This is a genomic window from Ramlibacter sp. (genome assembly GCF_035554825.1).
Lineage (GTDB): Bacteria > Pseudomonadota > Gammaproteobacteria > Burkholderiales > Burkholderiaceae_C > Ramlibacter.
In genome coordinates, this window is sequence record NZ_DATMHS010000073.1 from 1 (window position 1) to 55,489 (window position 55,489).

The following is a 55,489-nucleotide window of genomic DNA, read 5'->3' on the forward strand; positions in this document are numbered from 1 at the left end:
CCGCGAGGAGGCGTTGATGGCGTCCATCGTCTCGACCACCTGCTCGACGACGGCGCCGCCCTTGCGCGCGACCTCCGACGACGACTGCGCCAGCTGGTTGGCCTGGCGCGCGTTGTCGGCGTTCTGCTTGACGGTGCCGGTGAGTTCCTCCATCGAGGCCGCCGTCTCCTCCAGCGAGCTGGCCTGCTCCTCGGTGCGCTGCGACAGGTCCTGGTTGCCGGTCGCGATCTGGCCCGAGGCGGTCGCGATGGTGTCGGTGCCGGCGCGAACCTGGCCCACGACCCGCGCCAGGCTGTCGTTCATGGACTTGAGCGCCTGCATCAGCTGGCCGGTTTCGTCGGTCGAGTGCACCCGCACCTCGGTCGTCAGGTCGCCGCCGGCCACCGCCTCGGCCACCTTGACGGCATCGGCCAGCGGCCGCGTCACGCTGCGGGTGACCAGCACGCCGATGGCCAGGCCCGCCAGGCCGCTGGCCAGCGTCAGGCCGATCATCAGCGCCCGGCTGAACCGGTAGGTTTCGCTGGAGTCGGCGGCCACGCTCGCGGCGGTCTTTTCCTTGCCGTCGCTCAGCTCGCTCATCCTGTCGTCGGCCGCCTGCATCTTCGGCACGACGCTCTCGAACAGGAACTGGACGGTCGGGCGCGCGTCCTGCATTTCCTCGGTCATCGCCTTCTTGACGATCTCGCGGGCCGTGGCGTCGTATTCGGCGAAAGCGCGGTCGAACTCGGCCAGCTTGCGCTTGCCCTCCTCGGTCGAGAACAGCGGCCGCGCCTTGTCCAGGTTCGCCTTGACCAGCTGGCGGTCCTTCTCGACGGCGTCGGCGGCCTTGCGCCGCTCGGCCAGGTTGAAGGCCAGCAGCATGTTGCGCAGGTCGCGCGCCATGTACATCAGGTCGATGTTGGCTTCCTTGACGTACGAGACGCCCAGCAGCTCCCGCTGGTAGATCCGGTCGGCGTTGTCGTCGATCCGGGCCATGCTGTAGATCCCGACGGCCGCCACGGCGGCGCCGAGCACGGCCACCAGCAGGAAGCCCGCCAGCAGCCGCGTCGAGACCTTGATGTTCTTGAACATGCCGACTCCCTAGGCCGCGGCCTTCTCCACCAGTCCCATTTCGTCGCTGGACATCAGCTTGTCGATGTCGACCAGGATCAGCATGCGCTGCTCCAGCGTGCCGAGCCCGATCAGGTAATCGGTGTCCAGCGCGGCGCCCATTTCCGGCGGCGGCTTGATCTGGCCGGGCTCGAGGGTGATCACGTCCGACACGCTGTCCACCACCATGCCCACCACGCGGCCGCGGATGTTCAGCACGATCACCACCGTGAACTGGTCGTAGGTCGGCGTGCCGAGGTTGAACTTGATGCGCATGTCGATCACCGGGACGATGATTCCGCGCAGGTTGACCACGCCCTTGATGTATTCGGGCGCGTTGGCGATGCGGGTCACGGCGTCGTAGCCGCGCAGTTCCTGCACGCGCTGGATGTCGATGCCGTATTCCTCCTTGCCGAGGGTGAAGGTCACCACTTCCAGGGGGCCGACGGCGGTGGCGGCCGAGGCGGTCTTCGGCGGGGTCAGGGTGTCGTTCATCGTTTTCGTCCTTTCAGGTCGTATATCGGCACGGATGAGCAAACGGATAGGCCGCGCGGGCCCGGTCTTGCTCAGCCCGCCAGCTGCTTCATCACTCGCACCAGCTTGCCGGCGTAGTCCGGGTCGGTCGCATAGCCGGCCCGCTGCAATTCGTGGGCGGCCCGGGCCGGGTCGGCCTGGGTGCGCACCCTGGCGTAGCGCGGGTTGCCGGCGAGAAAGCCGGCGTAGTCGGCGAAGGCTTCCTGGTAGGAGCCGTAGGCCCGGAATTTCGCGCGCACCCGCTGGGCCACGCCGTCGATCACCTCGGTCGTCACGGCGTCGACCGACCGGCCGCGCCAGCCGCGGTCGGCCTTGATGCCGAAGACGTTGAAGGTGCGGCCGCCGTCGTCGCCGCGCACTTCGCGCCGGCCCCAGGCCGACTCCAGCGCCGCCTGCGCCAGGATCAGCCGCTCGGGGATGCCGGTGCTGGCCGCGGCCGCGCGCGCCGACTCGCCCAGGGTCGCGATGAAGTGCTCCACGCGCGAGGTCCAGCCGGGTTCGGTACCGGCGCTGCGCGGCGGCGCCGCGGCGGCCTCGGGGGCCTGGGCCTGCGCCAGCGGCGGCAGCGCCGCGGCCACCGCGCGCGGCGGCCGGATCGCCGCCGCACCGGCGAGGGAGGCCATGGCCCCGGACGCCTGCGCGCCCGGCACACCCGGCACACCCGGCACGCTCAGGGCAGCCGGTGCGCCGCCCGGCGCGGCGGCCACGCCTTCGGCCCCGGCCGCGCCGCCGGCGGGCGCGGGCGATGCGATCGTGCGCCGCAGCTGCGCGAACATCGCGTCGGCCAGCTTCAGGCCGCGTCCCGACAGGTTCTGCGCCATCTGCTGATCGAGCATGGACAGGTACATCTTGCTGTCGTGCCCGTCCAGCAGCCCGCTCGAGGGGTTGGCCTCGCGCATGCTCTTGAGCAGCATGCCCATGAACAGCGCCTCGAACTGGCGCGAGACCTGGCGCAGCGCCTCCTCCGGCGTGTTGCGCGCGGCCCGGCGCAGCGCCTCGACGCTCTGCACGTCGAGGGCGAAGCGCTGGTCCAGCGCCCCGCCGGCCGTCGTCGCGTTCGTGACGGGGCTGCTCATGGCGCCTTCAGATGATCTCGAGCTCGGCGCGCAAGGCGCCGGCGGCCTTCATGGCCTGCAGGATGGAGATCAGGTCCTGCGGATTGGCGCCCAGCGCATTGAGCGCCTTCACCACGTCGGCGAGCGCGGCGCCCGAGCGCACCATCTGCAGCGCCCCGCCCGCCTGCGACAGCGAGATCTGCGAGGTCTGGGCCGACACCGTGGTGCCGCCGGACAGCGGCGCCGGCTGGCTGATCACCGGCTGGGTGCTGATGACGACCGACAGGCTGCCGTGCGCCACCGCGCACTCCTGCACCCGCACCGCCTGGTTCATCACGACCGAGCCGGTGCGCGCGTTCACGATCACCCGCGCCACGTCCTGCGCCGGCACCACGTCGACCGCTTCGAGCCGGGCCAGGAACGCCACGCGGTCCTGGGCCGCCGGCGCGCGCACCCGCAGCACCCGGCCGTCGAGGGCCTCGGCGGTGCCGGCGCCGAAGCCGCGGTTGATCGCGTCCACCGCGCGCTGCGCGGTGCCGAAGTCGGAGCGGTGCAGCTCCAGGGTGAGCGTGCCCTCTTCGCCCAGCGCGCTGGCCAGGCCGCGCTCGACGATGGCGCCGGCCGGAATCCGGCCCGCGCCGAGCTGGTTGACCTGCACCTTGCTGCCGTTGGCGGAAGCGCCCGCGCCGCCGACCACCAGGTTGCCCTGCGCGATCGCGTACACGGCGCCGTCGGCACCCTTGAGCGGGGTCATCAGCAGGGTGCCGCCGCGCAGGCTCTTGGCGTTGCCGAGCGAGGAGACCGTGATGTCGATGGCCTGGCCCGGCCGCGCGAACGCCGGCAGCGTGGCGGTGACCATCACCGCGGCCACGTTCTTGAGCTGCATGTTGGTGCCGGGCGGCACGGTGACGCCGAGCTGGGCCAGCATGTTGGTCAGGCTCTGGGTCGTGAACGGCGTCTGCATCGTCTGGTCGCCGGTCCCGTCCAGGCCGACCATGAGGCCGTAGCCGACCAGGGGGTTGTCGCGCGCGCCCTGCACGCTGGCCAGCGCCTTCAGCGGTTCGGCGGCCGCCGGCAGGAGCAGTGCGGCGGCCAGGCAGGCCAGGGCGCGGAGAAGCAGGCGGCGCATGGTCAGAACGGCATCGCGTTGAGGAAGAAGCGCTGCAGCCAGCCCATGGTCTGCGCCTCGTTGATGAAACCCTTGGCGCTGTACTCGATGCGCGCGTCGGCGACCTGGGTCGACAGCACGGTGTTGTTGCCGACCACGGTCTGCGGATTCACCACGCCGGAGAACCGGATGTACTCGGTGCCCTGGTTGATCAGCATCTGTTTCTCGCCGCTGACCGCCAGGTTGCCGTTGGCCAGCACGCCGGTCACGGTCACCGTGATCACGCCGTTGAAGGTGTTGGCGGCGTTGGCGCCGCCCTTGGCGTTGAGGCCGGTGTCGGCGGACAGGCTGGCGTCCTGGCCGCGCAGCAGGCCGCCCAGCAGCTTGGGCGTCAGGCCGAAGTCCGCTTCCAGCTTGCCGTTGCGGCTGGCGGTGGTGGCCGAGTTCTTGCTGGCGTCGGCCTTCTCGCTGATCACCACGGTGAGGATGTCGCCGACCATCCGCGGCCGGCGGTCCTCGAACAGGGCGTGGCCGCGGGCGCCTTCCTGGTAGATCGAACCCGAAGTGCGTGCCGGCAGCACCTGGGCCGGCGCCGGCGGGGCCGTCATCGGCTGCTGCACCAGCGGCTGGCTCGGCAGCTGGGCGCAGCCCGCCGCCAGCGCGAGCGCGGCCGCCGCGGCATGCCAGGCGAGAGCGCGGCCCAGCGTCATCACAGCTGGCTCAGGCGCTGCAGCATCTGGTCGGAGGTCTGCACGGCCTTGCTGTTGATTTCGTACGCGCGCTGGGTGGCGATCATGCTCACCAGCTCCTCGACCACGTTCACGTTGGACGACTCGACGTACCCCTGGCTGAGGATGCCGGCGCCGTTGAGGCCGGGGTTGGTCTGGTTGGCCGCGCCGGAGGCGTCGGTCTCGGCGAACAGGTTCTCGCCCAGCGACTGCAGGCCGGCCGGATTGAGGAAGGTCGCCAGCTGCAGCTGGCCGACTTGGACCGAATTGGTGCTGCCGGCCTGCGTGACCGACACCATGCCGTCGCGCGCGATGGTCAGGCTGGTCGCGTTCTGCGGGATCGTGATCGCCGGCTGCACCGGAAAGCCACTGGCCGTGACCAGCTGGCCGTCGCGGTCCTTCTGGAACGAGCCGTCGCGGGTGTAGGCGGTGGAGCCGTCGGGCATCAGCACCTGGAAGAAGCCGCCGCCGTTGATCGCCACGTCGTTCGGGTTCTCGGTCTTGGTCAGGTTGCCCTGCGCGTGGATGCGCTCGGTGGCCACCACCCGCACGCCGGTGCCCACCTGCAGGCCGGACGGCAGCCGGGTCTGGTCCGAGCTCTGGCTGCCGGCCTGGCGCAGGTTCTGGTACATCAGGTCCTCGAACACCGCGCGGCTCTTCTTGAAGCCGGTCGTGCCGACGTTGGCGAGGTTGTTGGAGATGACGTCGAGCTGTTGCTGCTGCGCGTCCAGGCCGGTGCGCGCGATCGAGAGGGAGCGGAGCATGGAAGGTGTCCTGTCGTTGTGGGGTGGCGCTAGCCGGCGGCCAGCAGCTTGTTGGCGGCCTGGGCGTTCTGGTCGGCCGTCTGCAGCGACTTCATCTGCATGTCGAGCAGGCGCGCGGTGGCGATGAGTTCGACCATCGCTTCCACCGGGTTCACGTTGCTGCCCTCGAGGAAGCCGCTGGCGACGGTGACGGCCGGATCGGCGTCGGCGGCCGGCAGGCCGTCGAGCATGCGGAACAGCCCGTCCTCGCCGCGCACCAGTTCGGCCGGCGCCGGATTGACCAGCTTCAGCCGGCCCACCTCGGTCAGGCCGGTGGCCGCGTTGCCGGCCGGGCGTGCCGTGACCAGGCCGTTGGCCGCGACCGAGATCGCGGCGCCCGGCGGCACCACCAGCGGGCCGCCGTCGCCGACCACCGGCAGGCCCGCCATCGTGGTGACCTGGCCGTCGGCGCCGACCTGCAGGTTGCCGGCGCGGGTGTAGGCCTCGCCGGCCTCGGTCTGCACCACCAGCCAGCCGTCGCCGCGCACGGCCACGTCCAGCGGTCGGCCGGTCTCGCTGAGCGGCCCGGCCCGGAAATCGGCGCGCGGCGTGGTGGCGATCACGAACGCCCGGGTGGGCGATTCCTCGCCCAGCACCGGCACGGCCTGGAAGCTGTTCACCTGGGCCCGGAAGCCGGTGGTCGCCACGTTCGCCATGTTGTTGGCGACCGCGGCATGCTGGTCCATCGCCTGCTTGGCGCCGCTCATGGCCACGTAGAGCATGCGATCCATGTCTGTGCCCGCCGGTCGGTCAGCGCAGGTTGACCAGGGTCTGCATCACCTGGTCCTGCGTCTTGAGGGTCTGGGCGTTGGCCTGGTAGCTGCGCTGCGCCGTGATCAGGTTCACCAGCTCGCTGGTCAGGTCGACGTTGGAGGATTCCAGCGCGCCGGCCGTGAGCGAGCCGAGCGTCGTGCCTTCGCCCGGTTCGCCGGTCAGCGGCTGCCCGGAGGCGCCGGTTTCGGCGAACTCGTTGTTGCCGGTGGGCTCCAGTCCGTTCGGATTGGCGAACGAGCTGAGCACCACGCGCCCGAGCAGCTTGCTCTGGTCGTTGGAGTACTTGCCGGTGACCAGGCCGTCGCGGCCGACCTCGAACGAGGTCAGGTTGCCCGAGGTGTAGCCGTCCTGCGTCAAGCGCTGCACGGCGCTGGTGTTGCCGAACTGGGTGCTGCCGGCCAGGGTGACGGTGACCGCCGCCGGCGCCGAGCCGTTGGCGTAGTCGCCGGTCAGCGCCAGCGTGTTGGCGCCGGTGATCGCCCCGTTCGCGTCGAAGGTGATGTTCGCGCTGCCGGTCATCGGCGTGCCGTCGGCGGTGGCCTGCACGGTCCAGGCGTTGTCGGCGGTCTTGATGAAGAACAGCGCCAGCTCGTGCGGGTTGCCGAGCGAGTCGAAGACGTTGAGCGCGTTCGAGTAGGTGTAGGTGCTGGAGTCGCCGGCGTCGAAGGCCGCCGGATCGAGCGCCGGGTTGCGCGAGTCGAAGTTGAACTGCGCCGTCACGCCGCTGGTGGCATTGGGGTTCATCGACTGGGTCGGGAACTGCAGCGGCACCGGCGTGCCGCCGGCCAGCGCGCCGGCGGCCGTGACGCCGTAGCCGGTCAGCCGCATGCCGCCGGTGGAGACCACGAAGCCGTCCTTGTCGACGGTGAACTGGCCGTTGCGGGTGTAGCTGACGTTGCCGCCCTGCGGGCTGGCGACGCGGAAGAAGCCGTTGCCGTTGGTGACGGCCAGGTCCAGCGGCCGGTTGGTCAGCTGGATCGAGCCGGCCGCGAAGTTCTGCTCGACGCCGGCGACGGCGACGCCCAGGCCGATGCGCGAGCCGGCGATCACGTCCTTGAACGCCACGCCGCCGCTCTTGAAGCCGACGGTGGACGAGTTCGCGATGTTGTTGCCGATGACGTCCAGCTGGGCGGCCGAGGCGGCCAGGCCGGAGATGCCTTGTGAGAAAGCCATGGTGAATCCTTTTCGTGTTTCGTGGAGGCCGGCGGCGCCGGTTACTGCAGCATGCGCACGTCCGCCAGCGCCGCGCTGCGGCCGCCGGACAGTTGCAGCGTGATCCCCGCCGCGTCCTGGCCGACGCTGCGGACCTGGGCGGCCACCAGCGTCGCGGCGGACACCGGGTTCGCGCCGTTGGCGGCGACGACGTCGACCCGATAGAGGCCGGCCGGCATCGCCTGGCCGGCATCGTTGCGGCCGTCCCAGGCCTGGCTGTGCAGGCCGGCCGGCAGCGAGCCGAGGTCGATGGTGCGCACCGGGTTGCCGGCGGCATCGGTGATCAGCGCCCGCGCCGAGGCCGCCGACGCCGGCAGGTCGATCGCGAACGAGGCGGCCCCGCCGTCGAGGGCGAGCTGGCCGCCCGGCACCACGACCGCGCGGCCCACCAGCGACGCCGCCTGCAGCATCTGCGCCGAACTGCTCTGCGCCAGCAGCGTCTGCAGCGTGGCGTTGGTCTTCTCGATGCCGCTGACGGTGCTCATCTGCGCCAGCTGCGAGGTGAGCTGCGCGTTGTCCATCGGGTTGAGCGGGTCCTGGTTGTTCAGCTGCGTGATCAGCAGCTTCAGGAAGCGCTGTTCGCTGGCGGCGCTCTGCGACGGCGCCGGCGCGGCGGAGGCGGCGGCGGCCGGGTCGGACGGTGACAGGGCGGCGATCGGCATGAGTCTTCTCCCGCAGGCGGCTGGCGCGCCCGCTTGAACAGGTGGCGGCAGGGGGCGGCTTACTGGCCGATGGTGAGCGTCTTGAGCATCAGGCTCTTGGCGGTGTTGACCACCTCGACGTTGGCCTCGTAGCTGCGCGAGGCGGAGATCATGTTGGTCATCTCCTCGACCAGGTTCACGTTGGCCATGGTCACGTAGCCGTCGGCGTTGGCGCGCGGGTTCTTGGGATCGAACACGGTGCGCAGCGGCGAGGCGTCCTCGACCACCTCGGCCACGCGGACCCCGCCGACGCCGCCCGGCGCGTTGCCGGCGTCGAGCTCGAACACGACCTGCCGCGCGCGATAGGGCTGGCCGTCGGCGCCGGCGACGCTGTCGGCGTTGGCCATGTTGCTGGCGGTGACGTTCATGCGCTGGGATTGCGCATTCATGGCGGAGGCCGCCACGCTGAAGATGTTCATGGGCATGGGGCGTTCTCCTATTGCTGCATCGCCGCCAGCAGCGACTTGATCTTGGCGCTGATCACCGTGACGCCGGCCTCGTAGCGCAGCGCGTTGTCGGCGAACTCGACGCGCTCGGCGTTCATTTCCACGGTGTTCCCGTCCAGGCTCGACTGCGACGGCACCCGGTACAGCAGGCCGGCGTCGGTGGCGAAGGTCGAGCCGCCGTGCACGTGGCTGGCGGCGGTGGTCGCCAGGGCGAGGCCATTGCCGGCGCGGCCCTGTTCCAGCGCCCGGCGCAGTTCGCCGCCGAAGTCCAGGTCGCGCGCCTTGTAGTCGGGCGTGTCGGCGTTGGCGATGTTGGCCGCCAGGACTTCCTGGCGGCGCGCGCGCAGGCCGAGCGCCTCCTGGTTGAAGCGCAGCGCGGCGTCGAGCTTGTCCATCATGTGCGTTGCTCCTGGTGCAGATACGGCGGCGGCCAGGCCGGAGCCTGTCCTGATGAGCATCGATTCTGGTGCAGCCGGGCGGCGCGCAATGGGTCGAACAAGGGCGTCTTTCGGGCGCACCTCGCACCTTCGGGACCGGCCCCGCTTCCTAGAATGGGAGCCCGACATCCAGTCCACCCACCCGTGCCGGCCAGCCATCCACCACCGCGGCGCCTTTGCGCCGCTCTCCTGTTGCTGCTGCTCCCCTTCGGCGCGGCCGGCGCCGCCGCGCCGCTGGCCGGCGAGCAGCGCCTGGCGCTCGAACGCTGGCTCGCGGCCCAGGCCGCCGGCGCGCCGGGGCAGGTGACCGTGCGGGTGGACGCGCCGGCGGCGCTGCCGCCGTGCCCCGCGCTCCAGCCCTTCCTGCCCGCGGGCACCCGGGCCTGGGGCCGCGTGACGGTCGGCGTGCGCTGTCCGGGCGAGCGGCCGTGGACCCGCTTCCTGGCCGCGCGCGTGACCGTGGAAGGCGCCTATCTGGTGGCCGCCCGGCCGCTGCCGGCCGGCCAGGCGCTGGTGGCCGAGGACCTGGCGCAACGCTCGGGCGACCTCACCGCGCTGCCCGCCTCCGTGCTGACCGATGCCGGCCAGGCGGCCGGCGCCGTCGCCGTCACCGCGATCGCGGCCGGCGCGCCGCTGCGCGCGGAGCTGGTGCGGCGCCCGCCGGCCGTGCAGCAGGGCCAGCTGGTGCGGCTGCAGGCCGGCGGCGCGGGCTTCCTGGTCAGCACCCAGGCGCGGGCGCTCGTCACGGCGCCGGCCGGCGCCACCCTCCAGGTCAAGACCCTCGACGGCCGGCTGCTGAGCGGCATCGCCGGCGCGGACGGGACCGTCACCCTGCCCTGACGCCTTTTTCCGTGGAAACCGGCGCCTTGGCCCTAATGTTCTGCCCGAACCTGCCGATATATCGGTAGTCGCCTGGGAAACCACCTTGAAAATCGATCCAACCACCGGCTCCGCCACGCCGCTGCGGCTTCCGACCCGGTCGCGCGCCGGCGCGCCCCCTGCCCCCGCGCCCGCCGCCGGCACCGCCGCCGGCACCGCCGGCGGCACCGCCGGCGCCGGCAACGTCCGCGCCTTTCCCGAACCGGCCGACGGCGCCTTCGACGCCGCCAAGGTGGCGGCGATCCGCGAGGAGATCCGCGCCGGCCGCTACCGGGTCGATCCCGAACGGATCGCCGACGGGATGCTGGCCAGCCTGCGCGAGCTGCTGCCGGAGCAGCGGGGATGAGCCCGCTGCTGGGCCATGTGCTGGCCGAGAGCGCCTGCCTGCAGTCGTACATCGCCGCGCTGGAAGCCGAGGACCAGGCCCTGCTGCAGGGACGCATCGACGACCTGCCCGCGATCGCCGAACGCAAGACCGGCATCCTGTCGCGCATCGCCGCGCTGGACCAGGAGCGCGAGGCGGCGCAGGCCGCCCTCGGCCTGCCGGCCGGCCGCGCCGGCGCCGAACGGGCCGCGCAGGCCAGCGAGCCGCTGGCCCGGGCCTGGACGGCGCTGCTGGCGCACGCCCATCGCGCGCGTGAACTCAATCGGCGCGTGGCGGCCAAGGTCTACACCCACCTGGACTTCACGCGCAACGCGCTGCTGTTCCTGCAGTCGCGCGGGCAGCCCCTGTACGGCCGCGACGGCACGCGCAGCGCGCCGGCCCGCGGCTCGAGCCTCGCCCTCGGGTAAACCAGGGCTTACCCGGTTGGAGCCGGCGGCCACTTGCCGCACAGTTCCGTGCCCCCACTCGCGCCGACCACCATGCAGTTCACCCTCGACCCCGAACACATCCGCCGCCAGATCACGCTGCGCCGCGCAGCGACCGACATCAAGCTGCCGATGCACGAGCGGCTGAAGGTGCACTTCATCACCCGGCGCGCCGAGCTGCTGTCCAACTTCAGCCTCACCGCGGGCGCCTGGATGATGCTGCTGCACGGGTGCAGCGCCGAAGGGCGCGACCAGGCCGAATTCGAAGCGCTCAAGCGCGACGTGGTCGAATTCAAGGAGTGGGCCGAGGAGGGCTTGCAGGCGCTGCAGCGCATGGGCCTGCAGGAAGTCATCGCCCAGGGCGAGCAGCACATGCCCGACGATCCGCAATTGGTCGCCGCCATGCGCAAGATGCTGGGCATCCCCAATCCCAAGGATCCGCGCGACCCCACCCGCGCGTAGCCAGCCCGCCGCTGGCCGGCGGCCCCGGCGCGCGCCCCCGCGCCCCCCTCCGAAGCCTGCGCGCCGGCCGCCGCGCGCCGGCCAGCCCGCGCCCGCGCCCCGTCCCCGCCGCCTGCCTCACCCGCTTACCGAGATTTGCGTAGGCAGGCACCGACTACGACCTAACTCGCCGGCGTCGCCGGCCCGCCCAATCACCGAAGCACTTTCGGTGAACCACGAGGCGGACCATGATCGACGCGAACGGCAGCGGGGCCCAGGAGGGCGCGGCCCCAGGCGCGGCGCCGGCAGGCGGCGGCGACGCCATGCCCTTGCCCTGGGCCGGCGCGTTCGGCGATGGGTACGGCTTCGTCGGCGCGGCGCCGCCGCCTTCGGCCGCGTCGGTCGCCGCCTTGCTGACGGGCACCAGGTGGACCGGCATCGCGCCGGACAGCGGCCGCACCACCGTCACCTACTCGTTCGACACCGCCGATTCGCAGTTCACGTATTCGGGCGCGGACTGGAGCAGTTCGTTCCAGGGCACGCTGCAGCCGTTCTCGGCGGCGGACCGCGAGCTCACGCGGCAGGTGCTGGACAGCATCGAGGCGGTGGCCAACGTGCGCTTCGTCGAAGTGCCGGACGACGGCCAGCAGGTCGGCGTGGTGCGCTACGGCTACAGCGCGCTGGTGAGCAGCATGGAGTACGCGGGCTACGCCTTCTTCCCCTCGCCGGACCCCTCGGCCGGCGACGTGTGGATCGGCGCCAGCTACGCCGCCGCGGCCTGGGACTTCTTCCGCCCGAACGTGCTGCTGCACGAAACCCTGCACGCCCTGGGGCTGGCCGACACGGCCGGCTCCGGCCTGACGGTGCAGGAGAACATCATTCCCAACACCGTCATGAGCTATTCGCCGGTGGCGGGCGCCCCGCGCGGCTACATGGCGGCCTATCCGCGCGAGCCGATGCCGCTGGACGTCGCCGCGCTGCAGTGGCTGTACGGCGCGCCGGCCACCAACGCCGGCGACACCAGGTACGACCTGGCGCAAGCCGGCTACAGGACCAACTTCAGGACCATCTGGGACAGCGCCGGCACCGACGTGCTGGACGCCAGCGGCGTGCGCACCAGCGTGTCGCTGGACCTCAATGACGGTGCGCGCAGCAAGGTCGGCGTCTCGATCGGCGTGCAGGGCAACTTCGGCGGCACCAACGTCCAGAACAGCGCCTACACCGCGACCCTCGCGATCGCCGCCGGCGCCCTGATCGAGGACGCGATCGGCTCGCCCTACGCCGACCTGATCGTCGGCAACGCGGCGCCCAACCGGCTGACCGGCGGCGCCGGCAACGACACCTTGCGCGGCGGCGCCGGCGACGACGTGCTGGCCGGCCAGGCCGGCAGCGACCAGCTCGACGGCGGCCTTGGCGAGGACGTCGCCGTGTACGACGGCCTGCGGGCCGGCTACACGATCACCCGCGCCGGCGACGGCTATGCCGTCAGGGACCAGCAGGGCGCCGTCGACACGCTGCTGGGGATCGAGCGGGTGGCGTTCGCCGATGCCTGGGTGGCACTGGACCTCGACGACCACGCCGGCGAGGCGGCCCGGCTGGTGGGCGCGGTGCTGGGCCCGGCGGCGGTGCGCCAGCGGCCCTATGTCGCCGTGGGGATCAGTCTGCTGGACGACGGCATGAGCGTCGCCCAGGTGGCGCAGTACGCGCTCGACTACCGGCTCGGCCCGCAGGCCAGCCACCAAGCCGTGGCCCAGCTGCTCTATGCCAACCTGCACGGCGGCGCCGTGGATGCGACGGCCATCGGGCAGTACGTGAGCTGGCTGGAACAGGGCCTGTATTCGCAGGCCGGGCTGGTGCAGCTGGCGGCCCACTCGCCGCAGAACGGCGCCAACATCGACCTGGTGGGCCTGGCCGCGGGCGGGCTCGACTACGCGGCCTGACGGCGCGCCGGGCCCGGCGCCGGCTACTGCAGCTGCTCGAGCGCCAGGGTGTCGGTCCTGGACATGCCGAAGTACTTGCGGATGCGGGTCCACGCGTAGGGCCCGAGGCCGCGCTCGACCCGCCGCACCACGCCGCTGGCGGCCAGCGCGCGCAGCGCGCCGACGCTCTCGACGCCGGACCGTTCCAGCGCCAGCGCCACGCTGCCGAGCCAGGGCTGCAGTTCCAGCACGCCGGCGTCGTCGCCCGGATGCGCCAGGTCCTCGACCCGCACCAGGCCGCTGCGCCACAGCTGCAGCCCGCTGGGGCCGCAGCGCAGGGCCAGGCCGTGCGACTGCAGCACCCGGTAGACCTCGGTGCGGCGGCGCAGGCTCAGCATGCGCTCGAAGTCGCGCGGCGCCAGATCGCGCAGCGCCCCGACCGTCGTGATGTCGCGCAGCAGCAGCTTCTTCACCGTTTGCGGGCGCAGGCCGACGTCCGCCAGGTGGGTGGCGTCGTCGATCACCCGCGCCGGCAGCCGGCGCTCGGACGCCCGCTGCGGCTGCGGCCGCGCGATGGCCGCCGCCGGCGGCCGGAAATCGAGGCCGGCGGCCTGCAGCAGCGACCGCACCTTGACCACCGTGGTGGCGCCGACGTTCACCACCCGCGACAACTCCTGTTCCGAGAGCTCGGCGAAGTCCTCCAGCGCGAAGATGTTCATGCCGGTGAGCTGCACCACGGCCGAAGGCCGCAGGCCCAGCTGCCGGATGTCGGTGGTGGCGTTCGGCGCCGGCTGCGGGGCCGGCCGCTCGCGCGGGGTCCAGACGAAGGCGTCGGGCGCGCGCGCCTCGGCCGCCGCCTCGGCCGCAATCCGCTGTTCCTCGAGCCAGTTCCTGAAAGCGCGCAGGCAGTGCTGCAGCTGCCCGTCCGGGATGGCGCGGAAGTCCGCCACCGTCCGCAATGTCTGTGTTCCCTCGTTCATCTTTTCTTGGCTGCCGTGCAGGCGCGCATCGGATGAAGCGTGCCGCGGCTGGTGCTGTCCGATGGTAGGGGCGGCCCGCCGAGCTGAAACCGCGGATCAAGGCCGCCTTTGGGCGGTATTTCGCCGGCGCGGCGGCCGCGGCATCGCCGCATTCGGCGCCAGCGCCCGCCCAGCAGCAGGCGCAGCCCGCGGCCGCACTGGATAAGATCGGCGCTCGCGGTGCGGATGCCGTCCGGCCGCGGCCAACGAGAAGGAAGGTGGAGCATGCGCAATTCGTCGCTCGTCCAGCGCCTGCGCGCGCCGGTGTTCGGCGCCCTGCTGGCAGGGGCCGTCCTGGCCGTGCAGCCGGTCCATGCCGCGGCGCCGGCCGGCATCGACTGGCAGCCCGCCGCGTCGGCCGCCGAAGTCGACCGGGCGTTCGCGCTGGCGCGCCAGTCGGGCCGGCCGGTGTTCCTCTACTGGGGCGCCGTGTGGTGCCCGCCGTGCAACCAGGTCAAGGCCACCTTGTTCGCGCGGCCCGACTTCATCGAGCGGTCGCGGGCCTTCGTGCCGGTCTACGTGGACGGCGACAAGCCCGGGGCGCAGAAGGTCGCCGCCCGGTTCAAGGTGACCGGCTATCCGACCATGATCCTGTTCCGGCCGGACGGCGCCGAGATCACGCGGCTGCCGGGCGAGGTCGATCCCGAGCGCTACCTGCTGACATTGACCGCCGGCCTGAACGCGCAGACCCCGGTCAAGGAGCTGCTGCAGCGGGCGCTGGCGCGGCAGGCCCTGTCGGCCGAGCAATGGCGGCTGCTGGCCTTCTATTCCTGGGACACCGACGCCCAGCAGGTGCTGGCGGCGGCCGAGCTGCCGGGCCAGCTCGCGGCGCTGGCGGCCGCGGTCCCGGCCGAGCTGCCGCAGGTGCGCGACCGGCTGGCGCTCAAGTCGCTGGTCGCCAGCGCCACCGCGGAGCCGCCCGCCCCGGGCCTGCCGGTCGAAGCCGGCCGGCAGCTGCTCGATCGCCTGCTCGCCCAGCCCGAGTCGATGCGGCAGCTGGCCGACCTGCTGGTCGGCGCCGCCGAGCCGCTGGTCAAGCACGTGGCCGCCACGCCCCAGGCCCGCGCCGAACTGGCCGGCCGCTGGGACGCGGCGCTGGCGCGGCTGGCGCAGCAGCCGGGGCGCTCGCGGCCCGAACAGGTGGACCTGCTGGACGCGCGGGTGGCGCTGTGGAAGCTGGCCGCCCCGGCGGCCCCGCTGGCGCCGGCGCAGCGCCAGGAAGTGCTGCGCGAGGTCGCCCGCCTCGCGGCCGCCACCACCGACAAGTACGAGCGCCAGGCGGTGATCCCGAACGCGGCGCACGTGCTGGCCTCGGCCGGGCTGCTCGACGAATCCGACGAACTGCTGAAGTTCGAGCTGCCGCACGCCGTGGCGCCCTACTACCACATGCTCGGCCTGGCGGGCAACGCCAAGAAGCGCAACGACGCCAAGGCCGCGCTCGACTGGTACGAACGCGCCTGGCGCGCTTCGCAGGGGCCGGCCACGCGCATCCAGTGGGGCACCGGCTTCGTCAACCAGCTGCTCGAGCTCGCGCCCGACGACGTGCCGCGCGTGGCCGGGGCCGCCGGCGCCGTGGTCGGCCAGCTCGGGGCCCGCAGCGAAACCTTCTACGAGCGCAACCAGCGCTCGCTGCAGCGGATGGCGCAGCGGCTGGCGAAGTGGCAGGGCAGCGACCCGGCGCGCGCCGGCGCCGTGGCCAGGATCAGGCGGCAGCTGGCGGTCACCTGCGCCCGGCTGCCGCAGGGCGATCCGGGCCGCGCCAACTGCGAATCGGTGTTCGCCAAGGGCTGATCGAGCGGCCACGACACCGGCGGCCCCGGCCGGCGGCACGCGTTTCGATTGCCGCCGCCACCACCCCAGACACAGGAAGGACCATGGACACTCCGACTTACCCCGCGCGCGCCGGTACCTTGCGCGCCATGCTGCAGCGGGGCGACTTCGTCGTCGCGCCGGGCGTCTTCGAGATGCTGGGCGCCAAGATCGCCGACCGCATGAACTTCCAGGCGCTGTACATGACCGGCTACGGGATCGCCGGGTCGCACCTGGGCCAGCCCGACGCCGGCCTGGCCGGCTACACCGACATGCAGCAGCGCGCGCGCACGATCGCGCACGGCACCAGCAAGCCGCTGATCGCCGACGCCGACACCGGCTTCGGCGGCCTGATCAACATCCGCCATACGGTGCGCGGATACGAGGAGGCCGGGGTGCAGGCGATCCAGCTGGAGGACCAGGAGTCGCCCAAGAAGTGCGGCCACACGCCCGACCGGCGGGTGGTGCCGCTGGAGGACGCCGTGCGCCGCATCGAGGTGGCGGTGGCGGCGCGCCGCAGCGACGACTTCCTGGTGATCGCGCGCACCGACGCGCGCACCGGGCTGGGCCTGGACGAGGCGATCCGGCGCGCACTGGCCTTCGCGCAGGCCGGCGCCGACATCGTCTTCGTCGAGTCGCCCGAAAGCGAAGACGAGTTCGCGCGGGTCGGCCAGGCGCTGGCGGGCCGCGGCGCGTGGCTGATCGCGAACATGGTGCCGACCGGCCGCTCGCCGGAGCTGTCGGCGGCGCGGCTGCGGGAACTGGGCTTCGCGCTGGCGATCTGGCCCGCCGTGCTGATGCAGTCGGCCTGTGCCGCGATGGAGAACGCGCTGTCCTACCTGGCCCGCCACGGCACCACGGCCGGCAGCCCGGTGCCGTCCTGGCCGATGCAGCAGCTGCACCAGCTGGTGGGCTTCGACGAGGTGTGGGCGTTCGAGCAGCGCTGGGCCCGGTAGCCCGGCGGCTGGCCGAGCGGCGCGCCGGAGCGCGCGCCGTGCATACACTGGCGGCTTCACGAAGGAGTCACGACATGCTGGAACTCGGGCTGAAGGACAAGGTGGCGATCATCACCGGCGGCAGCGACGGCCTGGGCCGGGCCGGCGCGCAGCGGCTGGCCGCCGAGGGCGCCAAGGTGGCGATCGCCGCCCGCCGCGCCGATCACCTGGAGCACGCGGCCGAGGACATCCGCGCCGCCACCGGCGGCGACGTGCTGGCGGTGCCGACCGACGTCACCCAGGCCGACCAGTGCGAACGGCTGGTGCAGGCGGTGCTCAAGCGCTGGGGCCGGGTGGACATCCTGTTGAACAACGCCGGCACCTCGGCGGCCGCCGCCTTCGCCGACGTCAGCGACGAGGCCTGGCAGGCCGACTGGGAGCTGAAAGTGATGGGCGCCGTGCGGATGTGCCGGCTGGTCATTCCGCCGATGCGGCGCCAGCGCGACGGCCGCATCGTCAACATCACCACCGTCAGCGGCAAGGCGCCCAAGGGCAAGGGCGTGCCGACCTCGGTCAGCCGCGCCGCCGGCATCAACCTGACCAAGTCGCTGGCCAACGAATACGCGGCCGACAACGTCCGGGTCAACACGATCTGCATCGGCCTGGTGCGCAGCGCCCAGATCGACCGCATGGCGCAGGGCGGGGACCTGGAGGCGCACTACGCGCGGCTGGCGCGCGAGCGGGTCCCGCTCGGCCGCGTCGCCCAGGCCGCCGAATTCGCCGACCTGTTCGCGTTCCTGGTGTCGGACCGCGCGAGCTACATCACCGGGACGGCGATCAATTTCGACGGGGGCGGCGGAGCGACGGTGTAGCGGTGGCGCTGGCCGAGGGTCGAGGCGCTCGCCGGTTCTCTGGAACGCAGAGGGCGCAGAGGACGCGCGGAGAACGCAGAGGGCCATCCTTCATTTGGATTTCTGTGCGCCCGCTGCGAAATCTTTGCGACCTCTGCGGTCAAAACCTGCCACGCGCGCACCTCCGCCCGTCGGAGACAGTTCACTCCGCCTGGGCGCCCGAGGCCTTCACGACGGCCTTCCACTTCTCGTACTCGGCCTGGGTGAACTTGCCGAACTGCTCCGGCGTGCCGCCGACCGGGTCCGCGCCTTCGCGCACCAGCTGCTGCTCCAGCGTCGGCAGCGCCTCGTTGACGGCCTTGTTGATGGTCATGATGACCGACTGGGGCGTGCCCTTGGGCGCGAAGAAGCCGAACCACGAACCGGCCTCGAAGCCGGGGAAGCCCTTGGCGGCGACGGTCGGCACGCCGGGCAGCGAGCGCGACGGCTTGGCGCTGGACACGGCCAGCGCGCGCACCTTGCCGGCCTTGATGTGCTGGATCACGGACGGGATGGTGGCGAACATGAACTGCAGGCGCCCGGCCAGCAGGTCGGTCAGCGCACTGGCGCCCTTGTACGGCACGTGCAGCGCCTCGGCGCCGACGCGCTGGGTCAGCATGTAGCTGGACAGGTGGGCCGAGGTGCCGACCCCGGTGGAGCCGTAATTGAGCTTGCCCGGATTGGCCTTCAGGTAGGCCACGAACTCCTCGAAGGTCTTGGCCGGCACCGAGGGATGGACCACCAGGACGTTGGGCACGTCGGCGACCTGCACGATCGGCACCAGGTCCTTCAGCGGGTCGTACGGCAGGCTCTTGTACAGCGTCTGGTTGATCGCGATCGGGCCGACCGAATCGATGATCAGCGTGTAGCCGTCCGGGGCCGAGCGCACCACGAACTCGGTGCCCAGGTTGCCGCCGGCGCCGGGCTTGTTGTCGACGATGAACGGCTGCTTGAGCTTGTCCTGCAGCTGCTGGCCGACCGCGCGCGCCAGGATGTCGGTGGTGCCGCCGGCGGTGAAGGCGACGACGATCTTCACCGGCTTGTCGGGATAGCCGGCGGCCTGCGCCTGCGGCCCGGCGACCGCCGCCAGCGTGGCGGCGGCGGCGACCAGGAACTTCTTTCTGGTCAGGGCAAAGTCGGTCATGGGAATCTCCTCTTGGTGGTTGGTATCGGTCAGAGCGCCTGCAGCCGCAGCGCCGCCAGTTCGTGGCGGTCGATGTGCCAGAGCTGCTGGAGCAGCGTGCGCGCCGGCGCATCGCCGATCACCGGCGAGGCCAGCTCCAGGAACTTGTCGTCGAGGTCGGCGTCGGTGAGCGGCGCTTCCGGATCGCCCTTGCGGCAGGGGGCGAACTGCGAGACCACCTGGCCGTTGCGCAGGGTCAGCGTCACCCGCGCGGCGCGCACGTTCGGGAATTTCGCCGTGAGCTCGCCGTCGGCGTTGAGCCTGGTCCTGGCCATCAGCGCGCGGATCGCCGGATCGGCCAGGCGCTGCGGCTCGAACGCGTTCAGGCGCACGGCGCCGTACAGCAGGCCGTGGGCGACCACGTAGGGCAGGCTGAACTTCGCCTCGAACGCCGTGCGCGGCTCGAAATTGCCGGTGACGTCCAGCGCGGTCTTGTAGGTGTCGACCTGGATCGACTCGATCTGCTGCGGGTCCACGCCCTGCTCGCGCAGCGCCAGCATCGCGTCGATCGCGGCGAAGGTGTGGCCGCAGCAGCCGTGGTTCTTCTGCGTGATCGCGGTGATGTTGTAGCGCGTGCCCAGGCCGTCGGTGGCGCGCTCCCACTTGGGGTCGTCGGACAGCGCGGCGCCGAAGCCGGCGGCGCCTTCCAGGATGTCGAGCGCGCCGGTGATGCCGGCGGCCGCGCCGACGCCGGCCGTCACGCCGACCCAGGCCGCGTGGCCCGCATGCAGCGCCTTGGTCATGGCGTCGGAGCGAAACGCCTGCTGCAGGCCGGAGGCGAACGAGGCCGCCGTGGCCAGCGCATGGCGCAGCACGTCCGCATCGCCCGGGCCGGTGAGCGCCGCCGTCGCCGCCGCGCTGCCGAAGCAGCCGACGGTGCCGGTGGTGTGGAAGAACTTGTAGTGCGACGGCTGCACCGCCGCGCCGATGCGGGTGGAGATCTCGTAGCCGACCGTGATCGCCTTCAGCAGGTCGGCGCCGCTGGCGCCGCGGTCCTCGGCCACCGCCAGCGCCGCCGAGATGGTGGGGCAGCCGGGGTGGTAGACGGCGTCGCGGAAGATGTCGTCGAACTCCACCGCATGCGAGATGCTGCCGTTGATCCACGCCGCCGTGGCCGGGAACGCGGTGGTGCGCTGGCCGGGCAGGCTGGAGCGGCCGTGGCCCAGCTCCGCCGCGTGCGCCTTCATCAGCTGGACGCCGGGCGCCACCGGGATGCCGGGGAACAGCGCCGAGAACCAGTCGATCAGCGCCCGCTTGGCGTGGTGCGCCACCTGCTCGGGCAGCGCGCGCGCCGCTTCGGCCTGCGCGTACCGGGCGAATTCGTCGAGGATCATGATGCACTCCAGCGGCCGGCGGCAGCGCGCCGGCCTTGCGTTTGTTTCAGTAGGCGACGGTGATGAGCCGTTCCTCGGTCATCTCGCGGATGGCGTAGGCCGGACCTTCCCAGCCGAAGCCACTGTCCTTCACGCCGCCGAACGGCATCGCATCGACCCGGGCGCTCGACGCCTCGTTGATGTGGACGCCGCCGAAGCGCAGCTGCCGCGCCGCCGTGAAGGCGGTGTGCAGGTTGCTCGTGAACAGCCCCACCGCCAGCCCGAACGCCGTGTCGTTGGCCTTGGCGACGGCCTCGTCGATGCCGTCGACTTCGACGATCGACACCACCGGCGCGAAGATTTCCTCGCACACGACCTTCATCTCGTCGCGCACGCTGGTCAGCACCGTGGGCTGCATCACCGTGCCTTCGCGCTTGCCGCCGGTGAGCAGCCGCGCGCCGGCGGCGACGGCGGCGTCGACCCAGCCTTGCGCGCGCTCGGCGTGCTGCAGGCTGATCATCGGGCCGATGACGGTGGCCGGATCGGCCGGGTCGCCGGCCTTCATCTTGCGCGCCGCCTCGACCATCCGCGGCACGAACTCGCCGGCGATGCGGCGGTCGACGTACAGGCGCTGCACCGAGGTGCAGACCTGGCCGGCCTTGCGCAGGCCGGCGCTGAGGATCTTGGGGATCGCCAGGTCGAGGTTCGCGTCGTGGCAGACGATGGTGCTGGCGATGCTGCCGAGTTCGAGCTGGGTGCGGCGCAGGCCCGCCGCCGCCTGGATCTGCCGGCCGACGCGGGTGCTGCCGGTGAAGGCGTAGAAGGCGAGGCGCTGGTCGGCCAGCAGCTGCGGGCCGACCACCGCGCCGGCGCCGTGCACCAGCGCCAGCAGGTCGGCGGGCAGGCCGGCATCGAGCAGCGCCCGGCACAGTTCCACCGCCGTCAGCGGCGTGAACTCCGAGGGCTTGAGCACCACGGCGTTGCCGCCGGCCAGCGCCGGGCCGACCTTGTGGCAGACCACGTTCAGCGGCGAATTGAAGGGCGTGATCGCGCAGACCACGCCGCGCGGCGCGCGGATCGTGAAGCCGAAGCGGTCCTTCACGCCGTCGCCGGCCTGCAGCGGCGCCATGTCGCCGTTCAGGCGCTTGGCCTCCTCGGCGCACAGCTCCAGGGTCTGCACGCAGCGGCGCACCTCGTTGTCGCCGTCGGCGCGGGTGAAGCCGGCCTCATGGCGCATCAGCTCGATCAGCGGCTCGGTCCGGCTCGCCAGCACGCGCGCCGCCTGCGCCAGGATCTGGTAGCGCTGGTAGGGGCTGAGCGTCGAGCGCCGCTGGCCCTCGATCGCGCCGCTGACGGCGGCCGTGACCTGCTCGCCGGAGGCCGCCGCCATCGCGCCGTAGACGCTGCCGTCGTACTTGTCCTTCAGCGCTTCGCTCGTGGCGCCGTCGGTCCAGCGGCCGCCGATCAGCAGCTGGCCGTTCATGCCCGGCTGCTCCCGCCCAGCATCGCTTCCATGAACCGGGTGCGGATCTTGTTGGCGTCGCGCTCGGTCACCCCGGCCGGCGGCTGGTTGTCGGTGCGCGCGCAGATGAACAGCGGCCCCTCGCCCCGCAGCGCGAGGTCGACCAGCGCCTCGAAGTGCGCCTCGTCGCTGGCCCAGGTGCTGCGCTCCAGGCCGGCGCCGCGGGCGATGGCGACCAGATCCACGTGATCGGAGGTCAGCGTCGGCTGGCCGCCGGTGATCTGGTAGGCGCCGTTGTCCCACACGATCACGGCCAGGTTCTTCGGCGCCACCGCCGCGATGGTGCCCAGCGCGCCCAGCTGCATCAGCAGCGAGCCGTCGCCTTCCAGCGCGAACACCTGGCGCTGCGGCTGCGCCATCGCCACGCCCAGCGCGATCGGCGCGGCCAGGCCCATGCTGCCCAGCATGTAGAAGTTCTGCGGCCGCTGGCCGGCGGCCCACAGGTCGAAATGGGTGTGGCCGATGCCGCCGACCACCGCCTCGTCCCGCTTCAGCCTGGCCACCAGGCGGCGCGTGAGGTCGGAACGGTTCATCACCTTGGCGTCGCCGCGGCGGGCCGTCTTCAGAATGCTCTCTTGCATGGCGCTCCCTCAGTAGCTCTTCTTGCCGCGGCTGGTCAGCAGCGGCGACAGCAGGATGGCGGCGGCGGCCTGGGTCGTGAACGCCTGCTTGATCATGCGATCGGTGACGAACTCGACGTCGTCCGGGCGTTCGACCGAGTAGTGCTCGATGTTGAGCGTGTTCAGGATCGGGCGCATGGTGCGGCACACGATCGCCTGCCCCAGCTGGTGGTCGCCGATGGTGCCGCGCTCGGAAATCATCATCACCAGCGGGATCTGGCAGGGCACCGTCAGCGACGCCAGCACGTTGGCCAGGGTCGCGAAACCGCTGGTCTGCATCAGCACGATGCCGCGCATGCCGGCCATGTAGGCGCCGGTGACGATGCCCACGGCCTCTTCCTCGCGGGCCGGGCTGATGACGGTGAAGTAGTCGTCGGCGGCGAGCCGCTTGATCAGCGGCGCCAGCACCTTGTCGGGCACGTAGGCGATCAGCCGGACCTGGTTGGACTTCAGTACGCGGACGACGGTTTCGTCCCAGGATTCGCCGGGCTTGCCGGCAATCTCTTCAGCCATGTGCACTACTCCTGTTGCTGGGCCCCCCGATGGGCGGGGCGCGAGCGCCCGCCGGCGGCGGGGCGACCGGTCATCGATTCTAGGATCGCCCTCCCCGGCCGGCCATCACGAACCGTGATGGGCCCCACAGGCCGGCGCGAGAAATGACGATAGCTCATGGCTCGGCGCGCAACGCGAAGCGCTGCGGGCGCCGGCGCGGGCCGACAATCGCGCCAGCCTCCTCCAGGAACCCCCATGGATTTCAACCTCAGCGAAGAACACGCGAGCTTTGCCGAATCGGTGCGCCGCTTCGCCCACGACAAGCTGGCCGCCGGCGCGCTGGCGCGCGCCCACTCGCCCGGCTACCCGTCCGACGTCGCGCGCCTGCTCGCCCGGCAGGGGCTGCTGGGCATCGCTTTCGCCGAGGAGGACGGCGGCCAGGGCGGCTCGCTGATGCACGCCGTGCTGGCGATCCAGGAAGTGGCGCTGGTCTGCCCCAAGAGCGCCGACATCGTCCAGGCCGGCAACTTCGGCCCGATCCGCACCTTCGTCGAATACGCGACGCCCGCGCAGAAGCAGCGCTGGCTGCCGGGGCTGCTCTCGGGCGAGCAGCTGATCGCGCTCGGCATGAGCGAACCCGAGGCCGGCTCCGCCGTCACCGAGCTCCGGACCAGCGCCCGGCTCGAAGGCGACCAGGTGGTGATCGACGGCAGCAAGGTGTTCTCCACCCACAGCCCGCACGCCTCGCTGTTCCTCGTCTACGTGCGCTTCGGCCCGGGCGTCGACGGCATCGGCTCGGTGCTGGTCGAGCGTGGCGCCCCCGGCTTTTCGATCGGCGAGCCGTCCGCCTTCATGAGCGGCGAGGAGTGGTGCCAGCTGTATTTCGAGAACTGCCGCATCCCCGCCGCCAACGTGCTGCTGGGGCAGGGCGGCTTCAAGAAGCAGATCGCCGGCTTCAACGTCGAACGCCTGGGCAACGCCTCGCGCTCGCTGGCCCTCGGCCGGCACGCCTACAACCTGGCCCGCGAGCACGTCCTGATCCGCAAGCAGTTCGGCCGCGCCCTGTGCGAGTTCCAGGGCATCCAGTGGAAGTTCGCCGAGATGGCGCTGAAGCTGGAGAGCGCGCAGCTGCTGCTGTACAAGGCCGTGATGGAAGGCGAGCACGGGCTGCCGAGCGCCCACGCCACCGCGATGGCCAAGCTGGCCTGCAACCAGGCCGGCTGGGAGGTCGCCAACGAGGCGCTGCAGGCGATGGGCGCCATGGGCTACAGTCGCGAATCCCTGGTCGAGTACTGCGTGCGGCGCACCCGCGGCTGGATGATCGCCGGCGGCTCGATCGAGATGCTGAAGAACCGCATTGCCGAAGGCGTGTTCGAGCGCAGCTTCCCGCAGCGGCCGCCCAAGGCCGCCTGAAACAACATCAAATCACAGGAGACACCATGGACCACACCAGGAGACAGACGATTGCCGGCGCCGCCGCGCTGATGCTCACCGGCCTGGCGCCGCTGGCGCGCGCGCAGGGCAGCGCCGACTACCCCAGCGGACCGGTCAGGATCGTGGTCGGCTTTTCCGCCGGCGGACCGACCGACCTGGCCGCGCGCTTGATCGCCGCCAAGCTGCAGACGGCGTTCGGGCAGACCTTCATCGTCGAGAACAAGCCGGGCGCGGGCTCCAACCTGGCCTCCGAGATCGTCGCCAACGCGGCGCCGGACGGCGCCACGCTGCTGATGGCCGCGGCGCCGCTGGCGATCAACAACCACCTGTACAAGACCCTCAAGTGGGACGTGCTGAAAAGCTTCGAGCCGATCAGCCAGGTGATGTCGGCGCCCTGCATCCTGGCGGTGCGGCCCGAGTCGTACAAGACGATGGCCGAACTGCTGGCCGATGCCAGGAAGCAGCCGGGCAAGCTGAGCTTCTCGTCCTCGGGCGCGGGCGGCTCCCAGCACCTGGCCGGCGAACTGCTGCAGCAGAAGGCCGGCATCAAGCTGATCCACGTGCCGTACAAGGGCGCTTCGCCGGCGCTCAACGACCTGCTCGGCGGCCAGATCGCGATGGGCTTCATGACCTCGCTGTCCTCGGTGCCCTACTTCAAGTCCGGCAAGCTGCGCGCCCTGGCCGTCGCCGCGCCGCAGCGGCTGCCGCAGCTGCCGGACGTGCCGACGATGGCCGAGGCCGGCCTGCCGGGCGTGGAGATCAACTCGTGGAGCGGGCTGCTGGCCCCGGCGCGCACGCCGCCGGAGATCGTCGCCAAGCTGCAGCGCGAAGTGGCCAAGGCCCTGGCCTCGCCGGACGTCAGGGACAAGCTGGTGTCGCAGGGCGCCGTCGTCGTGGGCGGCAGCGCCGCCGAATTCGCGCGCTACCTGGCGCGCGAACACGAGGAATACGGCAAGCTGATCCGATCGATCAACCTCAGCCTGGATTGAGCGGCCGACCCGTGGTGCGAAGCGAAGCGCAGGCGCGCGCGCTGATCGCGCAGCTGCAGGCGGCGACCGACGTCGTCGACACCGGGTTCGAGGAGGCGCGCATCCGCTGGCGCCGCATCGGCAGCGGGCGGCCGCTGGTGCTGCTGCACGGCGGCAACGGCAGCTGGCTGCACTGGGTGCGCAACATCGAGGCGCTGGCGGCCGCGCACGAGCTGTGGCTGCCCGACCTGCCCGGTTGCGGCGAGTCGGACGCGCTGGCGCCGCCGGCCAGCCTGGAGCGGCTGGTGCGCGCGCTCGGCGCCGGCCTCGACGTGCTGCTCGGCGCCGGCCGCGAGATCGACCTGGCCGCGTTCTCCTTCGGCTCGGTGCTCGCCTCCAACCTCGCCGTGGCGCGCGGCCGGGTCCGGCGCCTCGCGCTGCTGGGCGCCACCGGCCACGGCTTTGCGCGCACCCCGCTCAGCCTGCGCAACTGGCGCACCTTGCCGCCCGAGGCGCAGGACGAGGCGCATCGCCACAACCTGGCCACGCTGATGCTGCACGAGCCGGCCGCGATCGACGCGCTGGCGCTCGTGATGCATCGCAGCGCAAGCGAGCGCACGCGGCTGCGCAGCAAGCAGCTGTCGCACACCGGCGCGACGCGGCAGGCCCTGGACCGGCTGGCCCTGCCGATGCTGCTGGTGTGGGGCGAGCACGATCCGACCGCCGGCGGCGCCGAGGTCGCGCGCGCGCTGGCCGCCGGCCATCCCGAGCGGCAGTGGCTGGTCGTGCCCGGGGCGGGCCACTGGGTGCAGTACGAACGCGCCGCCGAGATCAACCCGCTGCTGGCGCGCTGGTTCGCGTAGGGCCCGGGCCGGGCTTTCAGTCCTGCAGCGGCGGCAGCTGCTGCACGGTTTCCAGCAGCCAGTCGCGAAACAGGCGGGTCTTGCGGGTTTCGCGCTGGTGCTGCGGGCGCAGCAGGTAATAGGCGCGCTCGCGGTGGATCGGCTTCCAGCGGGTCCTGGCGAACGGCCGCACCAGCTGGCCGGCCTGGAATTCCGCGTCGAGCAGGCGCGGCTGGCCGATCGCGATGCCCAGGCCGCTGACGGCGGCCTGCAGCGCCAGCACCGAGCTGTTGAAACTCATGCGCTGGCTTTCCGCGGCCATCTCGCGCAGCCCCGCGGCGGCCAGCCACTCGTCCCAGTCCTTGCGCCGGTAGTGCGATTCCAGCAGGCACTGGCGCAGCAGCGACTCGGGATGCCGGCGATCCGGCGCGTGCTCGGCCAGGAAGGCCGGCGAGCACACCGGTTCGAACTGGTCCTCGAACAGCAGGTCGGCATGGACGTTGGGCCAGCGGCCGTCGCCGAACTGGATCGCCATGTCGACCGGATCGCGGTCGAAATCCACTTCGGGCACGGCCGTCGTGATGCGCACCTCGATGTCGGGCGAACGGGCGTGGAAGTCCGCCAGCCGCGGAATCAGCCACTTGGCGGCGAAGGTGGTGTAGGTGCGCAGCCGCAGCGCGCCCTGTCCGGTGTCCTTCAGCAGCTGCTCGGTCGCGCCCGCGATCGCGTCGAACGCCGGGCCGACCTGGGCCGCGAACTGGCGCCCGGCGCGGGTCAGGCTGACGCCGTGCCGCTCGCGCCGCAGCAGTTCGACCCCGAGGTAGGACTCGAGCACGGCGATCTGCCGGCTGACGGCCGATTGGGTGACGTGCAGTTCGTGTGCCGCGGCCGTCAGGTTCTCGGTGCGGGCGACGGTCTCGAACACCCTCAGCGGATTCAGCGGGGGAATGCGGCGTCGCACGGTCGGTTTCTCGCGGGGCGGCCGGCCGGCGGGTCGCCGGGTTCGGCGGCGCGGCCAGAGCGCAGGGATTCCTTTTGATTATGCCTGGGCATGGGATCGGAATTGCTGGGGTCCCAACCGTGCCGGACAATCGGGACCCGCTCTGGATGCATCCGACATGACTGCCCTGCCGACGCGCGGCGCCGCGCTCGCCGACTCCCTCCTCCGTCCCCGCAGCATCGCCATCGTCGGCGCGTCCGACGACCCCGGCAAGAACAGCGGCCGGCCGCTGCGCTTCCTGCGCCAGGCCGGCTTTGCCGGCCGGCTCTATCCGGTCAACCCGCGCCGCACCGAGGTGCAGGGTGAGCGGGCCTGGCCGTCGCTGGCGGCGCTGCCCGAGGTGCCCGAGCATGTCTACGTGCTCACGCCCACCGAGACCGTGCCCGAGACCGTCGCCGAGTGCGCGCGGCTGGGCGTGAAGGTGGTGAGCGTGCTGGCCAGCGGCTTCTCGGAGGCCGGGCCGGAAGGCGCCGCGCGCGAGCACGCGCTGCGCCAGCTGGCGCGCGAGACCGGCATCCGCATCCTCGGCCCGAGCAGCCTGGGCGTGATCAACCCGCGCAACCGCATGGTGCTGACCGGCAACGCCGCCTTCGCCGAACCGGACGTGCCGGCCGGCCGCATCTTCGTCGCCTCGCACAGCGGCAGCATGATCGGCGCGCTGGTCTCGCGCGGGCGGGCGCGCGGCGTCGGCTTCGCCGGCCTGGTGTCGGTGGGCAACGAGGTCGACCTGAGCGTGGGCGAGATCTGCGCCGCGACGCTCGACGATCCCGACATCGAGGGCTACGTGCTGTTCCTGGAGAGCCTGCACCACGGCGCGGCGCTGCGCTCGTTCGCGCTCGAGGCGGCGCGCCGCGGCAAGCCGGTGGTCGCCTACAAGCTGGGCCGCTCGGCCGCCGCCGCCGAGATGGCGGCGACCCACACCGGCGCGCTGGCCGGCGAGGACGACATCGCCGACGCGTTCCTGAAGGACTGCGGCGTCGCCCGCGTGGGCATCCTCGAAGCGCTGATGGAATGCCAGCCGCTGGCCGCGCGCCTGCCGCTGCGCGCCGACCGGCCGGCGCCGCATCGCGTCGGCGTGGTCACCACCACCGGCGGCGGCGCCGCGATGGCGGTCGACCAGCTGGGCATTCGCGGCATCGACGCCCAGCCGGCGTCGGCCAAGACGCTGGCGAAGTTCGCCGCCGCCGGCATCGCCGTCGCGCCCGGCCGCGTGCTGGACCTGACGCTGGCGGGCACCAAGTACGACACCATGAAGGCGGCGCTGGAGATCATGCTGGCCGCGCCCGAGTTCGACCTGGTGCTGGCCGTCGTCGGTTCGTCGGCGCGCATGCAGCCGCAGCTGGCGGTCAAGCCGATCATCGACTGCGCGGCCAGCGCCAAGCCGCTGGCGGCGATGATCGTGCCCGAAGCGCCGCAGGCGATCGCCCAGCTCACCGCCGCGAACGTGCCCTGCTTCCGCAGCCCCGAGGCCTGCGCGGACGTGATCGCCGCCGTGTTCGCCCGGCGCTCGCCGGCGGCGTCGGCCGCGGTCGCCGCCGCACCGGCGCGCGGCGCCGCCGCCACCCTGAGCGAAGCCCAGGCCTACGAACTGTTCGATCGCGTCGGCGTGCCGCATGCGCCTTCGGTGCTGGCCGCGATCGACGGCGAGGCGCCGCGCCAGTTGCCGTTCGGCTATCCGGTGGCGGTCAAGGTCTGCTCGGCGGCGATCCCGCACAAGACCGAAGTCGGCGGCGTCGTGCTCGGTGTCGCCGACCGCGATCAGCTGCAGGCGGCGCTCGCCACCCTGCGCGCCAACCTGGCGCAGCGCGCGCCCGGCATCGCCGCCGGGCAGGCCCTGATCCAGCCGATGTGCGAGGGCCTGGGCGAAGTGCTGGTCGGCTACAAGGTCGATGCCGACGCCGGGCCGATCGTGATGCTGGCGGCCGGCGGCGTGTGGGCCGAGGTGATGCGCGATCGCAGCATCCGGCTGGCGCCGGTGAGCGTCGCCGCGGCCCGCGACATGATCGGCGAGCTGCGCTCGCTCAAGACGCTGGCCGGCCTGCGCGGCCGGCAGCGCGGCGACCTGGAAGCGCTGGCGCGAGCGATCAGCGCGCTGTCGCAGCTCGCGCTGCGGCCCGAGCTGGGCGTGGCCGAAGCGGAGATCAATCCGCTGCTGGTACTGCCCGAGGGCCAGGGCGTGCTGGCCGTGGACGCGCTGGTGCTCGCGTCCTGAACCCGCCGCGCCGTCAGTCCGCCCCCAGCGCCAGCTTGCTCGGCTGGCGCTTCTCGATCGCATATTTCAGCAGCGCCGCGCCGCGGTACACGGCGTGCGCGAACTTGCCGTAGGGCAGCGTGAGGAACAGGCCCATCACGAAGCCCAGGTGCAGCGCCAGCAGCAGCGCCATCGCGCCGGTGTCGCGCCAGGCCAGCAGCGCCAGCCCGGTGAGCGCATTGAAGAACAGCAGCGCGATGAAGGCCCGGTCCATCGGCCGTTGCGCCGGATCGCCGTGCAGCGGATGGCGCCGCCGGTTCAGCAGGTACAGCCCCGCCGGGCCGATCAGCAGGCCGATACCGCCCAGCGTGCCCAGGATCACCGGCAGGCTGGTCAGGGGATACGGCGCGTGCCGCCCGAGCAGGTAGTGGTACAGCGTCGCGACGCTGGTGGCGGCAAAGCACAGCAGGAAGCCGTAGAACGTGAAGTGGTGGTAGCGCCGGCGGGCCAGGGTGAAGCGGTCGTCCTGCTCGTTGCAGCCATGGCCGTGGCCGCCGTCGAGGTACTTCAGCGTGAGCACGTTGCCGGCCGCCTCGGCGGCGGCGGCGCCGCTGGCCGGCCCCGGCACCCATTCGCGCCAGAAGCGGCTGGCGCCGATCGCCAGCGCCACCACCGCGAACCCGAACACGGCGCCGAACATCCCCACCAGCAGGTTGTGCGGGAACACGGCGTAGAAGTTGCCCGCCAGCGGCTGGTGGAACAGGGCGCCGCGCAGCGCCAGCACCAGCACCAGGAACAGCCCCAGGGCCAGCGCGGTGGCCAGCGCCAGCGTCACCCCGTTGCGGCGGTACAGGCCGCCGAGCGCCGCCGGCCAGGCGAACTCGCTGTAGGTCTGGCCCCGCACCTGGGCCATCGCCTGCGGCACGTTCACCGCGAACTCGTGCGGCGGCGCGTACTGGCAGGCGTGCAGGCAGGCCCCGCAGTTGTGGCACAGGTTGGCCAGGTAGTGGATGTCGGCCTTGGTGAAGTCCAGCCGGCGCGTCATCGCCGGAAAGACCGCGCAGAAGCCTTCGCAATAGCGGCAGGCGTTGCACACCTGCAGCTGGCGGGCGACCTCGGCTTCGAACGGCGTGGCGCCGCCGCCGGCCAGCGCGACGGCCTCGCGGGTGAGCGCCTCAAGCTGCTGCATGTGCGCGCTCCTGCAGGGCCGCCGCCGCGGCCTGGGTTCCGGCGATGCGGCCGAACGCGGTGCCTATGCTCATGCCCACGCCCGCCGTGTAGCCCTGGCCCAGCACGTTGCCGGCCATCATCTCCCCGGCCACGAACAGGTTGTCGCTGGGCCGGCCGCCGAAATGCACGGCGGCCCGGTCGTCGGTCTTCAAGCCGAGGTAGGTGAAGGTGATGCCCGGCCGCAGCGCGTAGCCGTAGAACGGTGCGGTGTCGATCGGCCGGGCCCAGTGGGTCTTGGCCGGCGCCAGGCCCTCGGTGTGGCAGTCGTCCAGCACCGTGTGGTCGAACTGGCCCACCCGGCAGGCCGCGTTGAAATCGGAAATCGTCTGCATGAAAGTCTGTTGCGGCAGGCCCAGCTTGGCCGCCAGTTCGGGCAGGGTCGCCGCCTTCTCGCCCGGGAACACCGGCGGCATGAAGCGGCCGATCGCCTTGCTGTCGATGATGCAATAGCCGATCTGTCCCGGCTGCTGCGCCACCAGCCGGCCCCAGATCGCGTAGCGCTTGGGCCAGAAGTCCTCGCCCTCGTCGTAGAAGCGCAGGCCCTGCCGGTTCAGCATGACGCCGAGCGACACGCAGTCGACGCGGGTGCAGATGCCGCCGTCGTAGAGCGGCGCGCGGGCGTCGATCGCCACGCAGTGCGACTGCGAGGGGTCGCCGATGATGTCGGCGCCGGCGGCAATCATGTGCTTGAGCAGCACGCCCTGGTTGAAGCGGGTGCCGCGGATCAGGAAGTTGTCGGCCGGCCATTCGCCCGCCTCGTTCCGGCCCCAGGCTTCGCGCAGCCATTCGCGGTTCGATTCGAAGCCGCCGGCGGCCAGCACGCAGGCCCTGGCCTCGATCCGCTCGCCCCGGCAGAAGGCCGCGACGAAGCGGCCGTCACGCAGCTCGAGCCGGTCCACCGGCGACTGGTAGCGGATCTGCACGCCCAGCGCCTCGGCGCTGCGGTAGTAGGCGTTGACCAGCGCCTTGCCGCCGCCCATGAAGAAGGCGTTGGTGCGCGACAGGTGCAAGGTGCCCGACAGCGACGGCTGGAAATTGACGCCGTGCTTGCGCATCCAGCCGCGGCAGGTCGACGATGCGCGGATCACCAGCCGGGCCAGCCGTTCGTCGGTGACGCCCTTGGTGACCTTCAGCAGGTCCTGGAAGAACTCCTCTTCCGGATAGGCATCGACCAGCACGTCCTGCGGCGCCTCGTGCATGCAGCGCAGGTTGCGCGTGTGCTGCGAATTGCCGCCGCGCCACTCGCGCGGCGCCGCCTCCAGCAGCAGCACGCTGGCGCCGGCCTCGCGCGCCATCAGCGCGGCGCACAGGGCGGCGTTGCCGCCGCCGATCACAAGGACATCGATCAAGGGGGAATCCTCCACTTCCGCCGCGGCCGCGCAGGCCGCCACGGGATCATGAACTGTAGCGGCGCCCGGCCGCCGCGGCCGGCGCCGGGCGCTACCCCCGTATCACGGATCGTGATGACCCGGCCGTCAGCCGGCGGCCAGCTCGGCGCCGCCCCAGCGGCCGGCCCGCACCAGGTCGCGGGCGCACTGGGCGAGCACGACGCGCGCGGCGATCGCCGCCGGCGACAGCTCGTCGTCCGAGATGCTGCACAGCGAATTGAGCCGGCTCGCCTCGGCATCGGCGATCTCCGCCAGCGCGAAGCGGGCGGCGCCGTCGGCGTAGCGGCCGATCGCGGCCCAGGGCTGCACGGTGCAGCCCAGTCCGTGGTCGACGGCATCCATCAGCATCGCCAGCGAGTCGATCTCGGCGACGATGTTGGGCTTGAAGCGGGCGCGCGCGAAGGCGGCGTCCAGCGTGCTGCGCAGGCCGTGCGGCCCGCTCGGCAGGATCAGCGGCAGCGCCTTCAGGTCGGCGATCCGGGCCCGCGCGCCGAGCTCGCGGAACCGGTGCTTGCGCGACTGGATGAAGAACAGTCTTTCCTGCAGCAGCGGCGTCACGCTCCAGCGGCGCGCGGGCTGGGTCTCGAACAGCACGGCCAGATCGAGCTGGCGCGAATTGAGCATGTTCGACAGGTGCCCCGACAGCGCCGACACCATGTGCAGCCGCACGTCCGGGTAGCGCTCGCGCATCGCCAGCATCAGCGGCACGCCCAGCACCGAGGCGGTGGTCGGCGCCAGGCCGACGCTGACGCTGCCGGTCAGGCGCGACTCGTGGGCCGCCCGCGCCGCCTGCTCGACGTGGCGCAGCGCCAGCTGCGCTTCGCGAAAGAACGCCAGGCCGGCCTCGGTCGGCGTGATGCCCTTGCTGGTGCGGCGCAGCAGCCGGGTGGCCAGCTCGCCTTCGAGGCGGCCGATCTGCTGGCTCAGGGCCGACTGCACCAGCTGCAGGTCGAGCGCCGCCCGGCTGATGCTGCCGAGTTCCACGACCCGCACGAAGTAGCGCATCTGGCGCAGTTCCATCGTCAGGGCCGGTTCCGGATCATCCGCCGATTCTACGGACCCAGGGTTTGTCCGGGCCCGGCCGGCGGGCCGCGCCGTTGACAGCCCCGGAGCGCGAAACTACGATCTGTCCGTACATTTGAAATGTCCGGACATTGTCGCCGCGCGGCGGCGCGATCCGGCACGACAGGAGACAACATGCGGCCTGCGCATGAGAGCCAGTCCCCGGACCGGGGCGCCGCGGCATGAGCGGCGGCAAGGCACCGAAGCCATTCCGCGACCTCGTCGTCGTCGAACTCGGCCACAGCGTCTCGGCGCCGTTCGCCGGCCAGATCTTCGGCGACCTCGGCGCCGAGGTGATCAAGGTCGAAAAGCGCGAGGGCGACGACGCCCGCAAGTGGGGGCCGCCGTTCTGGGAGGGCGCGGCCGCGTCGTTCCAGACCCTCAATCGCAGCAAGCGCTCGGTGGTCTGCGACCTGCGCTCGGCGCGCGACCGCGACGCCCTGCAGACGCTGATCGTCGAGCGAGCCGACGTGGTGCTGCAGAACCTGCGCCCGGGCCAGGTCGAGGAACTGGGGCTGGACGGCGCGACGCTGCTGCAGCGCAAGCCGGCGCTGGTCTACTGCAACATGGGCGCCTTCGGCCGGGTCGGCCCGCTGCAGGAGCGTCCCGGCTACGACCCGCTGATGCAGGCCTTCGGCGGCGTGATGGCCACCACCGGCGAGCCGGGCCGGCCCTCGGTGCGGGTGGGCGCGTCGATCGTCGACATGGGCACCGGCATGTGGGCGGTGATCGGCATCCTGGCGGCGCTGCGCGAGCGCGCCGCCAGCGGCCGCGGCGCGGTGGTCGACGTGTCGCTGTTCGAGACCAGCACCAGCTGGGTGTCGATCCTGGCCTCGCAATACCTGGCGTCCGGCGCATCGCCCGGCAAGCAGGGCTCGGGCGCCAACGGCATCGTCCCCTACAAGGCCTACGCCACGCGCGACGGCGAACTGGTGGTGGCCGCCGGCAGCGACGGCCTGTTCCGCAAGCTGGCGGCGGTGGTCGGACACCCCGAGTGGGTCGGCGACCCGCGCTTCGCCGACAACCCGGCGCGCGTCGCCCACCAGGTCGAGCTGTACGGCCTGCTCGACGCGATCATGCTGACGGCGGACACCGCCGACTGGGCGGCGCGCCTGGAGGCCGCCGGCATCCCCTGCTCGCCGGTGCAGTCGATCGCGCAGATGGTGGCGCATCCCCAGACCGCGGCGCTGGGGCTGGTGCAGGACGTGCCCGGCACGGCCATGCGCTTCCTCGGCCTGCCGCTGTCGATCGACGGCGAGCGGCCGCAGCCCAGCGCCCCGCCGCCGGCGCTCGGCGAACACACCGCATCCCTTCTTGGCCACGCAGAGACCTGACATGGACTTTCCCCGCTACGACACACTGCTCACCGACATGGTGGCCCCCCACGTCCTCAAGCTCACGATGAACCGGCCCGAGGTCGGCAACGCGCTCAACACGCAGATGGGCCACGACCTGCTGGACGTCTGGAACCGGCTCACGGTGGACGCCGGCGACGTGCGCTGCGTGGTCTACACCGGCGCCGGCGACCGCATCTTCTGCGCCGGCGGCGACCTCAAGGAGCGCAACGGCATGAGCAAGCAGCAGTGGGTGCGCCAGCACGAGCTGTTCGAGCGCATGTACTGGACCCTCACCGACCTGCCGGTGCCGGTGATCGCCGCCGTGAACGGCCACGCCTACGCCGGCGGCTTCGAGATGATGCTGTCCTGCGATTTCGCCTACGCGTCGAACGCCGCCCGCTTCGCGCTGACCGAGGTGACGCTGGGCATCATGCCGGGCGCCGGCGGCACCCAGAACCTGCCGCGCGCCATCGGCGAGCGCCGCGCCAAGGAGATCCTGATGACGGGCCAGCCGATCCCGGCCGCCAAGGCGCTGGAGTGGGGCATCGTCAACGAGCTGTGCGAGCCGGGCCAGGTCTACGAGCGGGCGCTCGCCACCGCCACCACCATCGCCGGCAACGCGCCGCTGTCGGTGCGCCAGATCAAGAAGTCGGTGCGCTACGGCGGCCAGATGGAATTGCGCACCGCCTTCCGCTTCGAGATCGAGGCCTACAACCACCTGGTCGAGACCGAGGACCGCTACGAGGGCGTGCGCGCCTTCAACGAGAAACGCAAGCCGATCTTCAAGGGGCGCTAACATGAATCCGGACATCGACGTCATCGTGCGCGAAGTCGGCCTGCGCGACGGCCTGCAGATCCATCCCGTCTTCATGCCGACGGAGCGCAAGCTGGCCTGGATCGAGGCCGAAGCGGCCGCCGGCGTCTCCGAGATCGAAGTGACTTCCTACGTGCCGGCCAAGGTGATCCCGCAGTTCGCGGACGCCGAGGCAGTGACGGTGGGCTCACTGGGAATTCCCGGGCTCACCGTCGCCGCGCTGATCCCGAACTACCGCGGCGCCGAGCGCGGCATCGACCTGGGCGTGCACAAGCTGAACTTCGTGATGTCGGTCAGCCGCACCCACAACATGAACAACGTGCGGCGCGAGCGCGAGGAATCGATCGCCGACTTCAAGCGCATCGTCGAGCTGGTGCGCTCGCAGCCGGCCGGCCAGCGGCCGATCCTGGTCGGCGGCCTGGCGACGGCGCTCGGCTGCTCGTTCGAGGGCCGGGTGCCGGTGGACGACGTGGTGCGCTATGCCGTCGCGCTGGCGGAGGCCGGCGCCGACGAACTGGTGGTGCCCGACACCGTGGGCTATGCCGATCCGGCGCAGGTGCGGCGCGTGTTCAAGGCGGTGCTGGCGGCCGTCGGCGACCTGCCGGTGGCCGCGCATTTCCACGACACCCGCGGCACGGGGCTGGCCAACGTCACCGCCGCGCTGGACTGCGGCGTGAAGCGCTTCGACGCCTCGCTGGCCGGCATCGGCGGCTGCCCGTTCGCGCCGGGCGCGACCGGCAACATCGTGATGGACGACCTGGTCTTCATGCTCGACTCGATGGGCCTGCGCACCGGGGTCGACATCGAAAAACTGGTCGCGGTGCGCGAGATCGTGCGCGAAACCCTGCCCGACATCGAGATGCACGGCGCCATCGCGCGCGCCGGGCTGCCGAAGAACTACCTGAGCGCCGCGGCCCGCGCCGCCGCCTGACCACCGGAACAAAGAGATGAGCACCACCACCCGCATCGAAGACGTGTCCGTGCCGCTGGGCGAGGACTTCCCCGAGATCCGCGAGAGCGTCCGGCGCATCTGCGCCGGTTTCCCCGGCGCCTACTGGCGCGGCCTGGAGGAGCGCGAGGCCTACCCGACCGAGTTCGTGCAGGCCCTGACCGGGGCCGGTTTCCTGGGCGCGCTGATCCCCGAGGAGTACGGCGGCGCCGGCCTGCCGCTGCGCGCGGCCGCCGCGATCCTGGAGGAGATCCACGCCGCCGGCTGCAACGCCGGCGCCTGCCACGCGCAGATGTACATCATGGGCACGCTGCTGCGGCACGGCTCGCCGCAGCAGAAGGACCGCTACCTGCCCAAGATCGCCTCGGGCGAACTGCGGCTGCAGGCCTTCGGCGTGACCGAACCCACCAGCGGCACCGACACCACCAAGCTCAAGACGCGGGCCGTGCGCGACGGCGACCATTACGTCGTGCACGGCCAGAAGGTGTGGACCTCGCGCGCGCTGCACTCCGACCTGATGCTGCTGCTGGCGCGCACCACGCCGCTGGAGGAAGTGAGCAAGCGCACCGACGGCCTGTCGGTATTCCTGGTCGACATCCGCGAATGCCTGGGCAAGGGCCTGGAGATCCGGCCGCTCAAGGCGATGATCAACCACCACGCCACCGAGGTGTTCTTCGACGGCATGCGGGTGCCGGCCAGCAACCTGATCGGCCAGGAAGGCAAGGGCTTCAGGTACATCCTGGACGGCATGAACGCCGAGCGGATCCTGGTGTCGTCGGAGGCGATCGGCGACGCCCGCTGGTTCACCAAGACGGCCGTCGCCTACGCCAACGAGCGGGTCGTGTTCGGCCGGCCGATCGGCCAGAACCAGGGCATCCAGTTTCCGATCGCCCGCGCCCACGCCGAAACCGAAGCGGCCGCGATGCTGCTGCGCAAGGCGGCGGCGCTGTTCGCCGCCGGCCTGCCCTGCGGCGACGACGTCAACATGGCCAAGCTGCTGGCCTCCGAAGCCTCCTGGCATGCCGCCGAGGCCTGCCTCCAGACCCATGGCGGCTTCGGCTACGCCAAGGAATACGATGTCGAGCGCAAGTGGCGCGAGACCCGGCTGATGCAGATCGCGCCGATCTCCACCAACCTGGTGCTGTCGTACATCGCCGAGCACGTGCTGGGCCTGCCGCGCTCGTACTGAGCCTGCGTTCGTATCACGCGCGCCGCGCCGGCGCGCCCTTCCCGGGAGCATTCATGACTGGTCTGACCGCCCAACTCGCCGCCTTCACCGCCAACCCGCGGCTGGCCGATCTGCCGCCGCGCGCGGTGGAGATCGTGCAGTCCGGCTTCGCCGACACCATCGCCACCATGCTCGCCGGACGCGAGGAGCCGGTGGTGCGCATCGCGCGGGACTTCGTCGCCGGGCGCCAGTCGGCCGCGGCCGAAGCGTCGCTGCTGCTCGGCGAGCGCAAGGCGGCGGCCGCCGACGCGGCGCTGGTCAACGGCGCCGCCGGGCACGCGCTCGACTTCGACGACGTAGCGCTGGGCGGCCATCCCAGCACGGTGCTGGTGCCGGCGGTGCTGGCCGAGGGCGAGCGCCTGGACGCGAGCGGCGAGGACGCATTGCGGGCCTACCTGGTGGGCTACGAGGTCTGGGCCGAGCTGTTCCGGCGCGAGCCCGACGCCTACCACCTCAAGGGCTGGCATCCGACCGCGGTGCTCGGCACCGTCGGCGCGGCGGCGGCCGTGGCCTCCCTGAACAAGCTGCCGCAGCAGCAGTGCCAGCACGCCATCGCGCTGGCGGCCAGCATGGCCTGCGGGCTGGTGGCGAACTTCGGCACCATGACCAAGCCCCTGCACGCCGGGCGCGCGGCGGCCGCCGCCATCGACGCGGTGCGGTTCGCGGCCAGCGGGCTCACCGCCGCGCCGGACGCGATCGAGCACCACGCCGGCTACCTGGCGGCGCTGTCGCCGCAGGGCCGGGTCGACCGCGAGTCGCCGGCCGCCGGACTCGGGCGCGAGCTGCGGGTGCTCGAGTACGGCCTGTCGATCAAGAAATATCCCACCTGCTACGCCACCCACCGCGTGATCGACGGCGTGCTGGATCTGGCCCGCGAGCACCGGCTGCGGCCCGAGGACGTGCAGGAGGTGCGCACCCGCATCGGCGTCGCCCAGGCCTCGATGCTGCGCAACCACCAGCCGGTCACCGGGCTGGAAGCCAAGTTCAGCCTCGAGTTCGCCGTGGCCTCGGCGCTGGTGGCCGGCAAGGTCGGCCTGGGCGAACTCACCGACGATTTCGTCGGCCAGCGCGCCGTGCGCGAGGTCTTCCCCAAGGTGCGGATCGCCACCGACGACACGCCCTGCCCGATCGAGCCGATCTTCGCCAGGAACGACAGCGTGCAGATCGTGCTGCGCGACGGCCGCACGCTGGAGACCGGCGACATCCGCTTCGCGCGCGGCAACGCGATGGCGCCGCTGGCGCCCGCCGACCTGCGCACCAAGTTCATCGACTGCGCCGGCCGCGCGCCGGACATCGACGCGGCCGCGCTGTTCGCGCGCCTGATGGACCTGCGCTCGGTGCCGCGGCTGCGCGCCCTGGCGCGCTGAGCCGCCATCCCTTTTTCCACGACAAGACACAAGGAGACAACGATGATCACGAAACGCATTGCCCTGCTCGGCGGCCTGGCCCTGGCCGCGGCGTCGGCCCTGGTGCCGGGCCAGGCGGCGGCGCAGGAGAAGCTGCGCATCACGCTCGACACCAACCCGAGCCATGTGCGCAACAAGGGGGTCGAGGTCTTCGCCGAGGAGCTGAAAAAGCGCATCGGCAACAAGCTGGCGGTCGAGATCTATCCGAGCGGCCAGCTGTTCCGCGACCGCGACGTGCCCAAGGCGCTGCGCCAGGGCGCCGTCGAGATGGCGGTGCCCGGCACCTGGCAGCTCGATGGCGTGGAGCCCGATGCCGGGCTGCAGACGCTGCCGATGTTCTACGGCGTGGATGGCGCGGTGGTGCACCAGATCCTGGACGGCAAGCTGGGCGACTTCATGAACAAGCGCCTGGAGGACCGGCTGAAGGTCAAGGTGATCGGCAAATGGATCGACCTGGGCGGCCAGCACACCTTCGGCATCGACAAGCCGATCAACAGCTGGGACGACCTGAAGGGCCAGAAGATCCGCCACTCCGGCGGCACCGCCAACGCCGGCCGGCTGGCGGCCATGGGCGCGGTGCCGATGCTGGTGCCGTTCCCGGACGTGCCGATGGCGATGAGCCAGGGCGTGATCAACGGCGTGGCCACCACCTACGAGAGCGCCTGGACGTCCAAGCTGCACGAGTCGGGGCTGAAGTACGCCTTCGAGGACAACCAGTTCTTCGGCCAGTACATCCCCATGGTGAGCCAGCAGTTCTGGAGCAAGCAGCCCAAGGACGTGCAGGACGCGATCCTCGCCGCCTGGGACGTCGCCGCCCGCGGCCAGCGCGACCTGGCCGCCAAGTCGCAGGCCGAGGCCCGCGACAGCCTGGTGAAGGCCGGCATGAAGATCGTCAAGCCCTCGGCCGCCGACATCGCCGCCAAGCGCAAGCAGCTGATGGCGGTGCAGGACGATCTGGTCAAGCAGATGAAGATCGACGCCGAGGTGGTGAACGCGGCGAAGGCCGGCCTGACGGCGGCGAAGGTGCCGTTCTGATGGACGCCAAGCAGGCTGCGCTGCCGCCGCAACCGGCGGTGTACGAGGCGTTGCGCCAGAAGGCCGCCGCCGAGCTGGGGCAGGAGGAAGGCGAAGCGGCGCAGCCCCTGTGGCTGCGCGTCGAGGACCTGCTGGTCGGCGGCCTGGCCGTCGGCGCCCTCCTGCTGTGCTCCTACAACGTGATCGTGCGCTACTTCCACCCGCAGTGGACGCTGGAGCTGGTCGACGAGGTGCAGGTGTACGTGATCGTCTGGGCGGTGTTCCTGGCGCTGGGCGCCGTCACCGTGGCCGACCGCCACGTCAAGGCCGACCTGTTCGTCAGCATGTTCCCGCCGCGGCTGCGGCGGGCGCTGGAGATCTTCGTCGACGCGCTCGGACTGGCCTTCGCGCTGCTGCTGGTGTGGTACGGCGCCGTCGCCGCCTGGCAGGCCTGGTCCTTCGGCGACGTGTCGACCACCAGCCTGCGCTTCCCGCTGTGGATCTACATCAGCGCGCTGCCGGCCGGCGGCGTGGCGCTGGCGCTGGGCTACCTCGTGCGGCTGCGGCGCCGGTTCGCCGGGGGCCACTGACATGGCCGCATTCGTCACCCTGCTCTTCTTCGCGCTGCTGGTCATCGGCGCGCCGATCTACCTGACCATGGGCGTCAGCGCCGCGGCGATGTTCGCCGCCGCCGGCAACCTGCTGCCGTTCGCGCAGAAGCTGATCGACGAGCTCAACTCGGTCACCCTGCTGGCGGTACCCTACTTCGTGATCGCCGCGACCTTCATGGAGCGCGGCGGCGTGGCGCGGGCGCTGATCGACGCCGCGGCCGCCTGGGTCGGCCGCCTGCCCGGCGGGCTCGGCCTGGTGGCGGTGCTGGCCTGCACCATCTTCGCGGCCATGTGCGGCTCCTCGGTGGCCACGGCCATCGCGATGGGCACGATCCTGGTGCCGGCGATGCTGCGCGGCGGCTACGCGCGCGGCTTCGCCTCCGGCATCGTCGGCGCCTCGGGCACGCTGGGCATCCTGATCCCGCCCTCGCTGGCGTTCGTGGTCTACGGCGTGCTGGCCGACATCTCGATCCCGCGGCTGTTCCTGGCCGGCGTGGTGCCGGGCCTGATGCAGGCGGCGCTGCTGGCCGGCTACATCCTGTGGTTCAGCCGCCGCGCCGGCTACGCCCTGGCCGCCGACATCCCGACCGCCGAGAAGCTGCGCCGCACCTGGTACGCGATTCCGGCGCTGTCGGTGCCGGTGATCGTGCTGGGCGGCCTGTACGGCGGCATCGTGACGCTGACCGAGTCGGCGGCGCTGTCGGCGGTGGTGGCGATCGCGCTGTCGCTGTTCGTCTACCGCGGCATCCGGCCGGTCGACGTGCTGCCGGCGATGGCCGGCGCCGTGCGCAACGCGGCGGTGATCATGATCATCATCGCCGTGGCGCTGGCCTTCGGCCACTGGGTGACCGAGACCGGCCTGACCGCGCGCGCCGTGGCCCTGATCAAGGACTGGAACGTGCAGGGCTGGCAGTTCCTGCTGGCGATCAACATCCTGCTGCTGATCCTGGGCATGTTCCTGGAGGTCTACTCGGTGATGCTGCTGATCGTGCCGGTGGTGGTGCCGATGCTGGCGCCGCTGGCGATCGACCCGATCCACTTCGGCGTCGTGCTGACCATCAACATGGAAATCGCGCTGCTCACGCCGCCGGTGGGACTGAACCTGTTCGTGATCGCCAACATCTCCCGGACGCCGCTGGCGGAAGTGGTGCGCGGCACCATGCCGTTCGTCGGGCTGATGCTGTGCCTGCTGGCGCTGATCACCTACGTGCCGGTGTTCTCGACCTGGCTGCCCGGGCTGATGCTGGCGAAATGAACGCCGTACCCTGGTCGGCGCAGCTGCGCGGGCTGGCCGCGCGCTTCGGCGCGGCGCCGGCGGTGACCGCGCAGCACGGCGGCACGCTGAGCTACGCGGCGCTGGCCGACCGTGCGCACGCGCTGGCCGAGATGCTGGCGGCACGCGGCGTCGCCGCCGGCCAGCCGGTCGCGATCCTGCTGCCCAACTGCGCCGAGGCGGTGTGGTGCGCCTACGGCGTGCGGCTGGCCGGCGCGGCCGACACGCCGCTGGGCTGGGGCGCCACGGACCAAGAGGTGGCCTGGGCCGCGCGGCTGGCCGGCTTCGCCACCGTCATCACCACCGCCGACCGGGCGGCCGCGATGCGCGCGCTCGGCCTGCAGGCGCTGCTGCCCGGTTCGGTGCCGGCGCAGCCGGCGGCCCGGGCGGCATGGGCCGCGGCGCCCGCCGAAGCCACCGGCCGGCTGCTCTTCACGTCGGGCACCACCGGCAAGCCCAAGGGCGTGCGCTATTCGCACGGCCGGCGCTGGATCGCCGAGCAACTGCTGCGGGCGACCCTGCCGTTCACGCCGGCGCGCGGCTCGCGCCTGCTGCTGGTCACGCCGTTCGCCCATGGCGCGTCGCTGCTGACCTTCGCCTGGTGCGAATACGGCGGCGAGGTGCTGCTGGAAGGCGGCGTCGATCCGGCCCGGGTGCGCACGCTGCTGCGGCGCGGCGGCGTCGAGGCGCTGTTCGCGCCGCCCACGGTCATCGCCAAGCTGGCGGCGGCCCTGGAAGGCGAGCGGTTCGAGGGGCTGCGCTGCGTCTTCACCGGCACCCAGCCGCTGCCGGCGGCCCTGTACGCCAAGGCCTGCGCCATGTTCGGCCCGGTGGTGCGCGTCACCTACGGCAAGACCGAGTGCTTCAACCCGATCGCGGTGCTGGAGGCGGCGGACACCAACGACTGGTTCGCCCAGCAGCCGCTGCCGCCCGGGGCCTGTGTCGGCTGGCCGGCGCCGGGCGTGGCGATCGAGATCCGGGACGGCCAGGTCTGGCTGCGCGCGCAGCACCTGTGCGACGAGCTGCTCGGGCCCGACGGCCCGATCCCGCACGAAGCGGGCTGGCACGCCACCGGCGACCTGGGCTGCTTCGACGAACGCGGCCGGCTGGTGCTGCTCGGGCGCGTGGCCGACGTGATCAAGACCGGCGGCTACCGCGTCAACCCCGACGAGATCGAATCGCTGCTGGCCGGCCTGCCCGGCGCCGGCGCCATGTGCGTGGCCGGACTGCCCTCGGACTACTGGGGCGAGATCATCCTGGCGGTCGCCGAAGCCGCGCCGCCGGGCTGGGCCGAGGCGGTGCGGGCGCGGGTCGCGGTGCTGTCCAGGCACAAGCAGCCGCGCCTGTTCGCCACGCTGGCGGCGCTGCCGCGCAACGCACAGGGGAAAATCAGCCGGCGCGAGGTCGTGCGGCAGGTGCTGGCCAGCTACCGCCTGACCGACGGCGCCCACCCCGTCTTGTTGCCCGCAAGGGAAGAGGAGCCACCATGGACTACGTCAGACTCGGCCGCACCGGCCTGAAGGTGTCGCGCATCTGCCTGGGCTGCATGACCTTCGGCGAGCCCGGCCGCGGGCGCCATCCATGGACCATGGACGCCCAGCGCAGCCGGCCGATCATCCGCCACGCGCTGGAGGCCGGCATCAATTTCTTCGACACCGCCAACAGCTACTCCGACGGCAGCAGCGAGGAGATCGTCGGGGCGGCGCTGCGCGAGTACGCCAAACGCGACGAGGTCGTGATCGCCACCAAGGTGTTCAACCGGATGAAGCCCGGGCCCAACGGCGCCGGCCTGTCGCGCAAGGCGATCCTGCACGAGATCGACCAGAGCCTGCAGCGCCTGGGCACCGATTACGTCGACCTGTACCAGATCCACCGCTGGGACCCGCACACGCCGATCGAGGAGACGCTGGAGGCGCTGCACGACGTGGTGAAGGCCGGCAAGGCCCGCTACCTCGGCGCCTCGTCGATGTTCGCGTGGCAGTTCGCCAAGGCGCTGCACAGCGCCGAGCGGCGACACCTGACGCGCTTCGTGACCATGCAGAACCACCTGAACCTGCTGTATCGCGAGGAGGAGCGCGAGATGCTGCCGCTGTGCCGCGACGAGGGCATCGGCGTGCTGCCCTGGAGCCCGCTGGCGCGCGGCCGGCTGGCCCGGCCGTGGGGCCAGGCCACGGCCCGCATCGAAAGCGACGACTTCGGCCACATGCTGTACGACGCGACGGCCGATGCCGACCGCGCCGTCGCCGAGCGCGTGGCGCAGCTGGCGGCGCAGCGCGGCGTGCCCATGGCGCGGATCGCGCTGGCCTGGGTGGCCGACCATCCCGGCGTCACGGCGCCGATCGTCGGCGCGTCCAAGCCCGAGCACGTGGACGACGCGGTCGCCGCCCTGGCGGTCAGGCTCACCCCGGAGGAGACGGCGCTGCTGGAGGCGCCGTACCTGCCCCATGCGATCGCCGGCCAGTAGCAAGGGGCCGGGCGTGCCGACCCGCGGGCCGGCCAAACCGGCGCAGCCGCGCTATGCCTGGTTGCGCGAGCGCATCCTGAAGGACATCGCCAGCGGCAAGTACGCGGTCGGCTCGCTGCTGCCGCCGGAAAAGCAGCTGGCCGAAACCTACGGCGTCAGCCGGCACACGGTGCGCGAGGCCACGCGCAAGCTGGCCGACAGCGGCCAGATCTCGCGCCAGCCCGGCCGCGGCACGGTGGTCTGCTCCACCACCGAACCGCGGCCCTACGTCGCCGGCCTGGGCACGGCGCAGGACCTGGTCGCCTACACCGCCGCCACCCGGCTGGAGGTGCTGGGCTCGCGCCACCTGGTGGCGGACGCGGCCCTGGCCGAGGCGCTCGGCTGCGAGGAAGGCTCGCGCTGGCTCGAGGTGGAGGCCTTCCGCCACGCCCTCGAAGGCGGCCCGCCGATTTCGTTCACCCGGGTCTACCTGCGCCCGGAATTCGCCGACATCGTGATGCGGCTGCGCGGCCGCCACATGAGCATCTACTCGATGCTGGAACAGCACCACGCCCAGAAGATCGACGCCGTGCGCCAGCGGATCGAGGCCACGCTGATGCCGGCCGCCGCCGCCCGGCTGCTGGGAGTGCCGGCGCGCAGTCCGGCGCTGCACATGCGCCGCTCGTATCTGGACCGCCAGGGCCGGGTGCTGGCCCTGTCGGCCAACCTGTACGCGGCCGAGCGCTTTCGGCTGGAGACCTACTGGAGCGGGCAGCACGGCGCGCCGGCGACGCCGGGCGCGAACCAGCGCGGCCCGTGACGCCCGCGGCGGGGCCTTCAGATCGCCCCGCCGGCCCGCAGCTGCGCGATCTGCAGGTCGCTTCGTCCCAGCTCGCGCAGGATGTCGCGCGTGTGCTCGCCGACGGCGGGCACCGGGTCCATCCGGTAGTCGAAGCTGCTGACGCGCCCGGGCGGCAGCAGCGCCGGCACCGGCCCGGCCGGCGTGCCGACGGTCGACCAGCGCTGGCGGGCGGCCAGCTGCGGGTGCGCCCACAGGCCGGCCATGTCGTTCATGCGGGCGTTGGCGATCTGGGCCCGGTCCAGCCGGGCCACCAGTTCGGCGGTCGACAGCGCCGCCAGCGCCTCGCGCACGATCGCGCCGAGCTGGTCCCGGTGCTGGTTGCGGCCGGCGTTGCTGTCGAAGCGCGGGTCGGCCGCCAGCGCCGCGTCCTGCAGCACCACCTCGCAGAACATCTTCCACTCGCGCTCGTTCTGCAGCCCCAGCACCACGGTGCCGCCGTCGTTGGCGGCGAACGGCCCGTAGGGGTAGATGGCGGCGTGCGCGGCGCCGGTGCGCGGCGGCGGCGCCGCGCCCTCGAAGGCGTAGTACAGCGGGTAGTTCATCCACTCGGCCAGGGCCTCCAGCATCGACACGTCGATGTGGCTGCCTTCGCCGGTGCGCCCGCGCAGCAGCAGCGCCGACAGGATGCTGCTGTATGCGTACATGCCGGCGGCGATGTCGGCCACCGAGATCCCGGCCTTGCTCGGCGCCTGCGGCGTGCCGGTGATCGACAGGAAGCCCGCCTCGCTCTGGATCAACAGGTCGTAGGCCTTCTTGTCGCGGTACGGGCCGTCCTCGCCGTAGCCCGAGATGTCGCACACCACCAGCCGCGGATGCCGCGGGTGCAGGCTGGCGTAGCCCAGCCCCATGCGCGCGGCCGCGCCGGGCGCCAGGTTCTGCACCAGCACGTCGGCCTTCGCCAGCAGCTCGCCCAGCACGGCCAGTGCCTGCGGCTGCTTGAGATCGAGCGTGAGGCTCTCCTTGGAGCGGTTGGTCCACACGAAATGCGAAGCCAGGCCCTTCACGCGCGCGTCGTAGCCGCGCGCGAAGTCGCCGGCGCCGGGCCGCTCGACCTTGATCACGCGGGCGCCGAGGTCGGCGAGCTGGCGGGTGCAGAACGGCGCGGCGATGGCGTGTTCGAGCGAAACCACGAGGAGGCCGTCGAGCGGCCGGGTCTGGCTGGCGGTCATGGAGGCGGTCAGAAGGAGCGCGGCAGGCCGAGCAGGTGCTCGGCCACGTAGCTCAGGATCATGTTGGTGGACACCGGCGCGACCTGGTACAGCCGCGTCTCCCGGAACTTGCGCTCGACGTCGTACTCGTGCGCGAAGCCGAAGCCGCCGTGGAACTGGATGCAGGCGTTGGCCGCCTCCCACGAGGCCTTGGCCGCGAGGTACTTGGCCATGTTGGCCTCGGCGCCGCAGAGCCGGTGCGCATCGAACAGCTCGCAGGCCCTGAAGCGCATCAGGTTGGCCGCCTCGACCTCGATGTAGCTCTCGGCGATGGGGAACTGCACCCCCTGGTTCTGCCCGATCGGCCGGCCGAACACCACCCGTTCGCGGGCGTAGGCGCTCACCTTGTCGATGAACCAGTGGCCGTCGCCGATGCATTCGGCGGCGATCAGGGTGCGCTCGGCGTTGAGGCCGTCCAGGATGTACCGGAAGCCCTGGCCCTCCTGGCCGATCAGGTTCTCGGCCGGGATCTCCAGGTTCTCGAAGAACAGCTCGTTGGTCTCGTGGTTGACCATGTTGGCGATCGGCCGCACCGTCATGCCGCTGCGCTCGGCCTGCCGCAGGTCGACCAGGAAGATCGACATGCCTTCCGACTTCTTCGTCACCTCGGCCAGCGGCGTGGTGCGCGCCAGCAGGATCATCCATTCGGAATGCTGGACGCGCGAGATCCAGACCTTCTGGCCGTTGACCACGTAGCGGTCGCCCCGGCGCACCGCGCTGGTCTTGATCCTGGTGGTGTCGGTGCCGGTGGTCGGCTCGGTCACGCCCATAGCCTGCAGCCGCCATTCGCCCGAGGCGATCTTGGGCAGATACAGCGCCTTCTGGGCCGGGGAGCCGTGGCGCAGCAGCGTGCCCATGTTGTACATCTGGCCGTGGCAGGCGCCGGCGTTGCCGCCGCTGCGGTTGATCTCTTCCATGATCACCGACGCCTCGGCCAGCCCGAGCCCGGAGCCGCCGTACTCGGTGGGGATCAGCGCGGCCAGCCAGCCGGCCTTGGTCAGCGCGGCGACGAACGCCTCCGGGTAGGCGCGCTGCTGGTCGATGCGGCGGTGGTACTCCGGCGGGAACTCGGCGCACAAGGCCCGCACGGCGTCGCGGATCTCCTGGTACTGGTCGGCGGCGGTGTTCGGCATGGCGTTCTCTCGGCGCGGCCGGGATGCCGCGCCGGCCATTGTGGCATCGGCGCCGGCCGGCAGCGCACGCTCACCGGCGCCAGCACGGACCGTCGAGCGTCAACGCTGGTGCAGCCGCGGGGCCGCTCAGAACGCGGCCCAGTCCGCGTCCGCGGCCGCGACCTGCCGCTGGTGGCGCGCGCCGGGCTTGGCCGGCTGGCCCGGCTGCGGCAGGCGGGGCGGCTGCCCGCGCCTGGTCGCCGCCTGCGCCTGCCCGATCGCCTGCGCGGCCTGCAGATCGGCGTCGAGCCGGAACGCGCTGACCGCCGCCACCAGGCTGGAGGCCTGCTCGCGCATGGCCTGGGCGGCCGCGGCCGCCTCCTCCACCAGCGCGGCGTTCTGCTGCGTGACCTGGTCCATCTGGGTGACCGCCTGGTTGACCTGTTCGATGCCCGAGGTCTGTTCCTGGCTGGCCGCGGCGATCTCGCCCATGATGTCGGTGACGCGCTTGATGCTGCTGACCACCGCCTGCATCGTCTGCCCGGCCTGGCCGACGAGTTCCGTGCCGGCGCCGACCTTGCCGACCGAGTCGTCGATCAGCGCCTTGATCTCCTTGGCCGCCGCCGCCGAGCGCTGCGCCAGGCTGCGCACCTCGGCCGCCACCACCGCGAAGCCCCGGCCCTGCTCGCCGGCCCGGGCCGCTTCCACCGCGGCGTTGAGCGCCAGGATGTTGGTCTGGAACGCGATGCCGTCGATCACGCTGGTGATCTCGACGATCCTGCGCGACGACTGCTCGATCGCCCCCATCGTGCCGACCACCTGCTCCACCAGCGAGCCGCCCGCCACCGCGACTTCCGAGGCCGACTGCGCCAGCTGGTTGGCCTGGCGCGCGTTGTCGGCGTTCTGCTTGACGGTGCCGGTCAGCTCCTCCATCGAAGCCGCCGTCTCTTCCAGCGAGCTGGCCTGCTCCTCGGTGCGCTGCGACAGGTCCTGGTTGCCCGTCGCGATCTGGCCCGAGGCGGTGGCAATCGCGTCGGTGCCGCCCCGCACCTGCCGCACCAGGCTGGCGAGGTTGCCGTTCATGTGCTGCAGTGCCTGCATCAGCTGCCCGACCTCGTCGCGCGACTGGACCTGCACCTGGCTGGTCAGATCGCCGGCCGCCACCGCCTCGGCCAGCTGGACGGCCTGCCGCAGCGGACGCGTGATGCCGCGCGTCAGCCGCCATGCCAGCGCCACGCCGGCCAGCAGCGCCAGCACGGCGAGCCCGACGATCTGGGTCCGCCCGGCATGGAAGGTCTCGCCGATCGCCTGCGCCGTCGCGTCGATGCTGGACTTCTGCAGGTCGCGCATCTGCTCGATGCTGTTCACGTAGGCGTCCAGCAGCGGGATCAGCTTCTCCGTCTGCTGCGCCGCCTCGGCGTCGTTGCCGGCCGTCTTCAGCTTCAGGATGGCATTGCGCGCGGCGACGTAGCGCTGGCGCCGCTCGCCGATGGTCGCCAGCAGCGCCTGCTCCTGCGCCGAGTCGATGAGGGCCTCGAGCTTCTTCTGCGTCTGCGAAATGCTGGCCGAGGTCTTGTCTATCTCTTTTTGCAGGTAGCCCTGCAGCGCGGCCGCGTCGCTCTTGACCAGCGCCACCGTCCGCACGCTGTTGGACGTCGTGCCCAGCAGCCAGTCGTGCGCCAGCCGCTCCTTGACCAGGGCGTGCGCCGTCATGTCCTGCGTGGCCGTGCCCACGCGCTGCAATCCGAACACGCCCGTGGCCGCCAGCAGCGCCAGCAAGGCCAGGACGAGCGCGAATCCGGCGCCCACCCGGGTGCCAATCTTCCAGTTGTTCATGTCTTCCTCCTTGCGCGGCGGCGCAGCTCGCTGCCGCCGCGGTCCCCTTCCTGCTGCCTGTTCGCGCCGCCGACGGCGGGCGCGAACAGGAACGACTTGCGCACGCGGTGGCGTGCGTCAGGAAGCGGCGCAGGGAAAGTCAGGTGCCGGAAAGGCCCCTGCGTCCGTTGTGCGTCGTTGCGTAACCCGGGTTAGGTATTTTTGCCCCTGCCCGCCCCTGAACCCCTGTTATCGGCCTGGGACCGGCCTCCGACAGGGGGGCTCGGGTTAGTCCCTAGCCGAACGCAGGCGGATGGGAGCCGCCCGCCAGGCGGCGCGCCACCGGCGCAGCCGCCTCAGCCGCCTCAGCCGCGGTCGTCGAAGTAGCGCACGCCGGGCTTCAGTTCCTCGTAGATGAGGTAGTCGGTCGGCGCCATGCCCAGCGCGGCGTACGTGTGCTGCGCCACCATGTTCTCGCGTTCCACGTACAGCCGGAAGCCGCAGATGCCGGGCTCGCGGCTCGCGAGGTCGCGGATGAAGTCGTACAGGCGCCGGTAGACGCCGCGCCGGCGCCACCCGGCGACGATGTACACGCTCTGGATCCACCAGAACAGGCCGTTGCGCCAGTCGCTCCACTCGTTGGTGACCATCAGGCAGCCGATCACCCGCCCTTCGTGCTCGGCGACGGCGTAGAAGCCGAGCGAAGCGTCCGCCAGCAGCCGCCGCACGCCGGCGCCGACCAGTTCGGGAAGCAGCGCCTTGCCTTCGGTTTCGAGCGCCATGGCCCGGTTGAATTCGGCGATGGCGTCGGCATCGCGCGCCTGCGCCTTGCGGATGGTGACGAGGTCGGACTGGTTCATGCCGCTCCTTGGGGCTGGGGTTTGCGCGCCCGCGCCGCGCTGAAGACCGCGGAGACGGCCGCCAGCAGCGCGGCCAGGCCGATCGCCGCGCGGGGGCCGCGGCCGCCGGCCGTGCCGGCCAGCGAGAAGATCAGCGTCACCAGCACCGCGCCGGTGGTCTGGCCGGCGATGCGCGCCGTCGCCAGCATGCCGCTGGCGGCGCCGGCGCGATGCAGCGGGGCGCTGGTGACGATGGTGTGGTTGTTGGGCGACTGGAACAGCCCGAAGCCGAAGCCGCACACCAGCAGGCGCCAGGCGATCTGCGCGGTGGACGGTGCGCCGGCCATCAGGGCCAGCAACGCCAGCCCCACGCAGAGCAGCGCCAGGCCGGCGCCGGCCAGCGCGCCGCCGTGGTAGCGGCCGATCAGCGTCGCCGCCAGCGGCGCCGCGATCACGACGCCGCACGGCCACGCCGTGAGCAGCAGCCCGGCGTGCAGCGCGCTCAGGTGCCACACGTCCAGCATCAGGAACGGCAGCGCGATGAAGGTGAGCACCTGGGCCCCGAACGCCGAGATCGACGTCAGCATCGACAGGCCGAAGACCCGGATGCGCAGCAGGTCGACCGGGAACAGCGGCAGCGCCTCCTTGCGTTGGCGCTGCACGTAGAACGCGCCGATCGCCAGGCCCAGCGCGAGCACCGCCAGTCCCGCCAGCGGCGGCGCGCTGTGCGAGGACTGGCCCGGGCTGCCGCTGAGCATGTTCATGCCCACGAACATCAGCGCGAAGAACAGGACGTTGAGCACGACGTCCGGGATGCGCAGCCGCGCCGGCGCCGCGGCGCGGGCGACATTGCGCGGCAGGGCCCGGGTGCCGAGCGCGAGCAGCAGCAGTCCGAGCGGGATGTTCAGGGCGAACAGCCAGTGCCAGCTCGCGATCGACAGCACGCCCGCCGCCACCGACGGCCCGGCCACCGCCGACGTGGCGACGACCACGGAATTCAGCGCGATGCCGCGCCCCAGCATGCGGGCCGGATAGGTGAGGCGCACCAGCGCCGGGTTGACGGCCATGATGCCGGCGGCGCCCAGACCTTGCAGCGCGCGCGCCGCGATCAGCACCGGCAGCGAGGGCGCCAGCATGGACGCCAGCGAGCCGGCGGCGTAGACCGCCATGCCGACCAGATAGACCCGCCGGTAACTCAACCGGTCGCCGAGCGCGGCGCACGGCAGCAGCAGGGCCAGCGTGGCGATCTGGTAGGCGTTGACGACCAGGATCGAATCCGAGGGCGCCGCCCGCAGATCGCGGGCGATGCCGGGCAGCGCCAGGTTGATCATCGAGGCATCGAGCACCGTGAGCGTGATGCCCAGGATGATCACGAGCATCGCCCAGTAGCGGGCCGGGGCGGGCAGGCCGTCAGGCGCCGCGGCGGCGGTCGCGGCAGGGGTATCGAAGCTTGGCACGGTCAGTGAATGTACCCGCACCGTCCGCGCGCGCAAAAGCGCGCACCGGCGCCGCCGCAGCCTTCGGCCCGCGCCGTTCGAGCCCCGTCCGTCCGAGGTTGCGATCGGGCCGCCCCGCCGCGGTCGGCCCGCCGGGGGCGATCGCCAGCCCTACTGCGCCGTCCAGCCGCCGTCGACCGGGATCGCGGCGCCGGTGAGGTTGTGGGCCGCCGGCTCGCACAGCCAGCACACGACCCGTGCGATCTCGTCGGGCAGCGAAGTGCGCAGGCTCGGCTGCTTCTCCTTGAGCAGATCGCGCACCGCGTCCTCGCGGCCGACGCCGAGCGCGGCGGCCCGGGCATCGATCTGCGGCTGGATGATGGCCGTCTCGGTCCAGCCCGGGCAGATGCAGTTGACGGTGACGCCGCCGCTGGCGCGGCTGCCGGTGCTGGCGTACTCGAGCGCGGCGACCCGGCTCATGCCGACCAGCCCGAACTTGGCCGCCACGTACGGCGCCTTGTTCACCGACGCCACCAGCCCGTGCACCGAGGCGATGTTGACGACGCGCCCGTACCCCTGCTGCGCCATCTTCGGCAGGGCCAGCCGCATGGTGTCGAAGGCGGCCGACAGGTTGATGGCGATGATGTCGTCCCAGCGGGCGCGCGGCATGTCGGCCAGCGCGGCGGTGTGCTGGATGCCGGCGTTGTTGACCAGGATGTCCAGCGGCGCGGCGAGCACCGCCTCCATCAGCTGCTGCACGGCGCTGGCCTCACGCAGGTCGTGCGTGAACACCTCGACTGCCGGCGCGCCGCTGGCGAGCACGCTGGCCCGGGCCTGTTGGGCCTGCGCGGGAGTGGCCAGGCCGTGCAGCGCGACGCTGCAGCCCTGCCGGCCCAGCGCCTGGGCGATGGCCAGGCCGATCCCCTGGACCGAACCGGTGACCAGCGCGCGCCGGCCCTGCAAGCTCGCCTCACTCATCGTGGTTCTCCTTTCAGCTGCTCGCGCAGCGTCGCCTTCAGCACCTTGCCGTAGTTGTTCTTCGGCAGCGCGTCGACAAAGACGTAGCGTTTGGGCCGCTTGAAGCGGCCGATGTGGTCCAGGCAGACCGCATCGAGCGCCGCCGGGTCCGGCGGGTGGCCGGCCTGCGGCACGACGAACGCCACCACCACCTCGCCCCATTCGGGATCGGGCGCGCCGACCACCGCGACCTCGGCCACGCCCGGGGCCAGCAGCAGCACCTCCTCCACCTCGCGCGGGTAGATGTTGGAGCCGCCGCTGATCAGGACATCCTTGCTGCGATCCTTCAGCGTCAGAAAGCCGTCCGCGTCGAGCGCGCCCATGTCGCCGGTGAACAGCCAGCCGTCGCGGATCGCGGCCGCCGTCGCTGCCGGGTCGCGCCAGTAACCGGTCATCACGGTGTCGCCGCGCACCAGCACTTCGCCGACTTCGCCCACCGGCAAGGGGTGGCCCTCGGTGTCGGTCACGCGCACCTGCACCGGCGTCTGCGCCACGCCCACCGACGCCAGCCGCTGCGCGTGCCGCGGGTGCGCGCGGTCCAGCAGCTGCGATCGGGCCAGGGCCGTGATCACCATCGGGCTCTCGCCCTGGCCGTAGATCTGGACGAAGCGCGGACCCATCACCTGGATCGCCCGCTCGACGTCCGCGGTGTACATGGGGGCGCCGCCGTAGACGATGGTCTTGAAGCCGCTGCAGTCCGCGCCGGTGGCCTGCGCGTGCGCCACCAGTCGGTTGACGATGGTCGGCGCCGCGAAGAAGCACAGCCTCCCGACGCTGGCGGCCAGGCCGAAGATTTCCGCCGGATCGAAGGCGCCCGACGCCGGCACCACGTGGCGCGCGCCCGCCATCATGTGCGGGATGGCGTAGATGCCGGCGCCGTGGGACATCGGGGCGGCATAGAGGATGGCGTCGCCGGCCGCGACCGGGTCGACGTCGACGAAATAGGTCAGGCCCATCGTCATCAGATTGCGATGGCTGAGCATCACGCCCTTGGGCCGGCCGGTGGTGCCGCTGGTATAGAACAGCCAGGCCAGGTCCTCGCCCGCGCGGTCGACGATCTCGCACGGCGCGGCGGCAAGGAGCGACTCGTAGGCCGGACCGGTCGCGTCGATCACCCGCCCGGGGGCCGTCAGGCCGGCGCCGATGTCGGGCGTGACGAAGGCCCAGCTCGCCTGCGCATGGTCCACGATCCACTGCGCCTCGCGCAGGTGCAGCTTGGCGTTCACGGGCACCACCGCCAGGCCGGCCCACCAGGCGCCGTAGAGCAGCTCCAGATAGGTGGGATGGTTGTGCATGAAGATGGCGATGCGGTCGCCGGGCGCCAGGCCGTGCTGGCGGAACGCGGCGGCGAGCCGGGCGACCCGGTCGGCCAGGGCCCCGTAGTCGCGCAGCTGCCGCTCGCCTTCGAAGAGCGCCGGCCGGCGGGGATCGCACAGCGCGATGCGCTGGAGAGAATGCGCGAGATTCATCGCACGCGGAACGGGAATTGGGACGTCCCGGACGATAGCGGCCGGCCGGGTCCGGTGCCATAGCGTAGAAGCACGCGCTCGCTTTTCCCGATGGCGCCGCGGCGCGCCCTCACTACCCTGGCGCTCGGCCGCGTCGGCCAGGTTCCGGGACAGTCCGGGCGACATGGGAGACAAGGATGAGACGACTCTGGAAGAGCAAAGTGACAGTCGCCGCCGGCGCCGCCGTGCTGCTGGCGACCGGCTGCGGCGGCGGGGGCGGCTCGCCCGCGTTGAACGAGCTGCCCCCGGGCATCGGCAGCGTGGCCGGCCCGGCCAGCTACGACGGCGCGACGAACGACCTCCTCACCGCCGGACTGGGCAAGAGCGGCCTGGCCGGGGCCGCACCGGGCTTCGCCGACCCCGCCAATCCGACCGCCGCCGAGCTGCGCCGGCGCGCGATCTACACCAACTACCGCGCGGTGCTGGACATCACCGCCGCCGGTGGCTACGGCACGCTGTACGGCCCCAACGTCGCCGTCGACGGCACCGTGACGGCCTCGGAGGGCAAGATCGCGGGCAAGGAATACCTGGCCTATGCCGACGACGGCAGCGGCAGGAAGAACGTCACGCTGATGGTCCAGATTCCGGACAGCTTCGACCGCAACAGCCCGTGCATCATCACGGCGCCGTCTTCCGGGTCGCGCGGCGTCTACGGCGCCATCGGCTCGGCCGGCGAATGGGGCCTCAAGCGCGGCTGCGCCGTCGCCTACACCGACGCCGGCAAGGGCACCGGGTACCACGACCTGGCGGCCGACCAGGTGAACCTGATGGACGGCCGCCTGGTGGCGCGCTCGGCGGCCGGCAGCCTGGCGTCGTTCGCCTCCGACCTGGCCGGCGCGGCGCTGGCGGCCTTCAACAGCGCGTTCCCCAACCGGATCGCCTACAAGCACGTGCACTCCCAGCAGAACCCGGAGAAGGACTGGGGCCGGAATGTGCTGGACAGCGTCCGCTTCGCCTTGTGGGCACTCAACGAGCAACATGGCGCCGCCTATGGCGACAGCGGCCGCAAGCTCAGGACCTTCACCGCCGACAACACGCTGGTGATCGCCTCGTCGATCTCGAACGGCGGCGCGGAGTCGCTGCAGGCGGCGGAGCAGGACCAGGAAGGGCTGATCGACGCGGTGGCGGTCGCCGAGCCGAGCGCGCAACCGAACAGCATGGCCGGCGTGAGCGTGCAGTTCGCCGGCGCGCCGGTGGCCAATGCCGGCAAGCCGCTGATCGACTACTTCACCTACCGGATGCTCTACGAGCCGTGCGCGGCGATCTCGGTCAACGCCCAGGCGCCGAACGGCACCCGCCCCGGCTGGTTCGGCTTCGGCACCGCGCCGCTGGGCAGCGCGCTGACCCAGGTCGGCGGCCAGGAACTGCAAACGATCGCGGCCAACCGGTGCCAGAGCCTGGCGGACAAGGGCCTGGTCGGCGGAACGACGACGGCCCAGCAGGCCGACGCCGCGCTGGCCAAGCTGCAGGCCTACGGCTGGACGGATCCGCTGGGCAACGCCCTGCACGCTTCGCACTACCGGCTGGCCGACGTGTACGTCGCTTACGGCTACGTGGCGGCGTACGGCAGGTTCTCGGTCGCCGACAACGTCTGCGGCTTCAGCCTCGCCAACGTCGACGCCGCCGGCAACGTGGCGCCGCAGGCGGCCTCCAGGAACATCCTGTTCGCCACCAGCAACGGCCTGAACTCCGGCGGCGACGTGATTTACAACGACTCGGTCGGCGGCGCCAGGCTCTACCACCTGGGCGTGTCGCCGTCGACCAACCGGATGGACGGCGCGCT

At 72.0% G+C, this 55,489-nt stretch carries 52 protein-coding genes (1 of these 52 cut by a window edge); 24 read left to right on the top strand and 28 right to left on the bottom strand.

Translation table 11 applies throughout. The features are described from left to right. The 11 genes from VNT59_RS08730 to flgB all read right to left on the bottom strand — a co-directional run. Positions 1–1,071: MCP four helix bundle domain-containing protein (locus tag VNT59_RS08730; RefSeq protein ID WP_325497940.1), on the bottom strand; the 1,071-nt coding region annotated here is incomplete at its 3' end. 9 nt (positions 1,072–1,080) lie between these two features. Next, positions 1,081–1,584, bottom strand: a complete 504-nt coding sequence (locus VNT59_RS08735; RefSeq protein WP_325497941.1) for a chemotaxis protein CheW — start codon at positions 1,582–1,584, stop codon at positions 1,081–1,083. 71 nt (positions 1,585–1,655) lie between these two features. Beyond that, entirely contained in the window at positions 1,656–2,699 is a 1,044-nt protein-coding gene (flgJ, locus tag VNT59_RS08740) for a flagellar assembly peptidoglycan hydrolase FlgJ (RefSeq protein WP_325497942.1), read from the bottom strand. Positions 2,700–2,706: 7 nt separating this feature from the next. Beyond that, the gene (locus tag VNT59_RS08745) at positions 2,707–3,807 is read right to left on the bottom strand and encodes a flagellar basal body P-ring protein FlgI (RefSeq protein ID WP_325497943.1); all 1,101 of its coding nucleotides are present in this window, start codon (positions 3,805–3,807) and stop codon (positions 2,707–2,709) included. Between the two features lie 2 nt (positions 3,808–3,809). Next, the gene (locus VNT59_RS08750; RefSeq protein ID WP_325497944.1) at positions 3,810–4,496 is read right to left on the bottom strand and encodes a flagellar basal body L-ring protein FlgH; all 687 of its coding nucleotides are present in this window, start codon (positions 4,494–4,496) and stop codon (positions 3,810–3,812) included. Next, on the bottom strand, positions 4,496–5,278 hold the full coding sequence (flgG, locus tag VNT59_RS08755; protein ID WP_325497945.1) for a flagellar basal-body rod protein FlgG: 783 nt from the start codon (positions 5,276–5,278) through the stop codon (positions 4,496–4,498). The genes VNT59_RS08750 and flgG overlap by 1 nt, the downstream gene beginning before the upstream one ends. A gap of 29 nt (positions 5,279–5,307) precedes the next feature. Then, the gene (gene flgF / locus VNT59_RS08760; RefSeq protein ID WP_325497946.1) at positions 5,308–6,048 is read right to left on the bottom strand and encodes a flagellar basal-body rod protein FlgF; all 741 of its coding nucleotides are present in this window, start codon (positions 6,046–6,048) and stop codon (positions 5,308–5,310) included. A gap of 19 nt (positions 6,049–6,067) precedes the next feature. Then, complete coding sequence (flgE, locus tag VNT59_RS08765; RefSeq protein ID WP_325497947.1) at positions 6,068–7,264, bottom strand: flagellar hook protein FlgE; 1,197 nt, start codon at positions 7,262–7,264, stop codon at positions 6,068–6,070. Between the two features lie 41 nt (positions 7,265–7,305). Then, positions 7,306–7,965 (bottom strand): flagellar hook assembly protein FlgD, encoded by a 660-nt coding sequence (locus VNT59_RS08770; RefSeq protein WP_325497948.1) that lies wholly within the window; start codon positions 7,963–7,965, stop codon positions 7,306–7,308. Between the two features lie 59 nt (positions 7,966–8,024). Then, complete coding sequence (flgC, locus tag VNT59_RS08775) at positions 8,025–8,423, bottom strand: flagellar basal body rod protein FlgC (protein ID WP_414708368.1); 399 nt, start codon at positions 8,421–8,423, stop codon at positions 8,025–8,027. A gap of 17 nt (positions 8,424–8,440) precedes the next feature. Continuing rightward, positions 8,441–8,848: a flagellar basal body rod protein FlgB gene (flgB, locus tag VNT59_RS08780; protein ID WP_325497950.1), complete on the bottom strand. Its 408-nt coding sequence runs from the start codon at positions 8,846–8,848 to the stop codon at positions 8,441–8,443. Positions 8,849–9,079: 231 nt separating this feature from the next. Here flgB and flgA point away from each other — a divergent pair, with 231 nt between their 5' ends. From flgA to VNT59_RS08805, 5 genes are all read left to right on the top strand, one after another. After that, positions 9,080–9,727, top strand: a complete 648-nt coding sequence (gene flgA / locus VNT59_RS08785) for a flagellar basal body P-ring formation chaperone FlgA (protein ID WP_325497951.1) — start codon at positions 9,080–9,082, stop codon at positions 9,725–9,727. An 85-nt stretch (positions 9,728–9,812) separates the two neighbouring features. Then, positions 9,813–10,112: a flagellar biosynthesis anti-sigma factor FlgM gene (gene flgM, locus VNT59_RS08790; RefSeq protein ID WP_325497952.1), complete on the top strand. Its 300-nt coding sequence runs from the start codon at positions 9,813–9,815 to the stop codon at positions 10,110–10,112. Beyond that, positions 10,109–10,558, top strand: a complete 450-nt coding sequence (locus tag VNT59_RS08795; RefSeq protein WP_325497953.1) for a flagellar protein FlgN — start codon at positions 10,109–10,111, stop codon at positions 10,556–10,558. Before flgM ends, VNT59_RS08795 begins: the two co-directional genes overlap by 4 nt. A 48-nt stretch (positions 10,559–10,606) precedes the next feature. Continuing rightward, entirely contained in the window at positions 10,607–11,038 is a 432-nt protein-coding gene (locus VNT59_RS08800) for a hypothetical protein (RefSeq protein ID WP_325497954.1), read from the top strand. 227 nt (positions 11,039–11,265) lie between these two features. Continuing rightward, positions 11,266–12,957, top strand: a complete 1,692-nt coding sequence (locus tag VNT59_RS08805; RefSeq protein WP_325497955.1) for a M10 family metallopeptidase — start codon at positions 11,266–11,268, stop codon at positions 12,955–12,957. A gap of 23 nt (positions 12,958–12,980) precedes the next feature. Here the strand turns inward: VNT59_RS08805 and VNT59_RS08810 are convergent, their stop codons facing one another. Further along, a complete protein-coding gene (locus VNT59_RS08810; RefSeq protein ID WP_325497956.1) occupies positions 12,981–13,916 on the bottom strand; it encodes a hypothetical protein in 936 nt (311 codons plus the stop codon). Between the two features lie 264 nt (positions 13,917–14,180). On the opposite strand from VNT59_RS08810, the gene VNT59_RS08815 reads away from it, so the two are divergent. From VNT59_RS08815 to VNT59_RS08825, 3 genes are all read left to right on the top strand, one after another. Further along, a complete protein-coding gene (locus VNT59_RS08815; protein ID WP_325497957.1) occupies positions 14,181–15,746 on the top strand; it encodes a thioredoxin family protein in 1,566 nt (521 codons plus the stop codon). 83 nt (positions 15,747–15,829) lie between these two features. Beyond that, positions 15,830–16,720: an isocitrate lyase/PEP mutase family protein gene (locus tag VNT59_RS08820; protein WP_325497958.1), complete on the top strand. Its 891-nt coding sequence runs from the start codon at positions 15,830–15,832 to the stop codon at positions 16,718–16,720. A gap of 74 nt (positions 16,721–16,794) precedes the next feature. Next, positions 16,795–17,571, top strand: a complete 777-nt coding sequence (locus VNT59_RS08825; RefSeq protein WP_325497959.1) for an SDR family NAD(P)-dependent oxidoreductase — start codon at positions 16,795–16,797, stop codon at positions 17,569–17,571. A 181-nt stretch (positions 17,572–17,752) separates the two neighbouring features. Here VNT59_RS08825 and VNT59_RS08830 read toward each other — a convergent pair whose 3' ends face one another. Genes VNT59_RS08830 through VNT59_RS08850 form a run of 5 tightly spaced genes read right to left on the bottom strand, consistent with a single transcriptional unit; the run spans position 17,753 to position 22,740 of the window. Continuing rightward, positions 17,753–18,733, bottom strand: coding sequence for a tripartite tricarboxylate transporter substrate binding protein (locus VNT59_RS08830; RefSeq protein ID WP_325497960.1), 981 nt, complete (start codon positions 18,731–18,733; stop codon positions 17,753–17,755). A gap of 29 nt (positions 18,734–18,762) precedes the next feature. After that, positions 18,763–20,106: an MmgE/PrpD family protein gene (locus VNT59_RS08835; protein WP_325497961.1), complete on the bottom strand. Its 1,344-nt coding sequence runs from the start codon at positions 20,104–20,106 to the stop codon at positions 18,763–18,765. A 46-nt stretch (positions 20,107–20,152) separates the two neighbouring features. After that, complete coding sequence (locus VNT59_RS08840; protein WP_325497962.1) at positions 20,153–21,568, bottom strand: aldehyde dehydrogenase family protein; 1,416 nt, start codon at positions 21,566–21,568, stop codon at positions 20,153–20,155. Further along, positions 21,565–22,188: a thiamine pyrophosphate-dependent enzyme gene (locus VNT59_RS08845; protein ID WP_325497963.1), complete on the bottom strand. Its 624-nt coding sequence runs from the start codon at positions 22,186–22,188 to the stop codon at positions 21,565–21,567. Before VNT59_RS08845 ends, VNT59_RS08840 begins: the two co-directional genes overlap by 4 nt. Before the next feature lie 9 nt (positions 22,189–22,197). Continuing rightward, on the bottom strand, positions 22,198–22,740 hold the full coding sequence (locus tag VNT59_RS08850) for a thiamine pyrophosphate-binding protein (RefSeq protein ID WP_325497964.1): 543 nt from the start codon (positions 22,738–22,740) through the stop codon (positions 22,198–22,200). A gap of 234 nt (positions 22,741–22,974) precedes the next feature. Between VNT59_RS08850 and VNT59_RS08855 the strand changes: the two genes are divergently transcribed. From VNT59_RS08855 to VNT59_RS08865, 3 genes are read left to right on the top strand one after another with little or no spacing between them, the layout of a single operon-like run. After that, a complete protein-coding gene (locus tag VNT59_RS08855) occupies positions 22,975–24,132 on the top strand; it encodes an acyl-CoA dehydrogenase family protein (protein WP_325497965.1) in 1,158 nt (385 codons plus the stop codon). 26 nt (positions 24,133–24,158) lie between these two features. Next, the gene (locus tag VNT59_RS08860) at positions 24,159–25,142 is read left to right on the top strand and encodes a tripartite tricarboxylate transporter substrate binding protein (RefSeq protein ID WP_325497966.1); all 984 of its coding nucleotides are present in this window, start codon (positions 24,159–24,161) and stop codon (positions 25,140–25,142) included. Positions 25,143–25,153: 11 nt separating this feature from the next. Then, complete coding sequence (locus tag VNT59_RS08865) at positions 25,154–25,984, top strand: alpha/beta fold hydrolase (protein WP_325497967.1); 831 nt, start codon at positions 25,154–25,156, stop codon at positions 25,982–25,984. Positions 25,985–26,000: 16 nt separating this feature from the next. Here VNT59_RS08865 and gcvA read toward each other — a convergent pair whose 3' ends face one another. After that, a complete protein-coding gene (gene gcvA / locus VNT59_RS08870) occupies positions 26,001–26,924 on the bottom strand; it encodes a transcriptional regulator GcvA (RefSeq protein WP_325497968.1) in 924 nt (307 codons plus the stop codon). 157 nt (positions 26,925–27,081) lie between these two features. Here gcvA and VNT59_RS08875 point away from each other — a divergent pair, with 157 nt between their 5' ends. Then, the gene (locus VNT59_RS08875) at positions 27,082–29,175 is read left to right on the top strand and encodes an acetate--CoA ligase family protein (RefSeq protein WP_325497969.1); all 2,094 of its coding nucleotides are present in this window, start codon (positions 27,082–27,084) and stop codon (positions 29,173–29,175) included. 13 nt (positions 29,176–29,188) lie between these two features. On the opposite strand, the gene tcuB is transcribed toward VNT59_RS08875, so the two are convergent. The 3 genes from tcuB to VNT59_RS08890 all read right to left on the bottom strand — a co-directional run bounded on the left by tcuB (position 29,189) and on the right by VNT59_RS08890 (position 32,792). Further along, positions 29,189–30,343: a tricarballylate utilization 4Fe-4S protein TcuB gene (gene tcuB / locus VNT59_RS08880; RefSeq protein WP_325497970.1), complete on the bottom strand. Its 1,155-nt coding sequence runs from the start codon at positions 30,341–30,343 to the stop codon at positions 29,189–29,191. Next, positions 30,330–31,733, bottom strand: coding sequence for an FAD-dependent tricarballylate dehydrogenase TcuA (tcuA, locus tag VNT59_RS08885; RefSeq protein WP_325497971.1), 1,404 nt, complete (start codon positions 31,731–31,733; stop codon positions 30,330–30,332). Before tcuA ends, tcuB begins: the two co-directional genes overlap by 14 nt. A 126-nt stretch (positions 31,734–31,859) precedes the next feature. Next, positions 31,860–32,792, bottom strand: coding sequence for a LysR family transcriptional regulator (locus tag VNT59_RS08890; RefSeq protein WP_325497972.1), 933 nt, complete (start codon positions 32,790–32,792; stop codon positions 31,860–31,862). A gap of 224 nt (positions 32,793–33,016) precedes the next feature. On the opposite strand from VNT59_RS08890, the gene VNT59_RS08895 reads away from it, so the two are divergent. From VNT59_RS08895 to VNT59_RS08945, 11 genes are read left to right on the top strand one after another with little or no spacing between them, the layout of a single operon-like run. After that, on the top strand, positions 33,017–34,168 hold the full coding sequence (locus tag VNT59_RS08895; protein WP_325497973.1) for a CoA transferase: 1,152 nt from the start codon (positions 33,017–33,019) through the stop codon (positions 34,166–34,168). A 1-nt stretch (position 34,169) separates the two neighbouring features. Then, positions 34,170–34,967, top strand: a complete 798-nt coding sequence (locus VNT59_RS08900; protein ID WP_325497974.1) for an enoyl-CoA hydratase/isomerase family protein — start codon at positions 34,170–34,172, stop codon at positions 34,965–34,967. 1 nt (position 34,968) lies between these two features. Continuing rightward, a complete protein-coding gene (locus VNT59_RS08905) occupies positions 34,969–35,916 on the top strand; it encodes a hydroxymethylglutaryl-CoA lyase (protein ID WP_325497975.1) in 948 nt (315 codons plus the stop codon). Positions 35,917–35,932: 16 nt separating this feature from the next. Beyond that, positions 35,933–37,123, top strand: a complete 1,191-nt coding sequence (locus tag VNT59_RS08910) for an acyl-CoA dehydrogenase family protein (RefSeq protein WP_325497976.1) — start codon at positions 35,933–35,935, stop codon at positions 37,121–37,123. A 53-nt stretch (positions 37,124–37,176) separates the two neighbouring features. Beyond that, positions 37,177–38,529, top strand: a complete 1,353-nt coding sequence (locus VNT59_RS08915) for an MmgE/PrpD family protein (protein WP_325497977.1) — start codon at positions 37,177–37,179, stop codon at positions 38,527–38,529. Between the two features lie 42 nt (positions 38,530–38,571). Then, a complete protein-coding gene (gene dctP / locus VNT59_RS08920) occupies positions 38,572–39,603 on the top strand; it encodes a TRAP transporter substrate-binding protein DctP (RefSeq protein WP_325497978.1) in 1,032 nt (343 codons plus the stop codon). After that, the gene (locus tag VNT59_RS08925; protein WP_325497979.1) at positions 39,603–40,172 is read left to right on the top strand and encodes a TRAP transporter small permease; all 570 of its coding nucleotides are present in this window, start codon (positions 39,603–39,605) and stop codon (positions 40,170–40,172) included. The genes dctP and VNT59_RS08925 overlap by 1 nt, the downstream gene beginning before the upstream one ends. Before the next feature lies 1 nt (position 40,173). Further along, positions 40,174–41,448 carry a TRAP transporter large permease gene (locus VNT59_RS08930; RefSeq protein WP_325497980.1) on the top strand — a complete coding sequence of 425 codons (1,275 nt, stop codon included), beginning with the start codon at positions 40,174–40,176 and terminating at the stop codon, positions 41,446–41,448. After that, a complete protein-coding gene (locus VNT59_RS08935) occupies positions 41,445–42,986 on the top strand; it encodes a class I adenylate-forming enzyme family protein (protein WP_325497981.1) in 1,542 nt (513 codons plus the stop codon). The genes VNT59_RS08930 and VNT59_RS08935 overlap by 4 nt, the downstream gene beginning before the upstream one ends. After that, entirely contained in the window at positions 42,953–43,930 is a 978-nt protein-coding gene (locus VNT59_RS08940) for an aldo/keto reductase (RefSeq protein WP_325497982.1), read from the top strand. Before VNT59_RS08935 ends, VNT59_RS08940 begins: the two co-directional genes overlap by 34 nt. A 13-nt stretch (positions 43,931–43,943) precedes the next feature. Continuing rightward, positions 43,944–44,729, top strand: coding sequence for a GntR family transcriptional regulator (locus tag VNT59_RS08945; protein WP_325497983.1), 786 nt, complete (start codon positions 43,944–43,946; stop codon positions 44,727–44,729). A gap of 17 nt (positions 44,730–44,746) precedes the next feature. Here VNT59_RS08945 and VNT59_RS08950 read toward each other — a convergent pair whose 3' ends face one another. From VNT59_RS08950 to VNT59_RS08980, 7 genes are all read right to left on the bottom strand, one after another. Further along, positions 44,747–45,940, bottom strand: a complete 1,194-nt coding sequence (locus VNT59_RS08950) for a CaiB/BaiF CoA-transferase family protein (RefSeq protein ID WP_325497984.1) — start codon at positions 45,938–45,940, stop codon at positions 44,747–44,749. An 8-nt stretch (positions 45,941–45,948) separates the two neighbouring features. After that, entirely contained in the window at positions 45,949–47,112 is a 1,164-nt protein-coding gene (locus VNT59_RS08955; RefSeq protein WP_325497985.1) for an acyl-CoA dehydrogenase family protein, read from the bottom strand. 126 nt (positions 47,113–47,238) lie between these two features. After that, complete coding sequence (locus VNT59_RS08960) at positions 47,239–48,927, bottom strand: methyl-accepting chemotaxis protein (RefSeq protein WP_325497986.1); 1,689 nt, start codon at positions 48,925–48,927, stop codon at positions 47,239–47,241. A gap of 344 nt (positions 48,928–49,271) precedes the next feature. Further along, positions 49,272–49,766: a GNAT family N-acetyltransferase gene (locus VNT59_RS08965; protein ID WP_325497987.1), complete on the bottom strand. Its 495-nt coding sequence runs from the start codon at positions 49,764–49,766 to the stop codon at positions 49,272–49,274. Then, the gene (locus VNT59_RS08970) at positions 49,763–51,124 is read right to left on the bottom strand and encodes an MFS transporter (RefSeq protein ID WP_325497991.1); all 1,362 of its coding nucleotides are present in this window, start codon (positions 51,122–51,124) and stop codon (positions 49,763–49,765) included. Before VNT59_RS08970 ends, VNT59_RS08965 begins: the two co-directional genes overlap by 4 nt. A gap of 228 nt (positions 51,125–51,352) precedes the next feature. Continuing rightward, complete coding sequence (locus VNT59_RS08975; protein ID WP_325497988.1) at positions 51,353–52,159, bottom strand: 3-hydroxybutyrate dehydrogenase; 807 nt, start codon at positions 52,157–52,159, stop codon at positions 51,353–51,355. After that, positions 52,156–53,667, bottom strand: a complete 1,512-nt coding sequence (locus VNT59_RS08980; RefSeq protein WP_325497989.1) for a class I adenylate-forming enzyme family protein — start codon at positions 53,665–53,667, stop codon at positions 52,156–52,158. Before VNT59_RS08980 ends, VNT59_RS08975 begins: the two co-directional genes overlap by 4 nt. 176 nt (positions 53,668–53,843) lie before the next feature. On the opposite strand from VNT59_RS08980, the gene VNT59_RS08985 reads away from it, so the two are divergent. Beyond that, positions 53,844–55,489, top strand: the 5' portion of a protein-coding gene (locus VNT59_RS08985) for a 3-hydroxybutyrate oligomer hydrolase family protein (RefSeq protein ID WP_325497990.1). Its footprint extends 568 nt past the window's final position; only the first 1,646 of its 2,214 coding nucleotides appear in the window; it begins with the start codon at positions 53,844–53,846; its stop codon lies off the right edge, out of view.

Excerpts from the sequence above, each read along its gene's own strand:
- VNT59_RS08735 (WP_325497941.1), bottom strand. The coding sequence starts at position 1,584 with ATGAACGACACCCTGACCCCGCCGAAGACCGCCTCGGCCGCCACCGCC.
- flgJ (WP_325497942.1), bottom strand. The coding sequence starts at position 2,699 with ATGAGCAGCCCCGTCACGAACGCGACGACGGCCGGCGGGGCGCTGGAC.
- VNT59_RS08745 (WP_325497943.1), bottom strand. The coding sequence starts at position 3,807 with ATGCGCCGCCTGCTTCTCCGCGCCCTGGCCTGCCTGGCCGCCGCACTG.
- VNT59_RS08750 (WP_325497944.1), bottom strand. The coding sequence starts at position 4,496 with ATGACGCTGGGCCGCGCTCTCGCCTGGCATGCCGCGGCGGCCGCGCTC.
- flgG (WP_325497945.1), bottom strand. The coding sequence starts at position 5,278 with ATGCTCCGCTCCCTCTCGATCGCGCGCACCGGCCTGGACGCGCAGCAG.
- flgF (WP_325497946.1), bottom strand. The coding sequence starts at position 6,048 with ATGGATCGCATGCTCTACGTGGCCATGAGCGGCGCCAAGCAGGCGATG.
- flgE (WP_325497947.1), bottom strand. The coding sequence starts at position 7,264 with ATGGCTTTCTCACAAGGCATCTCCGGCCTGGCCGCCTCGGCCGCCCAG.
- VNT59_RS08770 (WP_325497948.1), bottom strand. The coding sequence starts at position 7,965 with ATGCCGATCGCCGCCCTGTCACCGTCCGACCCGGCCGCCGCCGCCTCC.
- flgC (WP_414708368.1), bottom strand. The coding sequence starts at position 8,423 with ATGAACATCTTCAGCGTGGCGGCCTCCGCCATGAATGCGCAATCCCAG.
- flgB (WP_325497950.1), bottom strand. The coding sequence starts at position 8,848 with ATGATGGACAAGCTCGACGCCGCGCTGCGCTTCAACCAGGAGGCGCTC.
- VNT59_RS08795 (WP_325497953.1), top strand. The coding sequence starts at position 10,109 with ATGAGCCCGCTGCTGGGCCATGTGCTGGCCGAGAGCGCCTGCCTGCAG.
- VNT59_RS08805 (WP_325497955.1), top strand. The coding sequence starts at position 11,266 with ATGATCGACGCGAACGGCAGCGGGGCCCAGGAGGGCGCGGCCCCAGGC.
- VNT59_RS08810 (WP_325497956.1), bottom strand. The coding sequence starts at position 13,916 with ATGAACGAGGGAACACAGACATTGCGGACGGTGGCGGACTTCCGCGCC.
- VNT59_RS08815 (WP_325497957.1), top strand. The coding sequence starts at position 14,181 with ATGCGCAATTCGTCGCTCGTCCAGCGCCTGCGCGCGCCGGTGTTCGGC.
- VNT59_RS08820 (WP_325497958.1), top strand. The coding sequence starts at position 15,830 with ATGGACACTCCGACTTACCCCGCGCGCGCCGGTACCTTGCGCGCCATG.
- VNT59_RS08825 (WP_325497959.1), top strand. The coding sequence starts at position 16,795 with ATGCTGGAACTCGGGCTGAAGGACAAGGTGGCGATCATCACCGGCGGC.
- VNT59_RS08830 (WP_325497960.1), bottom strand. The coding sequence starts at position 18,733 with ATGACCGACTTTGCCCTGACCAGAAAGAAGTTCCTGGTCGCCGCCGCC.
- VNT59_RS08835 (WP_325497961.1), bottom strand. The coding sequence starts at position 20,106 with ATGATCCTCGACGAATTCGCCCGGTACGCGCAGGCCGAAGCGGCGCGC.
- VNT59_RS08840 (WP_325497962.1), bottom strand. The coding sequence starts at position 21,568 with ATGAACGGCCAGCTGCTGATCGGCGGCCGCTGGACCGACGGCGCCACG.
- VNT59_RS08845 (WP_325497963.1), bottom strand. The coding sequence starts at position 22,188 with ATGCAAGAGAGCATTCTGAAGACGGCCCGCCGCGGCGACGCCAAGGTG.
- VNT59_RS08850 (WP_325497964.1), bottom strand. The coding sequence starts at position 22,740 with ATGGCTGAAGAGATTGCCGGCAAGCCCGGCGAATCCTGGGACGAAACC.
- VNT59_RS08855 (WP_325497965.1), top strand. The coding sequence starts at position 22,975 with ATGGATTTCAACCTCAGCGAAGAACACGCGAGCTTTGCCGAATCGGTG.
- VNT59_RS08860 (WP_325497966.1), top strand. The coding sequence starts at position 24,159 with ATGGACCACACCAGGAGACAGACGATTGCCGGCGCCGCCGCGCTGATG.
- VNT59_RS08875 (WP_325497969.1), top strand. The coding sequence starts at position 27,082 with ATGACTGCCCTGCCGACGCGCGGCGCCGCGCTCGCCGACTCCCTCCTC.
- tcuB (WP_325497970.1), bottom strand. The coding sequence starts at position 30,343 with ATGCAGCAGCTTGAGGCGCTCACCCGCGAGGCCGTCGCGCTGGCCGGC.
- VNT59_RS08890 (WP_325497972.1), bottom strand. The coding sequence starts at position 32,792 with ATGGAACTGCGCCAGATGCGCTACTTCGTGCGGGTCGTGGAACTCGGC.
- VNT59_RS08895 (WP_325497973.1), top strand. The coding sequence starts at position 33,017 with ATGAGCGGCGGCAAGGCACCGAAGCCATTCCGCGACCTCGTCGTCGTC.
- VNT59_RS08900 (WP_325497974.1), top strand. The coding sequence starts at position 34,170 with ATGGACTTTCCCCGCTACGACACACTGCTCACCGACATGGTGGCCCCC.
- VNT59_RS08905 (WP_325497975.1), top strand. The coding sequence starts at position 34,969 with ATGAATCCGGACATCGACGTCATCGTGCGCGAAGTCGGCCTGCGCGAC.
- VNT59_RS08910 (WP_325497976.1), top strand. The coding sequence starts at position 35,933 with ATGAGCACCACCACCCGCATCGAAGACGTGTCCGTGCCGCTGGGCGAG.
- VNT59_RS08915 (WP_325497977.1), top strand. The coding sequence starts at position 37,177 with ATGACTGGTCTGACCGCCCAACTCGCCGCCTTCACCGCCAACCCGCGG.
- dctP (WP_325497978.1), top strand. The coding sequence starts at position 38,572 with ATGATCACGAAACGCATTGCCCTGCTCGGCGGCCTGGCCCTGGCCGCG.
- VNT59_RS08925 (WP_325497979.1), top strand. The coding sequence starts at position 39,603 with ATGGACGCCAAGCAGGCTGCGCTGCCGCCGCAACCGGCGGTGTACGAG.
- VNT59_RS08930 (WP_325497980.1), top strand. The coding sequence starts at position 40,174 with ATGGCCGCATTCGTCACCCTGCTCTTCTTCGCGCTGCTGGTCATCGGC.
- VNT59_RS08935 (WP_325497981.1), top strand. The coding sequence starts at position 41,445 with ATGAACGCCGTACCCTGGTCGGCGCAGCTGCGCGGGCTGGCCGCGCGC.
- VNT59_RS08940 (WP_325497982.1), top strand. The coding sequence starts at position 42,953 with ATGGACTACGTCAGACTCGGCCGCACCGGCCTGAAGGTGTCGCGCATC.
- VNT59_RS08950 (WP_325497984.1), bottom strand. The coding sequence starts at position 45,940 with ATGACCGCCAGCCAGACCCGGCCGCTCGACGGCCTCCTCGTGGTTTCG.
- VNT59_RS08955 (WP_325497985.1), bottom strand. The coding sequence starts at position 47,112 with ATGCCGAACACCGCCGCCGACCAGTACCAGGAGATCCGCGACGCCGTG.
- VNT59_RS08960 (WP_325497986.1), bottom strand. The coding sequence starts at position 48,927 with ATGAACAACTGGAAGATTGGCACCCGGGTGGGCGCCGGATTCGCGCTC.
- VNT59_RS08965 (WP_325497987.1), bottom strand. The coding sequence starts at position 49,766 with ATGAACCAGTCCGACCTCGTCACCATCCGCAAGGCGCAGGCGCGCGAT.
- VNT59_RS08970 (WP_325497991.1), bottom strand. The coding sequence starts at position 51,124 with ATGCTCGTGATCATCCTGGGCATCACGCTCACGGTGCTCGATGCCTCG.
- VNT59_RS08975 (WP_325497988.1), bottom strand. The coding sequence starts at position 52,159 with ATGAGTGAGGCGAGCTTGCAGGGCCGGCGCGCGCTGGTCACCGGTTCG.
- VNT59_RS08980 (WP_325497989.1), bottom strand. The coding sequence starts at position 53,667 with ATGAATCTCGCGCATTCTCTCCAGCGCATCGCGCTGTGCGATCCCCGC.